The 56,084-nt window shown below is 59.5% G+C and carries 58 protein-coding genes and 1 pseudogene (2 of these 59 cut by a window edge); 18 read left to right on the forward strand and 41 right to left on the reverse strand.

Going from position 1 to position 56,084, the window contains the following annotated elements; all coding sequences use genetic code 11:
* The 4 genes in view from ACTIEN_RS01090 to modA are tightly spaced (at most 39 nt apart) and all read right to left on the reverse strand, a layout consistent with a single transcriptional unit that may run on beyond the window.
* A protein-coding gene (locus ACTIEN_RS01090; protein ID WP_439521246.1) for an aldo/keto reductase crosses the window boundary here: on the reverse strand, positions 1–186 show its 5' end (the start). 858 nt of this gene lie to the left of the window's left edge; 186 of the gene's 1,044 nt are visible here — the first part of the coding sequence; it begins with the start codon at positions 184–186; its stop codon lies beyond the left edge, outside the window.
* Positions 187–225: 39 nt separating this feature from the next.
* Positions 226–1,323 carry a molybdenum ABC transporter ATP-binding protein gene (gene modC / locus ACTIEN_RS01095; protein WP_439521247.1) on the reverse strand — a complete coding sequence of 366 codons (1,098 nt, stop codon included), beginning with the start codon at positions 1,321–1,323 and terminating at the stop codon, positions 226–228.
* The gene (gene modB / locus ACTIEN_RS01100; RefSeq protein WP_439521248.1) at positions 1,320–2,018 is read right to left on the reverse strand and encodes a molybdate ABC transporter permease subunit; all 699 of its coding nucleotides are present in this window, start codon (positions 2,016–2,018) and stop codon (positions 1,320–1,322) included. The genes modC and modB overlap by 4 nt, the downstream gene beginning before the upstream one ends.
* Positions 2,015–2,782, reverse strand: coding sequence for a molybdate ABC transporter substrate-binding protein (modA, locus tag ACTIEN_RS01105; RefSeq protein ID WP_439521335.1), 768 nt, complete (start codon positions 2,780–2,782; stop codon positions 2,015–2,017). Before modA ends, modB begins: the two co-directional genes overlap by 4 nt.
* Before the next feature lie 132 nt (positions 2,783–2,914).
* Here modA and ACTIEN_RS01110 point away from each other — a divergent pair, with 132 nt between their 5' ends.
* The 3 genes from ACTIEN_RS01110 to metG all read left to right on the forward strand — a co-directional run bounded on the left by ACTIEN_RS01110 (position 2,915) and on the right by metG (position 6,663).
* Entirely contained in the window at positions 2,915–3,604 is a 690-nt protein-coding gene (locus ACTIEN_RS01110; RefSeq protein WP_439521249.1) for an ImuA family protein, read from the forward strand.
* Between the two features lie 48 nt (positions 3,605–3,652).
* The gene (locus ACTIEN_RS01115) at positions 3,653–4,873 is read left to right on the forward strand and encodes an MFS transporter (protein ID WP_439521250.1); all 1,221 of its coding nucleotides are present in this window, start codon (positions 3,653–3,655) and stop codon (positions 4,871–4,873) included.
* 71 nt (positions 4,874–4,944) lie between these two features.
* Positions 4,945–6,663 (forward strand): methionine--tRNA ligase, encoded by a 1,719-nt coding sequence (gene metG / locus ACTIEN_RS01120; RefSeq protein ID WP_439521251.1) that lies wholly within the window; start codon positions 4,945–4,947, stop codon positions 6,661–6,663.
* A gap of 143 nt (positions 6,664–6,806) precedes the next feature.
* On the opposite strand, the gene ACTIEN_RS01125 is transcribed toward metG, so the two are convergent.
* The 3 genes from ACTIEN_RS01125 to ACTIEN_RS01135 all read right to left on the reverse strand — a co-directional run bounded on the left by ACTIEN_RS01125 (position 6,807) and on the right by ACTIEN_RS01135 (position 8,267).
* Positions 6,807–7,241, reverse strand: a complete 435-nt coding sequence (locus ACTIEN_RS01125) for an FKBP-type peptidyl-prolyl cis-trans isomerase (protein WP_439521252.1) — start codon at positions 7,239–7,241, stop codon at positions 6,807–6,809.
* Between the two features lie 103 nt (positions 7,242–7,344).
* Complete coding sequence (locus ACTIEN_RS01130) at positions 7,345–7,734, reverse strand: VOC family protein (RefSeq protein WP_439521253.1); 390 nt, start codon at positions 7,732–7,734, stop codon at positions 7,345–7,347.
* Between the two features lie 74 nt (positions 7,735–7,808).
* Positions 7,809–8,267, reverse strand: a complete 459-nt coding sequence (locus ACTIEN_RS01135; protein ID WP_439521254.1) for an Lrp/AsnC family transcriptional regulator — start codon at positions 8,265–8,267, stop codon at positions 7,809–7,811.
* Positions 8,268–8,403: 136 nt separating this feature from the next.
* Between ACTIEN_RS01135 and ald the strand changes: the two genes are divergently transcribed.
* Complete coding sequence (gene ald, locus ACTIEN_RS01140; RefSeq protein ID WP_439521255.1) at positions 8,404–9,525, forward strand: alanine dehydrogenase; 1,122 nt, start codon at positions 8,404–8,406, stop codon at positions 9,523–9,525.
* Positions 9,526–9,641: 116 nt separating this feature from the next.
* Here ald and mscL read toward each other — a convergent pair whose 3' ends face one another.
* From mscL to pheS, 6 genes are all read right to left on the reverse strand, one after another.
* Positions 9,642–10,067, reverse strand: a complete 426-nt coding sequence (mscL, locus tag ACTIEN_RS01145; protein ID WP_439521256.1) for a large conductance mechanosensitive channel protein MscL — start codon at positions 10,065–10,067, stop codon at positions 9,642–9,644.
* A gap of 149 nt (positions 10,068–10,216) precedes the next feature.
* Positions 10,217–10,666 carry a YtoQ family protein gene (locus ACTIEN_RS01150; protein WP_439521257.1) on the reverse strand — a complete coding sequence of 150 codons (450 nt, stop codon included), beginning with the start codon at positions 10,664–10,666 and terminating at the stop codon, positions 10,217–10,219.
* 55 nt (positions 10,667–10,721) lie between these two features.
* Positions 10,722–11,354: a class I SAM-dependent methyltransferase gene (locus ACTIEN_RS01155; protein WP_439521258.1), complete on the reverse strand. Its 633-nt coding sequence runs from the start codon at positions 11,352–11,354 to the stop codon at positions 10,722–10,724.
* A gap of 27 nt (positions 11,355–11,381) precedes the next feature.
* Positions 11,382–13,778 carry a phenylalanine--tRNA ligase subunit beta gene (gene pheT, locus ACTIEN_RS01160; RefSeq protein ID WP_439521259.1) on the reverse strand — a complete coding sequence of 799 codons (2,397 nt, stop codon included), beginning with the start codon at positions 13,776–13,778 and terminating at the stop codon, positions 11,382–11,384.
* Positions 13,775–14,455, reverse strand: a complete 681-nt coding sequence (locus ACTIEN_RS01165) for a hypothetical protein (RefSeq protein ID WP_439521260.1) — start codon at positions 14,453–14,455, stop codon at positions 13,775–13,777. The genes pheT and ACTIEN_RS01165 overlap by 4 nt, the downstream gene beginning before the upstream one ends.
* Positions 14,452–15,525, reverse strand: a complete 1,074-nt coding sequence (gene pheS, locus ACTIEN_RS01170) for a phenylalanine--tRNA ligase subunit alpha (RefSeq protein WP_439521261.1) — start codon at positions 15,523–15,525, stop codon at positions 14,452–14,454. The genes ACTIEN_RS01165 and pheS overlap by 4 nt, the downstream gene beginning before the upstream one ends.
* Positions 15,526–15,777: 252 nt before the next feature.
* On the opposite strand from pheS, the gene ACTIEN_RS01175 reads away from it, so the two are divergent.
* Complete coding sequence (locus ACTIEN_RS01175) at positions 15,778–16,932, forward strand: OmpA family protein (protein WP_439521262.1); 1,155 nt, start codon at positions 15,778–15,780, stop codon at positions 16,930–16,932.
* Between the two features lie 123 nt (positions 16,933–17,055).
* On the opposite strand, the pseudogene ACTIEN_RS01180 reads toward ACTIEN_RS01175, so the two are convergent.
* The 3 genes and pseudogenes from ACTIEN_RS01180 to ACTIEN_RS01190 all read right to left on the reverse strand — a co-directional run.
* A pseudogene (locus ACTIEN_RS01180) lies at positions 17,056–17,259 on the reverse strand (ABC transporter permease subunit); the annotation flags it as partial.
* Positions 17,259–17,399 (reverse strand): hypothetical protein, encoded by a 141-nt coding sequence (locus tag ACTIEN_RS01185; RefSeq protein ID WP_439521263.1) that lies wholly within the window; start codon positions 17,397–17,399, stop codon positions 17,259–17,261. The gene ACTIEN_RS01185 and the pseudogene ACTIEN_RS01180, both read right to left, overlap by 1 nt.
* A 166-nt stretch (positions 17,400–17,565) precedes the next feature.
* Complete coding sequence (locus ACTIEN_RS01190) at positions 17,566–18,033, reverse strand: hypothetical protein (RefSeq protein ID WP_439521264.1); 468 nt, start codon at positions 18,031–18,033, stop codon at positions 17,566–17,568.
* A gap of 90 nt (positions 18,034–18,123) precedes the next feature.
* Here ACTIEN_RS01190 and ACTIEN_RS01195 point away from each other — a divergent pair, with 90 nt between their 5' ends.
* Positions 18,124–19,143, forward strand: coding sequence for a LacI family DNA-binding transcriptional regulator (locus ACTIEN_RS01195; protein ID WP_439521265.1), 1,020 nt, complete (start codon positions 18,124–18,126; stop codon positions 19,141–19,143).
* Between the two features lie 58 nt (positions 19,144–19,201).
* Positions 19,202–19,957, forward strand: a complete 756-nt coding sequence (locus tag ACTIEN_RS01200; RefSeq protein ID WP_439521266.1) for a hydroxypyruvate isomerase family protein — start codon at positions 19,202–19,204, stop codon at positions 19,955–19,957.
* Positions 19,958–19,987: 30 nt separating this feature from the next.
* Here the strand turns inward: ACTIEN_RS01200 and ACTIEN_RS01205 are convergent, their stop codons facing one another.
* The 9 genes from ACTIEN_RS01205 to ACTIEN_RS01245 all read right to left on the reverse strand — a co-directional run bounded on the left by ACTIEN_RS01205 (position 19,988) and on the right by ACTIEN_RS01245 (position 28,783).
* Positions 19,988–20,974, reverse strand: coding sequence for a cyclodeaminase (locus ACTIEN_RS01205; RefSeq protein ID WP_439521267.1), 987 nt, complete (start codon positions 20,972–20,974; stop codon positions 19,988–19,990).
* Positions 20,964–21,971 (reverse strand): hydroxyectoine utilization dehydratase EutB, encoded by a 1,008-nt coding sequence (eutB, locus tag ACTIEN_RS01210; RefSeq protein ID WP_439521268.1) that lies wholly within the window; start codon positions 21,969–21,971, stop codon positions 20,964–20,966. The genes ACTIEN_RS01205 and eutB overlap by 11 nt, the downstream gene beginning before the upstream one ends.
* A 94-nt stretch (positions 21,972–22,065) precedes the next feature.
* Positions 22,066–22,527, reverse strand: coding sequence for a GNAT family N-acetyltransferase (locus ACTIEN_RS01215; RefSeq protein WP_439521269.1), 462 nt, complete (start codon positions 22,525–22,527; stop codon positions 22,066–22,068).
* A gap of 3 nt (positions 22,528–22,530) precedes the next feature.
* Positions 22,531–23,457, reverse strand: a complete 927-nt coding sequence (locus ACTIEN_RS01220; RefSeq protein WP_439521270.1) for a 3-keto-5-aminohexanoate cleavage protein — start codon at positions 23,455–23,457, stop codon at positions 22,531–22,533.
* A 3-nt stretch (positions 23,458–23,460) separates the two neighbouring features.
* Positions 23,461–24,798, reverse strand: coding sequence for an aminotransferase family protein (locus ACTIEN_RS01225; protein WP_439521271.1), 1,338 nt, complete (start codon positions 24,796–24,798; stop codon positions 23,461–23,463).
* Complete coding sequence (locus ACTIEN_RS01230; protein WP_439521272.1) at positions 24,795–25,868, reverse strand: ABC transporter ATP-binding protein; 1,074 nt, start codon at positions 25,866–25,868, stop codon at positions 24,795–24,797. The genes ACTIEN_RS01225 and ACTIEN_RS01230 overlap by 4 nt, the downstream gene beginning before the upstream one ends.
* 60 nt (positions 25,869–25,928) lie before the next feature.
* The gene (locus tag ACTIEN_RS01235) at positions 25,929–27,086 is read right to left on the reverse strand and encodes an ABC transporter substrate-binding protein (RefSeq protein WP_439521273.1); all 1,158 of its coding nucleotides are present in this window, start codon (positions 27,084–27,086) and stop codon (positions 25,929–25,931) included.
* A 37-nt stretch (positions 27,087–27,123) separates the two neighbouring features.
* Positions 27,124–27,909, reverse strand: a complete 786-nt coding sequence (locus tag ACTIEN_RS01240; protein ID WP_439521274.1) for an ABC transporter permease — start codon at positions 27,907–27,909, stop codon at positions 27,124–27,126.
* 4 nt (positions 27,910–27,913) lie between these two features.
* The gene (locus ACTIEN_RS01245; RefSeq protein WP_439521275.1) at positions 27,914–28,783 is read right to left on the reverse strand and encodes an ABC transporter permease; all 870 of its coding nucleotides are present in this window, start codon (positions 28,781–28,783) and stop codon (positions 27,914–27,916) included.
* Between the two features lie 90 nt (positions 28,784–28,873).
* Between ACTIEN_RS01245 and ACTIEN_RS01250 the strand changes: the two genes are divergently transcribed.
* On the forward strand, positions 28,874–29,827 hold the full coding sequence (locus tag ACTIEN_RS01250; protein WP_439521276.1) for a LysR family transcriptional regulator: 954 nt from the start codon (positions 28,874–28,876) through the stop codon (positions 29,825–29,827).
* A gap of 35 nt (positions 29,828–29,862) precedes the next feature.
* Here ACTIEN_RS01250 and ACTIEN_RS01255 read toward each other — a convergent pair whose 3' ends face one another.
* Genes ACTIEN_RS01255 through ACTIEN_RS01265 form a run of 3 tightly spaced genes read right to left on the reverse strand, consistent with a single transcriptional unit; the run spans position 29,863 to position 32,800 of the window.
* On the reverse strand, positions 29,863–30,600 hold the full coding sequence (locus ACTIEN_RS01255; protein WP_439521277.1) for a maleate cis-trans isomerase family protein: 738 nt from the start codon (positions 30,598–30,600) through the stop codon (positions 29,863–29,865).
* A complete protein-coding gene (locus ACTIEN_RS01260) occupies positions 30,600–31,760 on the reverse strand; it encodes a M24 family metallopeptidase (RefSeq protein ID WP_439521278.1) in 1,161 nt (386 codons plus the stop codon). The genes ACTIEN_RS01255 and ACTIEN_RS01260 overlap by 1 nt, the downstream gene beginning before the upstream one ends.
* A complete protein-coding gene (locus ACTIEN_RS01265) occupies positions 31,757–32,800 on the reverse strand; it encodes a pyridoxal-phosphate dependent enzyme (RefSeq protein ID WP_439521279.1) in 1,044 nt (347 codons plus the stop codon). The genes ACTIEN_RS01260 and ACTIEN_RS01265 overlap by 4 nt, the downstream gene beginning before the upstream one ends.
* 137 nt (positions 32,801–32,937) lie before the next feature.
* Here ACTIEN_RS01265 and ACTIEN_RS01270 point away from each other — a divergent pair, with 137 nt between their 5' ends.
* Entirely contained in the window at positions 32,938–34,590 is a 1,653-nt protein-coding gene (locus ACTIEN_RS01270) for a thiamine pyrophosphate-dependent enzyme (protein WP_439521280.1), read from the forward strand.
* Positions 34,591–34,704: 114 nt separating this feature from the next.
* Positions 34,705–36,354: an acetolactate synthase large subunit gene (locus ACTIEN_RS01275; RefSeq protein WP_439521281.1), complete on the forward strand. Its 1,650-nt coding sequence runs from the start codon at positions 34,705–34,707 to the stop codon at positions 36,352–36,354.
* A gap of 80 nt (positions 36,355–36,434) precedes the next feature.
* On the opposite strand, the gene ACTIEN_RS01280 is transcribed toward ACTIEN_RS01275, so the two are convergent.
* The 5 genes from ACTIEN_RS01280 to ACTIEN_RS01300 all read right to left on the reverse strand — a co-directional run bounded on the left by ACTIEN_RS01280 (position 36,435) and on the right by ACTIEN_RS01300 (position 42,055).
* Positions 36,435–37,646 (reverse strand): APC family permease, encoded by a 1,212-nt coding sequence (locus tag ACTIEN_RS01280; RefSeq protein WP_439521282.1) that lies wholly within the window; start codon positions 37,644–37,646, stop codon positions 36,435–36,437.
* A 123-nt stretch (positions 37,647–37,769) separates the two neighbouring features.
* Positions 37,770–38,393 (reverse strand): ABC-type transport auxiliary lipoprotein family protein, encoded by a 624-nt coding sequence (locus tag ACTIEN_RS01285; protein ID WP_439521283.1) that lies wholly within the window; start codon positions 38,391–38,393, stop codon positions 37,770–37,772.
* Positions 38,390–40,129 carry an MlaD family protein gene (locus tag ACTIEN_RS01290; RefSeq protein ID WP_439521284.1) on the reverse strand — a complete coding sequence of 580 codons (1,740 nt, stop codon included), beginning with the start codon at positions 40,127–40,129 and terminating at the stop codon, positions 38,390–38,392. The genes ACTIEN_RS01285 and ACTIEN_RS01290 overlap by 4 nt, the downstream gene beginning before the upstream one ends.
* Before the next feature lies 1 nt (position 40,130).
* Entirely contained in the window at positions 40,131–40,928 is a 798-nt protein-coding gene (locus ACTIEN_RS01295; protein ID WP_439521285.1) for an ABC transporter ATP-binding protein, read from the reverse strand.
* Entirely contained in the window at positions 40,925–42,055 is a 1,131-nt protein-coding gene (locus tag ACTIEN_RS01300; protein WP_439521286.1) for an ABC transporter permease, read from the reverse strand. The genes ACTIEN_RS01295 and ACTIEN_RS01300 overlap by 4 nt, the downstream gene beginning before the upstream one ends.
* 327 nt (positions 42,056–42,382) lie before the next feature.
* Between ACTIEN_RS01300 and ACTIEN_RS01305 the strand changes: the two genes are divergently transcribed.
* Together ACTIEN_RS01305 and ACTIEN_RS01310 are read left to right on the forward strand one after the other, a co-directional pair.
* A complete protein-coding gene (locus ACTIEN_RS01305) occupies positions 42,383–43,219 on the forward strand; it encodes an FAS1-like dehydratase domain-containing protein (protein ID WP_439521287.1) in 837 nt (278 codons plus the stop codon).
* Complete coding sequence (locus tag ACTIEN_RS01310; protein WP_439521288.1) at positions 43,216–44,454, forward strand: CoA transferase; 1,239 nt, start codon at positions 43,216–43,218, stop codon at positions 44,452–44,454. Before ACTIEN_RS01305 ends, ACTIEN_RS01310 begins: the two co-directional genes overlap by 4 nt.
* Before the next feature lie 10 nt (positions 44,455–44,464).
* Here the strand turns inward: ACTIEN_RS01310 and ACTIEN_RS01315 are convergent, their stop codons facing one another.
* A complete protein-coding gene (locus ACTIEN_RS01315) occupies positions 44,465–45,340 on the reverse strand; it encodes an isocitrate lyase/PEP mutase family protein (protein ID WP_439521289.1) in 876 nt (291 codons plus the stop codon).
* Positions 45,333–45,818 carry a MarR family winged helix-turn-helix transcriptional regulator gene (locus ACTIEN_RS01320; protein WP_439521290.1) on the reverse strand — a complete coding sequence of 162 codons (486 nt, stop codon included), beginning with the start codon at positions 45,816–45,818 and terminating at the stop codon, positions 45,333–45,335. Before ACTIEN_RS01320 ends, ACTIEN_RS01315 begins: the two co-directional genes overlap by 8 nt.
* A gap of 99 nt (positions 45,819–45,917) precedes the next feature.
* On the opposite strand from ACTIEN_RS01320, the gene ACTIEN_RS01325 reads away from it, so the two are divergent.
* Genes ACTIEN_RS01325 through ACTIEN_RS01340 form a run of 4 tightly spaced genes read left to right on the forward strand, consistent with a single transcriptional unit; the run spans position 45,918 to position 49,780 of the window.
* On the forward strand, positions 45,918–46,463 hold the full coding sequence (locus tag ACTIEN_RS01325; protein WP_439521291.1) for a TRAP transporter small permease subunit: 546 nt from the start codon (positions 45,918–45,920) through the stop codon (positions 46,461–46,463).
* Positions 46,460–47,779, forward strand: coding sequence for a TRAP transporter large permease (locus ACTIEN_RS01330; RefSeq protein ID WP_439521292.1), 1,320 nt, complete (start codon positions 46,460–46,462; stop codon positions 47,777–47,779). The genes ACTIEN_RS01325 and ACTIEN_RS01330 overlap by 4 nt, the downstream gene beginning before the upstream one ends.
* Before the next feature lie 24 nt (positions 47,780–47,803).
* Positions 47,804–48,826, forward strand: a complete 1,023-nt coding sequence (locus ACTIEN_RS01335; RefSeq protein ID WP_439521293.1) for a TRAP transporter substrate-binding protein — start codon at positions 47,804–47,806, stop codon at positions 48,824–48,826.
* A 45-nt stretch (positions 48,827–48,871) separates the two neighbouring features.
* Complete coding sequence (locus ACTIEN_RS01340) at positions 48,872–49,780, forward strand: hypothetical protein (protein WP_439521294.1); 909 nt, start codon at positions 48,872–48,874, stop codon at positions 49,778–49,780.
* Positions 49,781–49,872: 92 nt separating this feature from the next.
* Here the strand turns inward: ACTIEN_RS01340 and ACTIEN_RS01345 are convergent, their stop codons facing one another.
* From ACTIEN_RS01345 to dctP, 4 genes are all read right to left on the reverse strand, one after another.
* Entirely contained in the window at positions 49,873–50,649 is a 777-nt protein-coding gene (locus ACTIEN_RS01345; RefSeq protein WP_439521295.1) for an alpha/beta fold hydrolase, read from the reverse strand.
* Positions 50,646–51,947 (reverse strand): TRAP transporter large permease, encoded by a 1,302-nt coding sequence (locus tag ACTIEN_RS01350; protein WP_439521296.1) that lies wholly within the window; start codon positions 51,945–51,947, stop codon positions 50,646–50,648. The genes ACTIEN_RS01345 and ACTIEN_RS01350 overlap by 4 nt, the downstream gene beginning before the upstream one ends.
* Before the next feature lie 3 nt (positions 51,948–51,950).
* On the reverse strand, positions 51,951–52,454 hold the full coding sequence (locus ACTIEN_RS01355; protein ID WP_439521297.1) for a TRAP transporter small permease: 504 nt from the start codon (positions 52,452–52,454) through the stop codon (positions 51,951–51,953).
* 84 nt (positions 52,455–52,538) lie between these two features.
* Positions 52,539–53,528, reverse strand: coding sequence for a TRAP transporter substrate-binding protein DctP (dctP, locus tag ACTIEN_RS01360; RefSeq protein ID WP_439521298.1), 990 nt, complete (start codon positions 53,526–53,528; stop codon positions 52,539–52,541).
* 205 nt (positions 53,529–53,733) lie between these two features.
* On the opposite strand from dctP, the gene ACTIEN_RS01365 reads away from it, so the two are divergent.
* Positions 53,734–54,618 (forward strand): LysR family transcriptional regulator, encoded by an 885-nt coding sequence (locus ACTIEN_RS01365; protein WP_439521299.1) that lies wholly within the window; start codon positions 53,734–53,736, stop codon positions 54,616–54,618.
* 249 nt (positions 54,619–54,867) lie between these two features.
* Positions 54,868–55,146: a hypothetical protein gene (locus ACTIEN_RS01370; protein ID WP_439521300.1), complete on the forward strand. Its 279-nt coding sequence runs from the start codon at positions 54,868–54,870 to the stop codon at positions 55,144–55,146.
* A 13-nt stretch (positions 55,147–55,159) separates the two neighbouring features.
* Here ACTIEN_RS01370 and ACTIEN_RS01375 read toward each other — a convergent pair whose 3' ends face one another.
* A complete protein-coding gene (locus ACTIEN_RS01375) occupies positions 55,160–55,804 on the reverse strand; it encodes a L,D-transpeptidase (RefSeq protein ID WP_439521301.1) in 645 nt (214 codons plus the stop codon).
* 179 nt (positions 55,805–55,983) lie between these two features.
* Positions 55,984–56,084, reverse strand: the final stretch of a protein-coding gene (locus ACTIEN_RS01380; protein ID WP_439521302.1) for a hypothetical protein. 1,090 nt of this gene lie beyond the right edge of the window; the window shows 101 of its 1,191 coding nt (coding positions 1,091–1,191); its start codon lies beyond the right edge, outside the window; its stop codon occupies positions 55,984–55,986.

Below are 56,084 nucleotides of genomic sequence, written 5' to 3' on the forward strand. Positions count from 1 at the left end.
CGTTTCCGCGCTGACTGGATTGACCGGGTACATTTCAGCGGCATCCAGGAAATTGATCCCGGCATCCAGCGCCATGTCCATCTGAAGGTGGGCCTCGGCCTCGGATGTTTGATTGCCAAACGTCATCGTTCCCAGGCAAAGTTCGGACACCATGAGATCGGTTTTGCCCAGTCGGTTCATCTTCATCGCAGGTTCCTTCGTGATCGGTTTGGCGCAACCTAGCGGCTAAAGCCCGCTCTGCAAGCCAACCGCGATATCGGTCTGGGATACGGCGACCGATTTCATCACCGCAAAGCACTCGGCCCCTTCGACGATGTGCAGCGCGTCGGCGCTGCGCCGCGTGATCCGCGCCAGCAACCGGTCGTCGCCCGCCTGCAACTGCACGATGACACCCGGTCCTTCACCGCGCCGCACAGCCAGCACTTTCGTCGCCAGGATATTGAGCGCAGAAATCCCTTCTGGACGGGTTCGCGACAGGATCACATCCTGCGCCAGAATGCGCACACGCAATTTCGCCCCGACAGGGGCATCCACGGCAGGCAAGAACAGTCGCCCACCGGACACCGTCAGCTCACTGATGCCATCATCCGGCTGGGCCGCCACCGTCGCCGACAAGACCGCGCCTGCGTCGCGAATGCCCAGCACGCGCACCATGTCAGGATCTGTCAGCAATTCCTCGGGCGCCCCGGATCGCAGGACGCGACCTTCGTCGATCAGCACGATATGTGTGGCCAGACGCGCGACCTCTGCCATGTTGTGCGTCACATAAAGGATCGAGAGCCCGGTTTCCCGCCTCAGCGTTTCGAGATAGGGCAGGATCTCGGCCTTGCGCGGCCCATCAAGGGACGCCAAAGGCTCATCCATGAGAAGCATGTCCGGCTCTGACAACAGCGCCCGCCCGATGGCGACCCGCTGCGCCTCGCCTCCTGACAGCGCGTGGGTACGCCGGTCCAGAAGATGGGAAATGCCCAGCAGCGCCCCGACCTCGTCCGGCTGTCGCGCGCCACGCCCGCCGACCCGCGCGGCATAGGTCAGGTTCTCGCGTACGCTCAGATGCGGGAACAGCCGACTGTCCTGAAACACATAGCCCAGTCGGCGCTTGTGGACCGGAACGTTCACACCTGCGGCCCGGTCAAATAGCATACGGCCATCGACGGCAATCTTCCCCTTTTCCGGCGCAAGCAACCCGGCAATGGATTTCACCACCGATGTCTTGCCGCTGCCGGATCGCCCGAACAGAACGGTCACACCTTCGGGTGCCTCAAACCGCGCCGCCAAACGGAACCTGCCCAATGACCGCTGAATGTCCACCAGAAGGCTCATGCGCCCGATATCCGTCTTGCCACGCGGCGCGATAGCCACTCAGACAGGATCAGCGCGCCGATGGCGATCATCACGGCGACGCCAACCAGCCGCAACGCGCTGCTTTCGCCACCAGGCACCTGAAGGAACGCGTAAATCGCAGAGGGCACCGTGCGGGTTTCACCGGGAATGTTCGACACAAAGGTGATGGTGGCCCCGAATTCCCCCATCGCCTTGGCAAAGGCCAGAACCGCGCCTGCAATGATCCCGGGAAGGATCAGCGGCAGGGTGACCGTGGTGAACACCTTGATCCGGCTTGCGCCCAAGGTCGCGGCGGCCTCTTCAAGCCTGGGATCCACCGCTTCGATCGCCAGCCGGATCGCACGCACCATCAGCGGAAACGCCATGATGGACGCGGCCAGCGCAGCGCCGGTCCATTGGAACGCCAGCGTGATCCCGAACACATCGCTGAGAATCGAACCGATCGGTCCACGCCGCCCAAAGCTCAGCAAGAGCAGATAGCCGGTGACCACAGGTGGCAGGACCAAAGGCAGATGCACCAGCCAATTGAGCACGTCGCGGCCAGCAAACCGGCCCCGAGCCAGTGCCAGGGCGCACAGCACTCCAAACGGCAGACTTAAACCCGTGGCCCAGAACGACACCTTGAGCGACAGCGCAACGGCTTGCCATTCCTCTGGTCCCAGCCATCCCGTCACGGGGTTGGCATCGCCTGCAAGAACCCGTTCCGGGCCAGAATCCCTTGTGCCACATCCCTGGTCAGCCAATCGACGAAGTCTCCAGCTGTTTCCGCCTCGGTGCTTTCCGTGACGACAGCCGCCGGGTAGCGGATCGGGGGATGGCTGGTTGCGGGAAAGACACCCGCCACAACGACACGCGGCTCGGCCAGGGCATCTGTGGCATAGACCACGCCCAAGGGCGCTTCTCCCAGCGCCACGAGGGCCAACGCGGCACGGACGTTGTCCGTCGGGGCAAGACGCAGACCGTCCCAAAGTCCAAGGTCTGACAGCGCGGCCTTGGCATAGATTCCGGCGGGAACGGCGTCAGGCAAGGCAACGGCCAGTCGCCCGTCCGGGCCAAGTGCCTTTTGGATGTCGGTGTGTGCCGTGATCTCTGCCTCGGAGCGCGCGGCCGGATCATGCGCCACCAGAACCAACCGGTTGGCAGCGACATCCAGACGCTGCTCTGGATTGATGCGTCCGCGTTGGGACAACCAATCCATCCATGCCGCATTGGCAGACACATAGACATCAGCCGGGGCACCGGCGTCGATCTGCCGGGCGAGCGTTGAACTGCCCGCCAGAACAAGCGTCAGTGACTGCCCGGTCTCGGAGTCCCATGCGAGGGCCAGATCTGCCATCGCGTCCCCCAGAGAGGCTGCGGCAAACACGGTCAGATCAGCGGCTTTGGCAGGCACTGCAAGGCACATGAGAAACAGCGTTGCGCGCAGCATCGAGATCACGAATTCCAAGTCCTTGTGCCAAGGCCGTTTATCCTGCGTACCAGACCAAGTGTACCGCCAAGTGGCAAGTGCCCATGAGCAGACTACGACGAATCTCTTGAGAACAAAATGTGAACATATATAATTGCGCCCATGCAAACCGCTGCCGCTCTCCTGTCCCGACGCCCGCATCGTCCTGCCCCCGAGATCACGCTTGGGGACGCAGAGATCGCGCTGCGGCTGGGGCGCGTTCACGAACTTTGTGGTCAGGCACGGCGCATGCTGGCTTTGGCGATTGCCGCACAGACCAGCGGGCCAGTGGTCTGGATCACATCACAGGCAACGTCCGAAACCCTGTGTGCAGATGCCATCGCCCCTCTGATCCCCCCCGGCGAAATCCTTTTTGTCACCACCCAAAAGCGCGACATGCTTCTCTGGGCGATGGAAGAGGCGCTGCGCGACGGGCAGGCCCCGGTGGTCATCGGCGATCTGTCCGCGCCACCTGCGATGGTCCCGGTTCGCCGTCTGCATCTGGCTGCCGAGGCGGGGTGCGGCGCAGGCATCTGCCGTCCACTGGCGCTTTTGCTTACACCGCACGAAGGTGGTGCGCCGGGGATCGAAACCCGCTGGTCGCTTGCACCTGCGCATCATGAAGGCGCCGGACACTGGATCCTCAGCCGCCTGCGCGCCCGCATGGCCCCACCGCGCGACTGGCTGATGACCCACACACGCACAGGCCTGAACCCAAGCGCGCCGGACACAGAAATTTCGTACGAAATTTCTGCCCGCCAAAGGAATTTCGTACGAAATTCCTTCACCCCGACCAAAGAAACGACATCCTGAGTCGAATAGGGACACCCAAGCGCGGCGGAATGCGGTATCGCTGGCGTCATGCGCCTGCCCTTGTCCTTTGCCGCCCTCTTTCTGTCTGTCGTCATGTTGCAGCTGTCTTCGGGTGGTGTTGGACCACTCGACGCCATATCCGGCATCACCCTGGGCTTCACAACAGCCGAAATTGGCCTGTTGGGGTCGTCACATTTCCTCGGTTTCTTCGTTGGCTGCTGGTGGGCTCCGCGTCTGATGGGCACGGTGGGCCACGCCCGCGCCTTTTCCGCATTTACGGTTCTGGGAGCCATCGGCCTTCTGGCGCATATGATTCTGCCCGATCCCAACGCCTGGGCCATCATGCGAATTGCCACCGGCATCTGCGTCGCGGGCTGCTACACCGTGATCGAGGCATGGCTTCAGGCCGAGGTGACCAATGAAACCCGCGGCCGCGCGATGGGCCTATACCGTATCGCCGACATGGGCGCATCGCTGGTGGCACAACTGCTGATCGGTGTGCTCACCCCTGCCGCTTATGTAAGCTATAACCTGCTTGCGATCCTGTGCTGTGCGGCGCTTCTGCCCATGGCCCTTACCACCCGGCCACAACCGGAAACGCCGAATGCGCCGCGTCTGCGTCCGATGCTGGCCGTCGCACGATCCCCCCTTGCAGCGGCCGGAGTTGTTGTCGCGGCCCTGTCCTCGGCCTCGTTCCGCATGGTCGGCCCGGTCTATGGACAGGGCGTCGGCCTCGCCCTTGATCAGATCGCACTTTTCATGGCGGCCTTCGTCGCAGGCGGTGCGCTTGCGCAATATCCCGTGGGCTGGCTTGCCGACAAATATGACCGCCGTTGGGTGCTGATCTGGCTGTCGGTGGCCGCCATCGCCTCGTCCGTCATGACTGCGACCCTGACCAATCTGCCGACATCCGGCGTCTTTCTGACCGCGATGATCTTTGGCCTGACCACCTTTCCGATTTATTCTGTCGCCGCCGCCCATGCCCATGATTTTGCATCCTCGAACGAACGTGTCGAACTGTCGGCAGCGCTCATGTTCTGGTACGCGACAGGGGCGATTGCCGCGCCTTATCTGGCCTCGGTTCTCATGGGGATGTTCGGACCGCCTGCCCTGTTTGCGATGATTGCGGTAGGTCATGCGGGATTGGTGATCTTCGGCATCATCCGGATGCGCGTCCGCCCGACCCAGTCGAAGACACCTTATGTCTACGCGCCACGCACGTCATTCCTGATCGGTCGCCTGATGCGTTCGAGCCGCGAAAAAGACTGACGCTCTGGCACTTGGGCGGCTGATCCGCTAAAGCGGCAAAAACCTCAGACCAAAACGCGGGCGCACAGAATATGGCACGGCATCTGATCACGTCGGCGATCCCTTACATCAACGGGATCAAACACCTCGGCAACCTCGTGGGCAGCCAATTGCCCGCAGACCTCTACGCGCGCTATCTGCGTGCGCGCGGCAACGAGGTGATGTTCCTGTGTGCCACGGACGAACATGGCACCCCTGCCGAACTGGCGGCGGCAAAGGCGGGCAAGCCGGTGGCAGACTATTGCGCCGAGATGCACACTGTTCAGTCCGAGATCGCCAAGGGGTTCCGTCTGAGCTTTGATCATTTCGGACGGTCCTCAAGCCCACAGAACCACAAGCTGACCCAGCACCTTGCTGGTCGTCTCGCCGAGGCGGGCCTGATCCGCGAAGTCAGTGAAAAGCAAATATATTCGAACACGGACAAACGCTTCCTGCCAGATCGTTATATCGAGGGAACCTGCCCGAATTGCGGTTACGACAAGGCCCGTGGCGACCAGTGCGAGAACTGCACCAAGCAGCTGGACCCGACCGACCTGATCGACCCGCGATCTGCGATTTCCGGATCCACTGACCTTGAAGTGCGCGAGACCAAGCACCTTTTCCTGCGCCAGTCCGATATGCGCGACAAGTTGCAGGACTGGATCGACAGCAAGACCGATTGGCCGATCCTCACCACGTCCATCGCCAAGAAATGGCTGAACGACGGCGACGGTTTGCAGGATCGGGGCATCACCCGCGACCTCGACTGGGGTATCCCGGTCAAGAGGGGCGAGGAAGACTGGCCCGGCATGGAAGGCAAGGTGTTCTACGTCTGGTTCGACGCACCCATCGAATATATCGCCTGCGCCGGCGAATGGGCCGAGGCGCATGGCAAGGCAGATGCCGATTGGGAACGCTGGTGGCGCACCGACCGGGGCGCGGACGATGTGCGCTATACCCAGTTCATGGGCAAGGACAACGTGCCGTTCCACACGCTCAGCTTCCCGGCGACGATCCTCGGCTCTGGTGAAGATTGGAAACTGGTCGATTACATCAAGTCGTTCAACTACCTGAACTATGATGGCGGCCAGTTCAGCACGTCGCAGGGGCGCGGCGTGTTCATGGATCAGGCGCTTGAAATCCTGCCCGCCGACTACTGGCGCTGGTGGTTGCTAAGCCACGCGCCCGAAAGTTCGGACAGCGAATTCACCTGGGAAAATTTCCAAGGCTCGGTGAACAAGGACCTGGCCGATGTTCTGGGCAATTTCGCCAGCCGCGTGACCAAGTTCTGCCGCTCCAAATTTGGGGAAGAGGTGCCCGCAAACGGCACGCCGGGTGAGCGCGAGGCGCAGCTGATCAAGGATCTTGAAAAAGGTCTGCGGGACTACGAGGCGCATATGGATGCAATTGACGTCCGCAAATCTGCCAACGCACTACGAGGACTTTGGGTTCTGGGCAATGAATACCTGCAAGATGCAGCACCTTGGACCACATTCAAGGACGACCCTGACCCCGCCGCCATGCAGATCCGAACGGCCCTGAACCTGATCCGCTTTTATGCGGTGATCTCAAGCCCGTTTATCCCTGACGCAGCGGCGCAGCTCTTGACTGCAATGCATGCGGAAGATGCAGAGTGGCCCGAAGATGTGACGTCATCCCTGCACGAAATGCCTGCCGGCCACAGCTTTACCGTGCCAGAGGTGACATTCCGCAAGATCAGCGATGATGAACGTGCAGGCTGGCAGGAGCGTTTTTCCGGCATCCGGAACTAAGGCAGCAAACATCGGAACGGCTTCAGGGCCGCGTCAAAAATGCAAAGCGGTCTTGTTGGATTCCAAAAAACGCGCCAAGGGTCCGGGGACGATGCCCCCGGACGGTTGGAGTGCAAGCGCACTCTGAAACATGAAAGCCCGAATCAGGCTGCTTTGATCTCGACCAGTTCGACATCGAAGGTCAGATCCTGACCTGCCAACGGGTGGTTGGCATCCAGTGTCACTTCGGTGTCGTTGACCTCTGCCACCATGACAGGAACAACCTGCCCGGTCGGGGTCTGCATCTGAAGTTGTGTGCCCGGCTCAAGCGGGATCTCTGCCGGAATGTCCGCGCGCGGCACGGCTTGCTGGGCACTTGGGTCACGCGCGCCATAAGCCTGATCTGCGGGCACATCGACCTTTTTGGTATCGCCGACGGCCATGCCTGAGATCGCCTGATCGAGGCCGGGAATGATCTGGCCCGCGCCAACAGTGAACTCCAGCGGATCACGTCCGGCAGAACTGTCGAATGTCGAACCGTCGGCCAATGTGCCGGTGTAGTGAATGGAAACGGTATCGCCCGTTTTGACTTGGGTCATGAATACTCCTTGTATCAAAGGGGGTGCATGTTCAGGAGGCCGGGTTATACGCGGGTGCTCCGGATGAACCGTTTATATAGTGTCTCTGACCCGATGACGCAAATCAGGCCTGTTCCGCTTCGGTGATCATGCCCATCGCCGCCCCCGAGCTGTCCTTGAGAATGGCGATTCTGCCAATTCCCGGAACGTCAAATGGCGGTCTCACAACTTCGCCTCCCTGCTCCTTGGTTTGCCGAGCAGCAGCATCTACATCATCAACCGCAAAGTAGGTAAACCAGTGCGGGGGCAACTCTTCAAAAACCGCCATGCCAGACATGTCCATGATCCCGGCAACAGGTATCCCGGCACTCATGGCGACATAGTAATCCTGCCCCCCGTCCATCTTCATCGCGTCGTAACTCCATCCGCAGATCTTGGCGTAATAGGTTTTCGCGGCCTCTGCATCGCGGGTCATCAATTCGCTCCAGCAAACCGCGCCATGTGGGGTAGGCATAGCCATCTTCCTTCACCAGGACTCAGATCAATCCACCTATCGTAACACAAATCCGGTGAAATGCGGACACAAGGTTACACCGGCAAAGCCGTCGTCTTGAACACGGTGCGCAATGCAAATGAGCTTTGCATCTGCGCCACGCCCGGCAGACGGGTCAGATACTGCCGATGAATGCGTGCGAAATCGTCGGTGTCCTCGGCGACGATCTTCAGGATGTAATCTGCCGTTCCTGCCATCAGGTGGCACTCCAGAACATCCGGAACCCGTGCCACGGCCTTCTCGAACGCCTCAAGCAGGTCGTCCGCCTGGCTGCTTAGCTTGATTTCGACGAACACGGTCGCGGGCATCCCCAGCTTGCGCGCGTTCAGCAGCGCGACGTAATCGCGGATATAGCCATCTGCTTCCAATCTCTGCACCCGCCGATGACAGGCCGATGCCGAAAGATGAACCGCTTCCGACAGTTCAGCATTCGAAATCCGCCCCTTGCGTTGCAGAACCCGCAGAATCCGCCGATCTATATCATCCAAGGTCATTGCGCCCGGTTTCTCCTGATGATGCGCCTGTTGTTCGAAGAACCTTCGCAAGGTGCCTGAAAATACGCCAGAAATCCATACACAATTGCACCGCCCAAGCCGCACTCTGGTCGTAAGTTCAACCAAGGAGACCGCCATGAAAATTGGATGCCCAACCGAGATCAAACCACAGGAATTCCGCGTCGGTCTCACCCCCGGAGCAGCCCAGGAAGCCATTTCGCATGGCCACTCTGTCCTTGTCCAGAAAGGCGCGGGAGCCGGCGCAGGGTTTGATGATGAGGTTTACACCACAATCGGTGCGCAGATCGTCGATACAGCGCAAGAGGTGTTTGCCAGCGCCGATATGATCGTCAAGGTCAAGGAACCGCAAGCTGGCGAGCGCAAGATGCTGCGCGAGGGCCAGGTCCTGTTTACCTATCTCCACCTCGCCCCCGATCCCGACCAGACCCATGATCTGATTGCTTCCGGCGCGACCTGTATCGCTTATGAAACTGTCACCGACGATCGTGGCGGGTTGCCGCTGCTGGCCCCCATGTCCGAAGTTGCCGGAAAGCTTGCGCCGCAGATGGGGGCGTGGACGCTGCAAAAGGCCAATGGCGGGCGTGGTGTGCTGATGGGTGGCGTGCCCGGCGTTGGCCCCGCACAGGTCGTGGTGATCGGCGGCGGAGTGGTTGGCACGCACGCGGCCCGTGTTGCCGCCGGAATGGGCGCGGATGTCACCGTGCTGGACCGCTCCCTGAACCGCATGCGCTATCTGGATGATGTGTTCGGAGGCACATTCCGCACCCGGTACGCCAGCAAGGCCAACATCGCCGAGATGATCGCGCTGGCAGACATGGTGGTTGGTGCCGTCCTGATCCCCGGTGCTGCCGCGCCAAAACTGGTCAGCCGCGCCGACCTTGCCACGATGAAGCCGGGATCGGCCCTTGTCGACGTCGCCATCGACCAGGGTGGATGTTTTGAGACCTCCAGGGCGACCACCCACGAACACCCGATCTATGACGTTGATGGTATCCTGCATTACTGCGTTGCCAACATGCCCGGCGCGGTGGCGCGCACCTCGACGATCGCTTTGGGGAACGCAACGATGCCTTATATGCTGGCTCTGGCCGACAAGGGTTGGAAACAGGCCTGCGCTGATGATCCACACCTGTTGAACGGGCTGAATGTGCATGCGGGCAAACTGACCTACTATGCGGTCGGCAAAGCCCTCGGCATCGACGTCACTGCTCCGCAACTGGTTTTGAAAGAGGCGTAACCCGGCGTCAGCCGGTCATGGCTGTTTGAACACCTATGCCGGTCTTGTGTGGAGCATCCCACACGAAGCCGTCTGATTGAATGGCGTCCCGAAACACGGGACGCCGCAGGGCAAACTCACCCTTTCTTCAAGGCATCCCGGATTTCCAGCAGAACATCCAGCTCGCTTGGACCGGTTTCGACCTCGGGGGCGACATCGTCAGGTTTTTCTGCCGACTCCTTGATCCGGTTGACCATTTTGACCAACAGGAACACAACAAACGCGATGATCAGGAAATTGATAACGGCCATGATGAAATTGCCGATTGCAAACACGGCTGCGCCTGCTTCCTGAGCGGCCGCAAGTGACGCATGTTCGCTGCCATCAAGCGTGTAGAACCAGCCGGAGAAATCAATTCCACCGGTAAACAGCGCGATGATCGGGTTGATCAGATCGCCCACCAAAGACGTCACGATCGCCGTGAATGCCGCGCCGACGATAATACCGACAGCCATGTCCATGACATTGCCCTTGGCGATGAAATCCTTGAATTCTTGAATCATTACTCTTTTCCCTCGTGTTGGCTTGAATCCGGCGTCAAAACCGGGGTCGCAAATTTGATAGCACTGCCACGGTCATTGTCACGCGCGCAGAAACAATCCACGGGGAATTTACGCGATCCCGCCGCAATCTGCGGCGTTCCGGGCGCAGTTCAGACGGGCAACGTGCCAGTCAGAACATAGCGCAGGATTTGGGCCACCTCCTGCGGAGTGCGCGTCATCGCCAAAGCCGCAGCATCCACCTCTTTGAGAGCGTGGTCATGCTCGGGCTGCTGCAGGATGATAAGTGATTTGCCAAGGGCGCTGGCAACCCCCGCATCAAAGGCCGCGTTCCACTGTTTGTACTTCTCGCCAAAGCGCACCACGACCACATCCGCATCCGCTATCCCCTTGCGGGTCCGGATCGCGTTGACCATCGCACCTTTGTGGTCGTGCCAGTACTTGTTGTCTTCAGCCCCGAGAATTTCAACACCGCAATCATCACTCGCGGCGTGATCCGTGACCGGGCTGTCAAAAGACACATCCAACCCTTGGCACGCCTCGATGATCTGTTCACGCCAATCGGTGTGAATCTCGCCGGACAGGTAAACACGCAATCCCATATGATTTCTCCTTCTGATTGCCCAAAGGGTTAACGCAGATCGCGGGGAAGGCCAATCACGCGGTCCGGCGCGCCACGATCGTGCGGCGGGGATCCTTGCCCGGGGCCATCTGGGTGTCGACGATGGTGAAACCAGCGCGAGTGATCGCCGCGTCCAGCTCGGCAATCGACAGCTTGGCAAAAAACGGAGCCTTGCCGATCACCTGCATCAGGGGCAACCCGGTCTGGATCAAAAGCCAGATCAGGTTGCGGCGCTCCGGCATGCAGAATGTTTTCGAGATGAAAAGGCCACCCGGCTTTACCCGCGCGGCAATCTCGGAAAGCGCATCATCCATGTCCTCCAGCAGATGCAGGAGGTTGAACGCCAGAACCATGTCGAACGGGCCTGTCGGGGCGTCGGCGGCATCGGCTTGCGCAAAATCAAGATTGTCGATCCCTTGATCGCGCAGCTTTTCGCGACCCTTGTCCAGCATCACTTCGGATACATCGGTCGCCACGATCCGCGCCACATGGGGTGCAAGCGCCAGCGCTGTAGATCCTGTTCCGCAGCCAAGTTCGAGAACCGTGTCCTGCGGTGTCACAAGAGCACGCACCTGATCCAGTGTCGCCTCATAGGCCGTCTGATTGCGGATCGGCGTCGCCGCGTATTTGTCCGCAATCCGATCCCAGAATTTCGCAGACTGATACATGGCTTGTCTTGCCCTCCCGCAAAAAGATCAGCCGCGAAGCGTGCCGCCGGTGGCTTTCTCGACCTTCTCGACGATCTTTTTGCCAACCGCCTCGATATCCGCTTCTTTCAGCGTTCCGCTTGTGGGTTGAAGACGGACGGTGATGGCCAATGACTTTTTGCCGTCGCCAAGACTGCCGCCAATGAATTCATCGAACACACGCACATCTTCGATCAGCACCTTGTCGGCGCCAGCCGCCGCATTCACCAGATCCAGCGCCGCAACCTGAGCATCCACAACAAAGGCAAAATCGCGTTCGACCGGCTGCAGATCGTTCAGCAACAATGCCGGTCGTGTCGATCCCGACTTGCGCGGAAGCGGGATTTCCTCTGGCCAGAGCGTAAAAGCCACGGCGGGGCCTTTTACATCCATCGCCCTGAGAACCTTGGGGTGCAATTCCCCAAAAACGCCAAGCACCTTTTTCGGGCCCAGACAGATCACGCCGTGCCGCCCCGGATGCCACCAATCGCTGGCCCCGCGCCGGATCTGTGCCTTGGCCGGGGCACCCATTGCAGCAAGCACCGCTTCGGCATCCGCTTTTGCATCGAACACGTCAACCGCCCGCGATGCGCCATGCACGTCTTTCGGGCTGGTGCGCCCAACCAGAAGTCCGGACAACATCAGATGCTGTTCTCCCGGCTCACTGCCGCTGAACGCGTGACCCAGTTCGAACAGAGCAAGATCCATGAAACCTCGCGCCTGATTGCGGGCAGCAGCCTGCAACAGACCGGGCAAGAGCGCCGGGCGCATGTGGCTCATCTCCGAACTGATCGGATTGGCCAACATCGTCGCGTCATCACCGCCGCCAAACAGCGTCGCTGCCGCTTTGTCGATGAAGCTGTAGGTCACACATTCGTTGTACCCCAAAGTCGCCGCAGTTCGGCGTGCGGCGCGTTCGCGGCGCTGCATCGGGGACAGGATCGGCTTGGGCACTCCGGCATCGGTGCGCGCCAAAGGCTTGCCCTTGAGCTTTGTCAGCGACGCAATCCGCGCCACTTCTTCGACCAGATCGGCCTCGCCCATCACGTCGGGGCGCCAGCTTGGTACATGCGCCAAGTTTCCTTCAAGCCGGAAGCCCAGCGCCGTGAGGGTCTGGCGCTGCTCGGCCTCGGGAATGTCCATCCCGACCAGCGAAACCACCCGCACCGGATCAAGCTTGTAAGCGCGGGACGTGTCGGGAACGGCCCCCGCCATGATCATCTCAGACGCCTCTCCACCCGCGTGATCGACGATCATGCGCACGGCGTGTTCCAGCCCGATTGGTGTGAAAGCCGGATCGACACCACGCTCGAACCGATATCGCGCGTCGGAATTGACCTTCAACGCACGGCCCGTATAGGCGATCTGGATCGGATCCCAATAGGCGCTTTCGACGAACACATCGGTGGTCTCGTCTGTGCAACCTGTTTCCTCGCCACCCATGATCCCGGCAATGCTTTCGGGGCCATTCGCGTCGGAAATCACCATTTGGCCGGGCTGGAGCGCATAAGACTTGCCATCCAGCGCCAGCAATTCCTCTCCGCCCTGCGCGCGGTGGATGCGCAGATCGCCCGTGACCTTGGCCATGTCAAAGACGTGCAAAGGGCGGTTGCGATCGTAGGTAAAGAAGTTGGTCACATCGACAAGGAAGTTGATCGGACGCAGGCCGATAGCGCGCAGCGAGTCCTGAAGCCATTGCGGGCTTGGCCCATTGGTCACGCCGCGAATGATCCGACCACAGAAAAGCGGGCAGCCATCCAGCGTGTCTGCGTCGATGATCACCTTGGTGTCGGCTTGGAACGACGCGGGCACCGGATCAAGCTCACGCGGTTTGAGCGTACCCAGACCACGCGCCGCCAGATCGCGGGCGATGCCCTGCACCCCCAGCGCATCTGGGCGGTTGGGGGTGATCGCGATCTCGATCACCGGGTCGACCTTTGACGGATCGTTTTGTGCCAGCCAGTCGATGAATTTCTGACCGACCTCACCCGAAGGCAGTTCGATGATGCCGTCATGTTCGTCCGACAGTTCCAACTCGCGTTCCGAGGCCATCATGCCGTGGCTCTCAACACCGCGGATGTTGCCGACGCTGAGCGTGACGTCAATGCCTGGCACATAGTCGCCCGGTTTTGCCAAAACGACCGTGATCCCCGCGCGCGCATTCGGCGCGCCGCAGACGATCTGCTTGTCGCCCTCTTCGGTCTCGACCGTACAGACGCGCAGGCGGTCGGCATCGGGGTGCTGCTCGGCGTGTTTCACCTTGGCCAGCGTAAACGCCTTGAGCCGGTCGGCCGGGTTTTCGACGCCTTCGACCTCAAGCCCGAGATCAGTCAAGGCATAGGTGATCTCGTCCACGGTCGCCGTGGTGTCTAGGTGCTTTTTCAGCCAGGAGAGGGTGAATTTCATTGTGTTTCCATCCTCATATGGGGGCTCAACAAGGGTTTTGTCTCTTCAGCTGCACTGATGAATCGCTCCAACGGATCGCTGGGCACGCCAAATAGACCAGTTCCAAGCATACCGGACAATTGGCGGCTCAATTGGTCAACCATGCCCTGGTACGGGCTAGAGCCAAGAAAGAGAGCGCTCTGCATAGCGGTACTGCTTTTTGGCAACCTTCTTGGCGGATTGAACCGCCTTTCAGCAACAAATTCCGAGAGGCCTTCATCCTTGAAAATCGTAGCTCTGAATTTCGACAGTTTTGTTAGAGCGTCATCTACTCGCGTGTCACGCATGATTGCCGAACAACGCGCTCGACATAGGTCCAAAAAGTCGAAATCTTTCGCACAACTTCCAATCAATGCTTCTATCTCTACTTTCATTGAGCCATCATTGTTTTTCTTAAATTGCCTCGCTTCACTTAAGGCTAGAGCAACGGATCGCTCCAACCGAAAAATACAAACCAGTGTCTCCTCAGCGATCTCAGATTTTCGAATTGCAGTCTTCTCTCTACGCCATGCGTTCAATTGATAGATTGCAGCAAGAAACCCACATATGATGGCTAGTTTCTCAAAAACTGAGAGAAATGGGACTAGCCACGAAAAATCTCTACAGACATTTTCGCAGGCGGAGATAGTATCGTTCACCCACTCAGCCCCCCATGCAAAGTCGGCACATCCAGCGACGCAAACCCGTAATGGCGCAGCCAGCGGAGGTCTGAGTCAAAGAAGGCGCGCAGGTCGGGGATGCCGTATTTCAGCATCGCGATGCGGTCGATGCCCATGCCAAAGGCAAAGCCCTGCCACTGGTCGGGATCGACGCCAGCAGAGCGCAGGACATGCGGGTGCACCATGCCGGAGCCAAGGATTTCGAGCCAGTCATCACCTTCGCCCACCTTGAGCGTGCCACCTTCCCACGAGCAACGGATGTCGACTTCCGCCGACGGTTCAGTGAACGGGAAATGCGAGGCGCGGAAGCGGAGTTCGACGTCGTCGACTTCGAAATAGGCTTTGACGAATTCTTCCAGCACCCATTTCAGGTTCGCCATCGAGATGTCCTTGTCGATGGCAAGGCCCTCGACCTGGTGGAACATCGGCGTGTGTGTCTGGTCGTAATCGGCGCGGTAGACGCGGCCCGGCGCGATGATGCGAATGGGCGCGCCCTGCTTTTCCATAGACCGGATCTGAACCGGGCTGGTATGGGTGCGCAGCACATGTGGCGGGCGATCATCGCCATCGGCGCGGTGCATGTAGAACGTGTCCATCTCGGCCCGCGCGGGGTGGTGGCCGGGGATGTTCAGCGCGTCGAAATTGTACCAGTCACTGTCGATCTGCGGACCTTCGGCAACCGCAAAGCCCATATCGGCAAAAATCGCCGTGACCTCTTCGGTGACCTGGCTGATCGGGTGGACCGTGCCTTGTCGGCGGCCCCGACCGGGCAATGTGACGTCAAGCCATTCGCCGCGCAGCCGTTCATCAAGTGCTGAATCCTCAAGCGCCGCTTTCTTCGCGGAGAGCGCCGAATTGATCTCGTCCTTGAGCGCGTTCAGGGCGGGTCCGGCAGTCTGTCGTTCTTCGGGGCTCATCTTGCCAAGCTCGCGCATCTTCAGGCTGATCTCGCCCTTTTTGCCAACGGCCTGCACGCGCAGTTCTTCCAACGCCGCTTCATCACCCGCCGCTGCAATCAGCCCAATATATTTGTCGCGCAGATCGTCCATTTCACCCTCCGGCCCGTGTTGTGCTTTCCCTAGCCTTGACCGTGCAAGGACGCAAGCCAGCCCAAAAGTCAGGCAGGATTCTTTCGAGGTGGCACGGGAAAGTAACAGATACCCGGAAATCTTAGTGATCGGCAAAACACCGCGACATAGATGTTGACCCATGCACAAAATTCAGCAGAAGCTAACGATATCACTGTCAATATGTTGAGCGAGAAAACGCTCACGCTGCTATTTGAACTCTGGGGGAAGAGCATGTCGTTGAGAATTTTGAAGGAACATTTGCCGTGGATCGCGCCAACCACCGCGATCGTCTTGGCCGCTACGGGGGTCATCAATCTGGGACCAAGGGAAAGCGACCGGGTCGAGGTCGCGTCAGGCTTTGAAGACGTTCAGGTCTCGCGCAATATCACGCAGGATCCCGTTGCCTTTGGCGACCAAAGGTCAACAATCGCGCCACAACTGTCAGGCAGTGCCGACGCCGTACAGGCGGCCGTCGTGCAATCACAGCGCCCGCCCGAGGTCACGGCGACCCCGGTTCAGCCGCAGAAGGTGTCGATCTCGCCCGATCCGGAAGTAAACCCAACCAACAATCCCGGCGCGTTCTTTGCGGCGGCCCAGGCCAAGCTTGCTCAGGATCAATCCTGCGTCGAAGACCTTTTTAATCTGGCCGACCAGACGCATGTCTACTTCCCAAGCGGCGGCCTGACAGCCGAGGAATCCGGCATGGCACAGGCCCGTTTGATCGGACTCGTGGCCCAAGAATGTCATAACGTGGAAATCATCGTAGAGGGCCACTCTGATCCTTCGGGTGATCCCGGTGCAAACCTTCGGTTGAGCCAACAGCGCGCCGATGAGGTTCTCAAGCGGATCGCGGCCGCAGGCATCGACGTGACACGGTTCCGCGCGGTTGGGCGGGGAAGTCAGGAGCCATCGCAAGTGACAGGTCGCCAGTCCGCCGCCTATTATGACCGCCGGGTCAAATTCGTGGTCCGCGAAAAGGCGCAGACCACCGAGCTACCCGGCCTTTCACGCGCTGCCACAGGCGCAGTGTCCCCTTGTGCGGCACAGCTTCAGGCGGCGGTCCAACAGACCAAGCTCTTTTATTCGCCGCGTTCAGTCACTGCCCCATCCGATGGTCTGCCAGCGGTTGTTCAACTGGTCACGCAAGCCACGGCCTGCCCCGACGCGCGGTTGCGTGTGGTCGGACAATATTCGGACGAGCCGGGTTCGGGCGAAACCCCGGCGACGGCACGCCTTCGGGCCGTGGCGCTGATGAGTTCTCTGGTTGGAGCAGGGTTTGACCCGGAACAGATCATCATCGCGGCCCATTCGACCCCGCAAGTTCTTGCAGGGCAACCCGGACTGAGCGAACGCCGGGTGGATTTCGACGTGATTTTCGAGAACTGATTTCCAGGGCTGGAAAAATTCTGTCGGGGAAGGCGGTCCTTCGGGGCCGCCTTTGTCGTTTCTGGCAGATTGGTTGATTGCAAGTGTCATCATGGCGGGACGCGCGAGCGGAAGCATGACGTGCCAGAAGATCTGGAGCCATCCGACCCCGTCGATGCGCGCCGCCTCCTCGATGTCCTGCGGAATCGCCTTGAAGAACTGCATCATCAGGAAAACCCCGATGGGCACCGCCATGCGCGGCAGGATCAGCGCGTGATAGCTGTTATGCCAACCGAAATCGGCGAACATCGTGTAAAGCGGGATAAAGACCGCCTGTTCCGGCACCATCAGCCGACAAGGCAGATCACCAGGATCGCCCGTTTGAACGGAAATTCAAGCCGCGCCAGCGCGTAACCGGCTGTAGTGGACACAGCCAGCACACCCAGCGTCATGCCAGCTGCGACGACCAGCGAATTGAGGAACCACATCGGTGTCTGACCGAACGAAAACAGCGCCGCGTAATTGTCCCATGTAAACGGGATCGGGATCAGCCCGAACGCGGTGGTCGACGTTGTGCGGGCCAGAACCTAGTTTGGTTGAAACGACAGGGATACCATCCAGAGTGTCGGCACCAGCCAGACAATCGGCGATCCCTCAAAGCTCTCGGTGATATTGACGATCAATCCCTGACGCGGAGAGAAAATGATCTGCCAGATCAGCGTGACCACCGTCACCGACAGGATCTGGCTGAGGAAGAACGAGCAAGACCGCGGCAATGCCTGTGGCGATTGCCGTCACCTTGCTCACCCTGCCCATCCGGCGAAGGAAGAACGTCAGCACCAGACCAACAAGGCCCAGCGCCTGTAACGCGAGGCTGGCAAAGGCCCCCCAGGTGATATCGCGGCCCCACATCACCCGTTCGTAATTGCGCAAGCCGACAAATTCCTTGGCGTCGGGGTTGAACGCGACGGCCAGCAGGCTCCAGTCGTGCATCGAAATCCAGATGCCCCGAAAGAACGGATAGACGAGAAAAAGTGCGTAGGTGGCGAGGAACGGCAACAACAGGACAAAGGCGGCTTGGCCTTCCGTCAACGCGCCATGCTCATTTCTCCTCCCTGACATACGCCCTCCCAAGCGAATCTCCGTAAATCTCTTTTGCTAATTATTAGCAGCAATATTTATTAGCGCCCCGCCGGGTGTAGTGTTCCCGACATGAGCAAGCCTGCAATCCCGTCCCGAGTGACCATGAAAGACATCGCCGCACATGCTGGCGTGTCACAATCGACTGTGTCCTTTGTTCTGAACGGTCAGGAAGGAATGCGGATCGGTGCCGAGACCCGCAAGCGCGTGATGGATGCAATCGCGGAACTCGGATACCGGCCTTGCGGTGCCGGACGCCCGCCGAAAGAAGCCAGTCTGCGCACCATCGGCGTCATGATCGACGAGATCGCAACATCCCCGTTTGCAGCAATTTCCATCGAAGGCATTCAGGAAGAAGCCTGGAAACACAATGTTCTGGTCGAGGTGGTGATGACCGGTGGTGATCGAAGCTACGAAAACGCCACCTTGCGGAAATGGGCGCGGGATGGCGTCGAAGGTGTGGTCTACGGCTCTATCCTGACGCGCAGAGCCGAACCGCCAGAGGCGCTCTCGAAGCACAAGACGGTGATGCTGAACTGCTATGACGCAAAGAATTACTTCAGCTCGATCGTCCCTGCGGAAAGACGCGGCGGTGAGGCGGCGACAGAACTATTGCTGTCAACCGGCCATCGTAAAATCGCATTCATTTCCGGCGAGGCATGGATGGAGGCGTCGGACCAGCGTCTGGAAGGGTATGAGCGCGCGCTGCGCAACGCCGGAATTCCGGTGAACCCGTCCCTGATCGAACAGGGCAATTTCCTGCCAAGCGGGGGGCGCGAAGCCACCCTGCGCCTGCTGGACGGCCCGATCCGCCCCGATGTGATCTTCTGTGCCAATGACCTGATGGCCGTGGGGTGTTACGAAGCGCTCAAAGAACGTGGCGAAGTGATTGGTCAAACCATCGCAGTCATGGGGTACGACGATCAGGAAATCGCCCAACATCTGTCACCGGCGCTGACCACCGTTCTGCTTCCACATCGCGAAATGGGCAACTGGTGTGCGCAGAAGCTGTTGTCTGCATCTCACCCCGAAACAGAACAGATGCGCCTGGAGTGCCCCGTGGTCGTCCGCAAATCACATGTGCGACCTTGAGCTTGGTCCGCTTCGATGGTTCAGGCCAAGGCTGCAATGTCACTCTGGAGTGGGACACATGAAATTCTCGGCCAATCTCGGGTTTCTCTGGACGGATCGCCCTTTGCCGCAGGCCATACACGCAGCCAAGGCGGCAGGCTTTGACGCGGTCGAATGCCACTGGCCCTATGACACCCCCGCAACCGAGGTGAAGGCCTCGCTTGACGAAACCGGTTTGCCGATGCTGAGCCTCAACACGGTCCGGGGCAAACCGGGAGAAAGCGGTCTCTGCGCCCTGCCCGACCGCGAAACCGAGGCGCGCGCGGCCATTGATCAGGCCGTTGCCTATGCAAAAGCCATCCATGCACAAGCGGTCCATGTGATGGCAGGTGTCGTACAAGGCCCCAAAGCCGAGGCCACCTTTCTTGCCAATCTTCGCTATGCGCGGGAGCAGTGTCCCGAGCAGATCATGCTCTTGATCGAACCCCTGAACCGGCATGACGCGCCGGGGTATTTCCTGCAAACGACAGACCAGGCGGCGGACCTGATTGCGACGCTGGATCTGCCGGGCGTCAAGATGATGTTCGATTGCTATCATGTTGGCCGGACCGAGGGCGATATTGTCACCCGCTTTCAGTCCCTTATGCCGATCATCGGCCATATCCAGTTTGCCTCTGTCCCGGACCGTGGCCCTCCTGATCAAGGCGAGGTCAACTACGGGTTTGTCTTTGACCAGATCGCGGCGATGGGTTGGTCACACCCACTTGGGGCCGAATACAGGCCGAGAGGCAAGACGGACGACAGTTTGGGCTGGATGAGACATATGGCCTCCTGACCCGACAGGCAGCGGCGCGGACGGCATCTGCTAAGCCGATACCAATGTGCCCGTCCCCTCCAAGAGCCCATTCACATGGTTGGCTATCGCCGTATCCTGAGCGCCGGTGCCGGTCAGATCGCAGATGGTGACGTCGGCCGCTGACCGGCGGCCTAGTGCCTGACCCGTGATGATATCGCCCAGTTCAGACGGTTGCAGATCCGTCATAAGACCGGCAGCCAAGGCCGCCTCAAGTTCTCCGGACACGGCGCACTGGCTGACCCGATCACACACATAAAGATCGGCGGCGACCAACGCGGCAGGGTCGATTTCAACTTTGCCAGCCTGATCAGACCCCATGGCGGTGATGTGCAGCCCCGGATGCAACCACTGTGCGGACAGGATGGGCAAACGCGAAGGCGTTGTGGTCACCACAAGCTGACTTTGCGCCACCAGATCCGCGGGATCGGCAACAACCTCGACCTCGATACCAAGAGCGCGACCCAGATCGGCGGCGCAGTCCGCAGCCTTGTCCGGATTGCGACCATGGACCAACAGACGCGAAAATGGACGGACAAGGTGGGCGGCCTGCATCTGCAACCGTGCCTGAACCCCTGTGCCAATCACACCCGCCACTGTCACGGTTTCCGGCGCAAGGTGCCGGGCAGCCACCGCCCCGGCAGCGGCTGTGCGAATGTCGGTCAGGTATCCGTTGTCGAGAAAAACCGCCTCGACCAGCCCTGTCTTGGCAGAGAACAGGATCATCAGACCGTTCAGGCTTGGCAGCCCGATCTTGGGGTTGTCGAAGAATCCGGGCGACACCTTGATCGCGAACCCGTCGAGACCGGGAATATAGGCGGTCTTTACATCCACCTCTCCGTTCGCTTCGACAAACTCCATCGACAGAATAGGGGGCATCACCACCTTTCCCGAAGACAGGGCCGCGAAGGCCTGTTCGATCACGTCAATGGTGCCGAGATCCAGCTTCACGACCCGCCGCAACTCGGCTTCGGCGACGATGCGAATGTCACGCGCCATATTGTTGTCCCTTCACCGTAAGAGCGCCCAGTTCGATGTCTTCACCAGCCATGATCCGATGAAAGATGCGCATGTCCAGATTGCGCCCGGTGATGATCGTGGCGACCGGTCCGCGTGGCACCGGGAGCTTGGCCGCAAGCATCGCGGCGATGCCGACAACGCAGGCCCCTTCTGCGACAATCCTGTCTTCGTAAAACAGAACCTGCATCGCGTGGTAAATCTCGTCTTCAGTCACAAGGACCGTGTCATCAAGGTACTCCCGACACAGCGCAAAGCTCAGCTTGTTGTCGATCCCGATTCCGCCACCCAGACTGTCAGCAAGGCTTGGCACCTCTGTCACATCAACCGGTTGCCCGGCAGCAAGTGACGCATGCATCGCCGCACCACGATCCATCGTGATGCCGATGACATTCACGCGCGGGTTGATGGATTTCGCAGCCACAGCCACACCTGCGGCCAGACCACCACCGGACAAAGGCACAAGAATCGTATCCAGATCGGGGCGCGCCTCCATCATCTCGAACCCGATCGTGCCCTGCCCCGCGATCACATGCGGATCGTCGAACGGCGAGATTTCGACAAGCCCCTCTGCCGAATCCAGCCGTTGGCTTTCGGCAAGCGCATCGTCCTGACTGGTGCCACAGATCCGAACTTCGGCACCAAGCGCCCTGATCCCGTCAATCTTTGACTGCGGCACAAGCGACGACATGCAGATGACCGCCCGTATCCCACGCCGTGCGGCGGCATAGGCCACACCACGTCCGTGGTTTCCCGTTGAACAACAGGTGACGCCCCGCGTTCCGTCGGGCAGCTTCAACACCGCATTCATCGCGCCGCGCAATTTGAACGCGCCGATGGGCTGCATGTTTTCGAGTTTCAACAGAAAGTCCTGGCCGGTTTGCCGGGTCATGAACGGCGACGGAACAAACGGCGTCCCATCAGCAAGCCCGCGTATTGCAGCACGCGCTGTCAAAATGTCGGCCAATGTGACTGTCATCGCCTACCCCGCTCTATCACTGCGATGCCAACCTGTGCAGATTGTCTGTTTGAAGGCAAGGACGGGGGGGTGCCGGAATCATCCCAAAAGCCGTTCATTCAGTCCTCACAAGCGCTTCCAACGCATCACCGGAAAGCTGCATGACGGTTTCACCGGATTTCGGTACAAAACCCAGTCTGGTGTAAAACGACGCAGCTCGAGGATTGTCCTCGTAAACGGCCAGCTTCACAAAGGCCGCGCCGCTCTTGCGGGCAATCTCTCGCAAGAGCTGCAAACCCAGCCGCTGTCCGCGTGCTTCGGCTGAGACCCAAAGGTCAGATACATACACCCCGACCCCGCCAAACATCGTGGACATGACCGGCGTATAAAGCGCCACGCCACACAAGGCGCTTCCCTTGGTGGCGACAAGACCACGGCACAAGGGGAACGGACCGAACAGCGCCACCTCCAGATCGTTGCGCGCCAGCCTGTAGGTGTCGCCCAGATCGGCCGCCAAGGCACGAAGTCCCTGTTCGAAGAGCGCCAGGTTTGACGGGTTTGCGTCCGTGATCTGCATGGCTCAGATGCCTGTCTTCCCGGCACCTTTGAGGCCCAGCATCGCACGCGCGTCGTCGGGGGTGGCGATGTCGTGTCCCATCTCTTCAAGAAGCGTGCGCACCTGATCGACCTGTTCGGCGTTGTTTGTCGCAAGCTGACCCTTGGTGATGAAAAGATTGTCCTCAAGCCCCACGCGAACATGTCCACCACGCCGGGCCGCATGGGTCGCCATCGGGATCTGGTGGCGTCCGGCTGCCAGCACGGAAAACATGTAATCTCGACCCAGAAGTTTGTCCGCCAATGCGATCAGGTGGTCAAGGGTCTCCGGGTCAGGCCCCATGCCGCCCAAGACTCCGAACACGAACTGAATGAAGATCGGTTTGCGGACCAGTCCCCGATCCACAAAATGACGCAGCATGTAGAGATGGCCGATGTCATAGCATTCAAATTCAAACCGCGCGTCGCGCTCTTCGCCCATCTGCTGCAAGACGCCTGCAATGTCGCGCGGGGTGTTCTTGAACACCAGGTCATCCGACTCTTTCAGAAACGGCTCTTCCCAGTCGAAGTGCCACTGGCGCGGTTTTTCCGCCATCGGATACAGGGCGAAGTTCATTGTTCCCATGTTGAGCGAACACATTTCGGGCGCGAACCGAAGGGGCGCGCGCAGCCGATCCTCAAGCGTCATGACCGCGCTGCCACCGGTTGTCAGATTGATCACGGCATCGCACTCTGCCGCAATCTTTGGCAGAAACGCACCATAATGCTTTGGGTCTCCTGACGGTCGACCGTTCTCGGGATCACGCGCGTGAAGGTGAAGAATGGCAGCCCCGGCCCTGGCAGCGCAAATTGCCTGCGCAGCGATATCCTCCGGGGTGTATGGCAGATAGGGCGACATGCTTGGCGTGTGGATGGACCCGGTAACGGCACAGGTGATGATGGTCTTTGACATGATTCAGGCCGATCTGAGCGCGCTATCGGGCACTTCATCCATGAACTGCGCCAGCGATTGATCCAGCAGTGCGACCAACTCTTCGATCTGAGCTTCGGTCACAATCATCGGCGGACAAACAAGGAAATGATCCCCGGAAAACCCACCTCGGGTACGGCGTGAATAGATGATCAGCCCATTTCCGTAGGCGATCTCGACCAACCGGTCGAACGCCTTGATGTCGACCGGAAGCGGTACCTTCGTTGCGCGGTCCATGAATTCGAATGCCAGAAGCAGACCCTTTCCCCGAACATCGCCGATCAGGGAATACTTCTGCATCAGATCGCGCAAACACTTCTTGAGGATGTCGCCCATATGTGCGGCGTTCTCGGTCAGCCCCGCATCGGCAATTTCGTCCAGGACAGCCAATCCAGCGGCACAGGCAAGCGGGTTTCCCGCGTAGGTGTGGCCATGGATGAAACCACCGGAATCCAGCACGTCCTCAACAATGTCGTCGCGCGCGATCACCGCGCCAAGGGGCACATAACCGCCGCCGAAACCCTTGGACAGGCAAATGATATCGGGAACAACCTCCCAGTGGTCTGCGGCGAAAAACCGGCCCGTTCTCCCGCCCCCCGACATGACTTCGTCGTGGATCAGAAGGATTCCGTAGTGATCACAGATCTGGCGAATGCGTTGCATGTACCCGACAGGCGGCACCAACGCGCCGGTGGACGCACCGCCGACAGGTTCGACAATGAAGGCCAGAACCGTCTCGGGCCCTTCGTCTAGGATCCGATCTTCCAGCATCTGGGCATAGTACAGACCGGTGGCCGGATCATCGGCATCCAGCCCATCGAGATACGCACGGGGCGCCGGGATTTTCGGCATCGGGTGCATCATCGGATCGAAGGGCGCTGTCATCGGCGCATAGCCTGTGACCGACAACGCACCCAGAGTCGCCCCATGATAGGACGGTGTCCGCGAAATGATCTTGTAGCGCTGCGCCTTCCCTTGAGCGAGGGCGTATTGCCGGGCAAGCTTCATCGCACTTTCGGTTGCCTCGGACCCGCCAGAGACAAAGAAAACCCGTCCCAAACCGTCCGGCGCAAGCGCCGCAGCGCGTTCGGCCAACATCTCTGAAGCTTCGGTCTGGAAATGCAGCCGATACCCGAACGTCGCCGTCTCCATCTGGCGTTTCATCGCGTCGAGAACGCGTGGGTTTGAATGGCCGATATTGCTGACCATCGCGCCACTTGATCCGTCGATATAGCGCTTCCCGGTGACGTCCCACATGTAAATCCCGTCGGTTCGGGCAAGCTGGGGTCGCGTCAGTCGGCTTTGGTAAAACAACCGGGTCATTTACAGCCTCCGACAGGCAGCGCGGCGCAGGCGTTCGGATTGAGGTTCAGGGAAACTGTGTCACCCTCCGAAAAAGGCGCGCCGTCGATCATGTTCATGGCCTGAAGCGGCGTGTCCCCCAGACGCAGGAAATAGCGCACAAGCTGGCCCTGATAATCGACCGTTTCGACCTTGGCCTGTGGCGCGTCCTGCCCTGCGGCCGCAAGGGTCAGTTTCTCTGCGCGGATCATCAGTCTTGCCGATGGTCCTTCCCCCAAGGTCGCTGCGTGTGACAGCGGCACAGGCGTTCGGCCAAATTCAGGCGTTTCAAGCACGACATGGCCGTTCTCGCGTGCCACCACACGCGCGTCCAGCAGGTTGGAGGCCCCCAAAAAGCCCGCCACAAATTCGGACGCGGGCGTGTTATACACCTCTTCGGGTGTGCCGATCTGTTCGACCCGCCCCGCGCTCATCACGATGATCTTGTCGGACATGGCAAGCGCTTCGGACTGGTCATGTGTGACAAAGATCGAGGTCACACCGATCCGATCCTGGATCGCCTTCAATTCCACCCGCATGTCTTCGCGCAGGTTGGCATCCAGGGCCGACAACGGCTCGTCCAGAAGCAGGACATCAGGTTCGATCACAATCGCCCGCGCCAGCGCGATGCGCTGCTGCTGGCCACCGGACAACTGATTGGGAAAGCGGTCCTCGACGCCCGGCAAGCGCACAATATCCAGCGCATCCTGCACTTTCCTTGCAACTTCGGCCTTGGGCACGTCGCGATATTTCAACCCGAAAGCGATGTTCTCGGCGATCGTGCGGTGCGGAAACAGCGCGTAGTTCTGGAACACCAGACCCAGATTTCGCTTGTGGATCGGCACGTCGTTGATCCGGTTCCCACCAATCAGAATGTCCCCGCTCGTCGGCGTTTCCAGCCCAGAGATCATCCGCAGGATGGTTGTCTTGCCACAGCCGGACGGTCCCAGCAGCGTTGTGAACGAACCTTCGTCGAAAACCACATCCGCGCCCTGCACCGCGACGACGGAGCCAAAGGTCTTGCGGACCGCAGAGAGTTCCACACGCGCCATTGCTGTGTCCTAATCAGAGAAGTGTTGAGGGGCGGAGCCAGATGGCCCCGCCCAAGCGGGTCACGCGCCTTTCTGGACGCGGTTCCAGGTTTTTGTCTGCTCTTTTTCCTGCGGGTTCCAGACCGCCGGATCCCGAAAGACCAACCCATCCAACTTGCCCGTCGGATCAAACGCCGGCAGCGATGTGACGCTGTCCGGCATGTCCACTTTGGTCGGATCGAGCGAGGACGGATATTTCTGCCCCGCCGCGACGGCCAGGGCCGTTTCCGGAGCCAGCATGAAGTTCAAAAGCTCTTCCGCCGCATCCACCGGCGATCCCTTGAGCACGAACATGGATTCCATCCACGCCAGACCGTTGGGCGGGTCCATATAGGCAATCGGATGCCCCTGCTCCTGCAAAGCCGCCACGCGACCGGACCAGGCTTCGGTGACGTAGATTTCTTCCTTTGCCAGAAGGTCCATCAGTTCGGCACCGGACGCCCAGTATTTCAGCACCAGATCGCGATGCTCGCGCGCCTTGTCCCAGACCGCATCCCAATCCTGAATGTTGTTGGGATCCTGCCCGGATTGCAGTGCGCCATACCAGGCACGGTTGGCCCAATCGCCACCCCAACCGCCGATCTTGCCCTTGAGGTCCGGATCAAGCAAAAGGTTCGCCCCCATCTCCTTGGCCCGATCTTCAGAGATATACTTGGTGTTGTAGGCGATCCCCGTGGTGCCGTAATCGTAAGGCACAGCCGACAAGCCATCCGGCGTGATCGCGCGGAACGGGTCGATCATCGCGGTCATGACGTTCGCAAGATTGGGAATGTTGTCTTCGTTCAACTGAACCGCATATCCGTTTTCAACCCAGCGCTGATACCAACTTACCCCCGAGCTGTGCAGGATGTTGTGACCATCGGTGTTGCCTGCGGCCTTGATCTTGGTCAGGACCTCGTTTTCACCACCGAATGTTGCATCAACCACGGTGTTCCCGGACTTGGTCTCATACGGGTTGAACGCATGTTCGCGCAGAGCTTCGGACACCACGCCGCCCCAGCCTTCGAAATAAAGCTCTGCCCCTTGCGCACGGGCTTGCGTGCCCATTGCCGCCATGATGCCGCCGGACAGACCAGAGTAAAGCCCAGCCGCCCCAAGCAGACCGAAGAAGGTCCGCCGGTCGACATCGCCATTTCCAGCCGCTTCGCGAAGCCGCTCGTAGCGGGTCGTATCATCCATTTTTCTTGTCATCGTCTTTCTCCCAGTTGTGGATGGTTCAAATTTTCCTGCGCGCAAAATATCGCGCCAGCAGACCCGCCAGGAGCGGAAGGCCAACCGTGATGCAGATCATCACAAAGCCCAGTGCGTTGATTTCCGGGCTGACAGAGTTGCGCAGCATGCCAAAAATCTGGGTCGGAACGGTTTCCATGCCCGAGGGCCGCCAAAAGATCGTGGCGGTGATGTTGTCGAAGGAAATCGTGAAGGCGAACAGCGCCCCGGCAAAGACCGCTGGCATCAAAAGCGGCAACGTCACTTCGAAGAACGTTTGCAGTGGCGACGCCCCCAAAGACCGCGCCGCTTCTTCGTAATCCTTGCGGATCCCCACCAGCCGCGCCTGCACAACCAGCACCACAAAGGGTAGCGCAATGATCGAATGTCCGATCAGCAAAAGACCAAAGCTGCGCGGCATGTGAAGCCAGCGCAAGAAGATCAGCAAACCCACCGCCAGAACGGTTTCCGGAACAAGCACGGGTGAGATCAGGAAGGTGGTGATCCAATTCTTGCCGCGAAACTGATAGCGCACCAGCGCCATCGCCGCGAGGATGCCCAAAGTGGTGGCGATCACCGCCGTTGCAAGACCAAGCATGACCGATGTCCGCAAGGCCCGGATAATCGCCTCGTTCTCGGCCAGTTCGTAGAACCAGCGCAGCGAAAAGCCTTCAATCGGAAAGCCGCCGAATTGCGACGAATTGAACGCCAGCAGCAACACAACGGCGATCGGGGCGAACATGAAACCGTAGACAAGGAGCGTGTAAAATTTGAGGACAGACCAGACGCGCATCGCTCTACCTCCCAAACGCTTTGGAAAGCTGGTTCATGCCCATGAACTTGCTGTACAGAATGACAACGCTGCCCAAGAGCATCAGCAGGGCAAAGGACAGCGTGGCTCCCATTGGCCAATTCAGTTCTGTCACGATGGCATCATAGACAAGATTGCCGAACAGGAAATCGGATGGCCCGCCCAGAATAAGCGGCGTGACGTAACTGCCTCCGGTGAGCACAAAAACCAGTAATGACCCCGCCGCCAATCCGGGCAGGGACAACGGCAGGGTGACTTCCCGAAAGGCCTGCCATGGCGTTGCCCCCAAAGTGCGCGCGGCAGGTTCCAGGTTTGGGTCAATCCCTTCCAGACTGACGTAAACATTGAGGATCATGTACGGCAGGAACACATGGATAAATCCAACGATCACCGTGAATTCCGTATACATGAGCGACAGCGGCGCATCGGTCAGGCCAAGCCAGGACAACAACCCGTTCAACGCGCCTTGGTTGCCGAAGATGTGGATCCAGCTGAGCGTTCGGATGATGAAGCTGATCCAGAACGGCAGGATCAGAAGCAGCAGCAGCAGCCATTTGTGCCGATACCGCGTCATCGCGATCACATAGGCTGGAACATAGCCCAGAACCGCTGCAAGAACGGTCACGATCACCGACAGCCGCAAGGTTTTCCAGATCGCCGTGTGGTAATAGCTGTCGGTGAACAATTCCTGCCAGTTGCCGAATTGGAAAGCAGGGACATCGACGGCCAGATCAATGTTTTCGTACATCGAATACACAAGGATGAACGCCATCGGGATCACCACCATCACGGTGATGAACACCAGCGCTGGCGACAGCAGAAGCCAGGGACGACGATCAAATTGATGTTCCGACAAGGGCGGCCCTCCTGCCGGTGACTATTGCAAGGGATGCTGAATTGAGCCAATTGATATGAAAGATACCTGATATTGATTGGATCAATGCCCGTGGATATCGACCACAAATTTGCCTTTCAGCTGGACTGGAACCTGTTGCGCACCTTCCTTGTGATCGCCGAAGAGCAAAGCATCACCCGCGCCGCGCACCGGTTGTTGCGGGGTCAACCAGCAGTCACGCAGGCGCTTCAGCGGCTTGAGGCAGAGTTGGGCTGCAAACTGGCTGAACGCGGCAAAGGGGCGTTTCGTCTGACCGCTGCGGGCCGCAAATTGCAGGCCGAGGCGCGCAGATTGTTTGACGGGGTTGCGCAGTTGCCGGAAACCATCGGGCAATTGCAGAACGAACTGTCCGGTGATGTGCGACTGCTGGTCGCCACTTATGTCGTTACACCGTTACTGGATGATTTGCTTGCCGAATTCGCAAGGTCACATCCGAAAGTCCGCTTCAGCATTCGCGTCGAAACCAGCAGCGAAGTCATTCGCGATATCCGAGAAAGACAGGCAACCCTGGGCATCTGCCTCGTGAGCCGGGAATTTCCCGATCTGGAATACACCCATATGTACCGCGAATTCTTCGGCTTCTTCTGCGGCCGGACACATCCGCTTTTCGGGCGCGACAACCTGAAGATGGACGACCTGCGCCCCTACCCATCCGTCGCTTTTGACACCGAGGAAATCGACAACGCCCTGCAACAAATCGTCATGCTGCGCAGCGCCTGGGGGCTGACACGCGTAGTCGCCGGTCGATCTTCGCAGTTGGAAGAAGTCCGCCGCATGGTCATGTGCGGAATGGGGATCGGCGCATTCCCGATCCATGTGGTGCAGGACAGCGTCGAACGTGGATTGCTTTGGCGTCTGCCACCCTACGAAGATCCGCCCGAGGTTGATATCTTTCTGACCGTCAATCCACGCAAACACATGAACCGGGCTGAAACCCAATTCCTCGCAGATCTGACGCGCGCAATACGTCATACACCCTTGGAGGAACGCACCTATCGCGGATAGCTCGGCTCGTGTCGGCACCCCAATAGAGACACGCGTCACCCAAGATCGAACACCCGCCCAATCCGGTTGATCCGCCGCGAAAACCCACCAAGCTGCCCAAGGTGCCAGGCCAGCACCTGATTGCTCGACAGAACCGGGATATCAAGCTCTGCTTCGCAATCTTCGATCACGTCAAGCGCGCGCAGGTTGGTGCAGGACATGAAGACAGCCCCGCAGGTGCCGTTGCGCCCGACATGAATGACCGCGTCCCGCACCGACTCCTTTGAGATGCGGACAACGCGCTCTTCCAGGGGTTCATCAAAGCTCCCGAACGAGGCCACGGTCACACCTGCCGCATCCAGCCCTTGAATGAGGCGGTCACTGACCGACGCGACATAAGGGCTGACAAGACCAATCTGCGTGATCCCGGCCGTTTTGCAAACCGCGATCAACGCCGTCAGCGGGTCCGTCACATGCGGCGTTGCCACACCCTTTTGGATCAGCTCTGCAACCCGCGCCGGGCCAATCGTGGCGCTGGCAGATGTGCAGGCGTAGCCCACAGCGGCACAGTGCGCCCCACGAGGAAGCAAGGCGGCAGAGGCCGTCAGATTGTCCTCCATCGCGCGCAGGCTTTCCAGTGTCACTGCTATTCCCGAAGGAACCCGCGACACCAGACTTTCCACATCCTGCGGCAGCAATGTCCGGAAATCCCGCTCGATCGTTTCATCGCTTTGCAGCGTGATCAACCCGATCTGGGTCGGGTGATCACTGGTTATGGAATAGGGCAAAGCCATCAGATCACCCGGATGTCAGGGGATTGCGGATGTGACAGGAACTCTGCGCCAGAGTCGCGGATCACGATGTTTTCCTCGTGGACTAGGATTTTGCCTGCTCCAACATCAACCGATGGTTCAAGCGTCAGAACCATTCCAGCCATCAGGACCGTGTGATCCTGTGGAATGATCGAGGGCCATTCGGTCAATTGCATTCCAAGACCATGCCCCAGCCGCCCGGCCTCCATGATTGTGCCGGACGGGTTCACCACGACGTTCATCGCATGAAACAGATCGGCAATCGTCGCACCGGGCCTTGCCATCTCTGCCGCCGTTTGCGTGGCCTCAACCAAACGGGAATGGCCGGTTTTCACGGTCTCAGTTGGCGGTCCAACACTGAAGTTGCGGTCAAAATCGCAGAAATACCCATCCCAGACCAACCCGGTGTCCAGCATCAGCACATCACCCTGCGCAAGCGGCGCGTCCGTGGCGGGTGAGATCACGTCCGCATAGCCCGAGTGATCCGCAGCCCCTGCGAGGTACGGCACCCAATCCGCCCCCTCTTCGAGGCAAAGCATCTGGAACCTGCGAAACACATGCGACAGCGGCATCCCGGCTCCGATACCTTGCGGCACCCGGTCAAAGGCACGGGTCGCAATGGCAGCGGCATGGCGAATTTTTTCGATCTCGGCCTCTGATTTAACCAGTCGCATCTGACGAGTGATGGCGGCATCGCTGACCAGCCGTCGCGGTGAAAGACCTGTTTCCAACCGCCGCAGATCGGCCAGCGGCATGTGGACATGGCTTTCCATCTGATCGGCAATTCCGATTTGCCCAGCCTTTGGCGTGACCTCATGCAGCGCCTCGAGAAGCAGCCCGATCCCGTCATCCGTATAGTCAGGTGCAGCCCATGTCCGGATATCTGTAATCCAACTCTGCCCCATCAGATGCGCACCAATGGACGGGATGACCGCAATCGGATCGCCGGAAACCGGAACAATCACGAACCAGGGTCGCGTCGGGCTTTCCCAGAACCGCGTCAGGAAGCCGGTGTAGTACCGGATCTCGGGTTCGGTTGTCAGCAGCAACGCGGACAGGCCGTGTTTCACCATCAAGTTCTGCGCTGCCCTTGTGCGACCCCGGAATTCCGATGCGGGAAATCCACGGATGGGCGAAGTCATGAGGTTTGCTCGCTCAGGATCACCAACACCTGTGACTTGGCCGACAATCCCAACGCGTCCTGATGATCCCGCGCGGCAAGCAGCCCTGCAAATCCGGCTCCTCCTGACGGGGTGGTGGCATAACCCGCCTCCGCACAGGCCATGGCGCCCAAAGCGCCCTCCGTCTCGGTGATCAGCACAAAATCATCCGCATCCCGCGCCAATCCCTTCAGGGCAATCAAAGACGGCTCTTTGCAGTCCAACCGGCCCATTGAGGATTTCGGGCCATCGGTGACCTGAGATGTGCCCGACTTGATCGAAGCATAGAGCGCCGGGGCAAATTCGGGTTCGACCACGACGATGCGGGGCGTATTGCCCCAAGCCTGTCTGACATAGGCAGCGCAGGCCGCGGCAAGTCCCCCGACGCCTGCCTGCAAGAAGATGTGGCTGGGTGCCTCGGACATCTGCAGGACCGCCTCCTGCATAAGTACAAGATACCCCTCCATAAGAACATGCGGGCGATCAAAATATCCCGGCCAGGAACTGTCCGACAGCAGCGCCCAACCGTTGTCATCGGCTGCCTGCGCCGCACCGGCCATCGCCTCTTCATAGATTGCCCCATGACGTGTCACCAGGGCCCCGAATGCGCGAAGGCGGTCGGCGAAAGCCTCTGGCACTGTGTCAGCCAGATACACAACCGCATGGGCACCAAAGGCTTGCGCCCCGGCCGCGACTGACAACCCGTGATTGCCGGCGCTCGCGGTCACATATGTGCGCCCTTGCGCCGTTCCGGTCTCGGCATCCCGAGCAATCACATAAGCCGCGCCCAGCGCCTTGAAACTGCCCAGCCCCATCCGGTTGCGTTCGTCCTTGATGCAGACTTGGGCCACACCAGCGGCTTTGGCCAATTCCGGCACATCGGCCAGCGGGGTCACAGCGGCGGCAGGGCACCGCGCAAGCAAGTGCGCAGGCCGCTCCGCATTGTCGCTTGGCATCGGAACGTCGGCAAGAGCGGCCAGCACGGCTGCGGCTTGGCCTTGTGTTTTATGCAGAAGTTTCATGATTACATGATGGCAGTGTCCACGCGGTCCTGTCACCCCACAGCCGACACAAGCAACCCCGCCACCGACCCTTCTGTTTGCCCTGATCCAGAAACCTGTCTAGCGTTCGGGAAAACGACTGGAAGGCCTCAAGCCACATGACCCTCACAAACAGCACGGTGCGCGCCGCAGATCATCTTGTGGATCAATTGGTGACACAGGGGATCACCGCAGCCTTCGGCGTGCCGGGGGAAAGCTATCTTCCGGTGCTGGATGCGTTCTACGGTCGTGAAACCGACATCCGGTTTATCACCTGCCGTCAGGAAGGCGGCGCCGCGATGGCCGCTGATGCCTATGGCAAGTTGACTGGGCGTCCGGGCATCTGTTTTGCCACGCGAGGTCCCGGAGCGACAAATGCCAGCGCCGGGGTACACATTGCCTACCAGGATTCGACCCCGATGATCCTTTTTCTGGGTCAGGTGGCCCGCGACATGGTCGAACGCGAAGCGTTTCAGGAAATCGACTACCGTCGCATGTTCGGCCAGATGACCAAGTGGGTCGCCCAGATCGACGACGCCTCGCGACTTCAGGAATATGTCAGCCGCGCGTTCCGTACCGCACTGTCAGGGCGGCCTGGCCCGGTTGTGCTCGCGCTGCCAGAGGACATGCTGTATGACGAGATCATTCAGCCAAAACCCCCTGCCCGCATCGAAACGCCGCGATTTGCGCCGTCGCCCAATGCGATGGATACGCTAAGACATCGGATCGCGCAGGCTAAAAACCCGCTGGTCATGGCCGGAGGCGGCGGCTGGACGAAGCGAGGTATCGACGCATTGCAACGCTTTGCCGAAACGCAGGGTTTGCCAGTGTCCGTTTCGCTGCGCTGCCAAAGCCTGATCGACAACCGCCATCCGAATTACATCGGCCACTACGGTGTCGGCACGCCGCCTTACCTCAAGAAAATTATGGCCGAAACGGATCTATTGATCGCCATTGGCCCGCGTCTGGGGGAGATGACAACTGCGGGATATTCGATCCTGACGCCCCCGGTGCCAGACCAGTCGCTGGCGCATGTCTTTCCCGAACCGGAAGAGATCGGGCGTGTTTTTGAACCGGAAATCGCGCTGATCGCGGACACCGAGAGTTTCTGCACCGAAGTCGCATCCTGGGACGCAATTGCACCCAAGCAGTTTGCAAACCGCACACATGACCTTCACGAAACGTACAAAAGATTCAGTAACCCCGCCTCGGTGGAAGAAGACCCACTTGCCCCCTTTTTCGCCCATCTGGCCGAAACGCTTCCCGACGATGCAATTCTTTGCAACGGCGCGGGCAACTACGCGGGATGGCTGCACCGCTTCTATCGCTACCGCGCGCCGGGATCACAACTTGCGCCGACCTCGGGCTCCATGGGGTATGGTCTGCCGGCAGCGATCGGAGCCGCAATCTGTGCGCCCGAACGCGAGGTGTTCGCCATCGCCGGTGACGGCTGTTTCATGATGACCTGTCAGGAAATGGCGACAGCAGTGCATCATGATCTGAACCTGACGGTGATCATCATCGACAATGCCCGCTATGGCACGATCCGCGCGCATCAGGAACGCGAATACCCGGACCGCGTGTCGGGCACGGCCCTGACCAACCCGGATTTCTGCGATTTCGCCCGATCCTTCGGCGCGCATGCCGAAAAGGCTCCGGACTATGACAGCTTTGTCGCCGCCGTCTCGGCAGCCCGCAATCGCGGTGGTGTCAACCTGATCGAAGTGAAAGCCGATCCGTCGTTCCTGTCACCCGGCAAGCGCCTGGAATAAAGCCGCGCCACAGGCCTACAACATTGCATCAGGGTCACGGAACCCTCACTTCGGCTCGTCATCGAAGGGCGCAACGCTATCTTCAGACTGAGCCACTACAAGAAAGAGAGCCGCGTGACCAAAGCAAGTGACCTGTTTGTGCAATGCCTCGAAGCGGAAGGCGTCAAGCGCATCTTCGGCGTTCCTGGTGAAGAAAACGCCGACATGATGATGTCGTTGCAGCAATCTTCCATCGAGTTTGTGCTCTGTCGTCACGAACAGGGTGCCGCGTTCATGGCGGCTGTGCATGGGCGCTTGACCGGCACGGTCGGCGTCTGCCTTGGAACCCTTGGGCCCGGTGCAACCAACCTGATGACGGGTGTGGCCGATGGCAACATGGACCGCGCGCCGCTTCTGGTGATCACCGGTCAGGCGGCCACCACCCGCCAGCACAAGGAAAGTCATCAGGTGATGGATGTGGTGAGCATGTTCAAATCTGTGACCAAGTGGTCGCAGGCGATCTTGTCGCCCGATGCTATCCCCGAAGTGGTGCGCAAGGCGGTCAAACTGGCCGAGGCGGAAAAGCCGGGCGCGGTGCATATCGAACTGGCCGAGGATATCGCAAAACATGAAACCGACGCGCGCCCCCTGAAGGTGAACACCGTCCGCCGCCCCGCACCTGACACCAAGGCGCTGGATCAGGCATGGGATTTGATCGCGGCGGCCAAGCGCCCATTGATCATCGCAGGCAACGGCACGATCCGCACCCGCGCCAGTGCCGCGCTCAGGGCATTCTGCGACACGACGGGCATCGGTGCCTTGATGACGTTCATGGCCAAAGGTGCGCTTGATCTGGATGATCCGCGATGCCTGTTCACCATTGGCATGGGGCAACGCGACTTTCCAATGACGATGGTCGAGGAATCCGATCTTATCATCACCATGGGATACGATATGGTGGAATACCCACCCAGCAGCTGGAACGCGAAGGGCGACACCAAGATCGTCCACATCGACTTTCTTCCCGCCGAGGTGGACAACAATTACAGTCCGGACGTTGAGATTGTCGGAGATCTTGCCGGGGCGATCTCGGCGCTGGAAAAGCGGGCCAAGCGCGCGTCCCTGACATATGATTTCTCTGCACAGGTGGCGCTGCGCACAACAATGCAGAAGGAATTCGCCGCCCACGCAGACGAGACTGGCGAAGGCCCGATCACGCCGCAAAAAGCCATCGCAGATGTGCGTGCCTGCCTTGGACCCAACGATATCCTGCTCTGCGGTGTCGGCGCGCACAAGATGTGGGTCGCGCGGCAATTCCAATGTCATGAACCCGGCACCTGCATCATCTCGAACGGGTTCTGTTCGATGGGGATGCCCCTGCCCGGCGCGATCAGCGCGGCGATCAGTTGTCCTGACCGCAAGGTTCTGGGGCTTGTCGGAGATGCGGATTTCCTGATGAACCTGCAGGAAATGGAAACCGCGCGGCGGCTGAATTCCGACATCACGATGCTGGTTTGGGAAGACAACGCCTACGGTCTGATCGCCTGGAAGCAAGAGCAGGAATTCGGCCACCATACGGACTTGTCCTTTGGCAATCCCGACTGGATGGGACTGGCCAAGAGCTTTGGCTGGCACGGGAGCACCTGCACCCGCCCCGAGGACCTGCAAACCCAACTGGCGCAAGCGTTGAACACGGACGGTCCCTCGCTGGTCGTGATTCCGGTGGATTACCGCGAAAACATGAAGTTGACGGAACGTCTGGGGACGCTGACGGTTAGCCTCTGATCATCAGGGCAGGGTGTAGGACCAAACGCAAGGTCGAACTCGATGACCTTCTTTCCAGCCTCATGGATCGCACGCCCGGATCACAGGAAAGCGGTGGCGAACAGCAAGAGACTGGTTGCCACGCCCATCACCGGGACAAACATCGGGACGTGATAATGCGCCCCGAAGGACGGTCCACGCAGCTTGAGCCGGATCAGCGCGATATTCACCAGAACAAAGACAGACAGCACGATCTGCGACGTGCGTTCAGCCAAGGCATCAATCGGAAAGGTCAGCGCCAGCAGCAGGATCGCAGCGACAACCGCACATGTCGCAACATCCGGAGTCCGGGTCGTCGCCGAAACATGGGACAGCAGTCCGGGCAGATGTCCGCGATCCGCCAAGCCGTAGATCACCCGCGAGGCCATGATCATCTGGATCAGCACACCGTTCACCGTGGCAACGATGGCAATCACGCCAAACGCCTGTCGCACGCCCTCTGGGGCGGTTTGAAACACCAGCGATAACGGCGCTGCCGAGGCGGAAAGCGTACCAAGCGGCACCGCAACCAGAACGGCGGTTGTTGTCCCGATATAGAGCAAAGTCGCCAGAACCAGCGTCCAGATGATGGCTTTTGGCATTGTGTGCAGGGGGTCTTTGACCTCTTCCGCGACATTGGCCATGTCTTCGAATCCGACAAAGGCGAAGAAGGCCAGCAACGACGCTGCGCCGATCCCGGCCCAATGCCCACCCGTCAGGGGTGGCACGATGTCGATCAGCGCAACACCCGCGGGCTCGGCAATCGCAAAACCCCAGACCATGACAAAGATCAGGCCGGACACCTCGATCACGGTGATGATGGCCGCGACGGTGACGGATTGTGTGATGCCCCACAGCGCAATCATCCCCATCGCGACAACCACACCGACTGTCAGGAATGTCTGCGACGCTCCGGTCAACTCGTGCAAATAAGACGCCGCTCCAAGCGATACCGCTGCCGCCGAAACTAGTCCCGAAAGTGCAACTGCCAGACCAACAACGGTGGCGAGCGTTCCAGACGAAAACCCAGCCTCGACATAGGCGGCCTCTCCGGCGCTGACCGGATAACGAGTTGACAGTTCGGCGTAGGAAAAGGCGGTGAAGGCAACCACAATCGCGGCAATGGCAAAAGACACCGGTGCATAGGCCCCGGCCGCAGCCGCAGTCGCGCCGACCAGCACATAAATCCCCGCACCCACGGTTACACCCAGACCGTAAAGCGTCAACAAGGGCACATTCAAGGAACGGCGCAGCTTGTCGGGGTGATCTGTCACGATGGAACTGCCTCTTTCACGGATGCGACAGCCTTTTGAATGCTGGAGATCCTATCCAACGCTAGAGGGAATTCGGCCCGTCGAACATGACGTGAGTCAACCGCCCGGAACAAAACTGCTGGGTTAGAGCGCGTTTTGCATCCAGCTTGCGAACTCTGCGAAAACCTGATCCGACGCACCGCTGAAGGCCTCGATCACTGCGGATGTGTCGGTTGAGGGCGAGGGCATGCTGGCGGCAAAGGTCCGGCTGGCAACGATGCGCGCGTCCTGTTCCCGTACAAGCCGCACCAGCAGCGTGACCTGCACCGTCGCCGTATCGCCATCCGGGTTCACTTCGGCCTGAAAATCGACAACTTCCGTCACCAGCGCAAAGTCTCCGCTGACTCCCAACGGAGTCCGGCCCACATAGCGCACCGCCCCCGTCGCCTCGATCGAGCGCAGCATAAGCGTCTGCACCATCACCGGTGTGGGTTCGCTCCAGCGGACATCCGGCAGGTATTGCGCCTGTAGCGCGTTGGGACGGATCATGATTCGGTCCGTGGACAGCGCACCGCTTGTTGTCGGCAATTCGACGATCACATCCCGCGCGACCATTCTGCGCGACGGCGATGGCATATCGGGCGCACGAAGTTCGTACACGTCCAGTGGCGTGGCCGCATTGCTGACTGCCGAAATCGCAGCACAGCCCGACAGAAGGGCAAGGGCAAAAAGCGCAACTGCCTGGCGAAAAAAGGGCAAGCGGGTCATCGTCTGAACTCCGGCGTTTCGCGGTCAAGGAAGAACCGCGTTGGATCACGCTGGATCTGTTCCGTCAACCGATCCAGATTGGCAATCAGCGTTCGGCTTTCCTGTGCCAGCCGGGAATAGAGCGGCAATGCAGTTGTCGTGAATTCGCGAATCGACGGTGACGCTGCATCGGTCAGGTTGCGCAGTTCCGCAAAGGTCCGGGACGCTGCCTGGCTTGCGGTTCGCAGATCCGCCGACATTCCGGGCAAATCCTCCGACACCTGACCAATCGCACCGTTCAAACTGTCCAGCGTGGTCTCAAGCCCGGCTATGATCCCCGACAGGTCTTCGTTGATCACGCGGTCCGCTCCGGTAAAGGCGCTTTCGGCAGCACTCAGCGCGCGGTCACCTGTCTCTAACGCACCGTTGATGGCTGCCAGCGTGGTATTCGCATTGGCAAAGGACACGCGCGCATCTTCGAGAGTCAGCCGCACAGTTTCCAGCACGTCCTCGGTCGATCGGCTGGACGCCGTGAGATTGCCGCCGACTTCGGTCGCCACGGTACGAAAGGTGTCTGCCGTCTGACGAATATCAGCGAAGATTTTTGGCAGATCGTCATTGGCAATCGTTGCCACAGAGGCGATGGCACGATCTGCCTCGGCCACCATCGCGCGGGTCTCCGACAAAAGCGGTGCACCTTCTTCGCGCACCAGGGTATCAACAGTACCAGCCGCTTCGCCTACCAGAACGGCAGTCCCGTCCAGCCGGGCAATCAGGGCGTCGGTTGCTTCAAGCGTCGCTTGCGCCTCTTCCAGTCGGGCGGTTGCGGTTTCACCTGTTTTGTTCAGCGTGACCATCAGGGCGCGTGCATCCGCGCCAAGGGTAGCCATCTCCTGTTGCAACGCAGTGGCGGCTGCACGCAGCTCTGCTGTTGTCTGGCTCAGATCCGTTGACACATAGTCTTCCGTCCTCGCAATCGCCGATTGTGCGTTGTTCAGCGTTTCCACACCTGTCTGAAGCACACCTTTGCCCTGCTCCGAGAGTTCACCAATCGACGTCAGGGTCGTGTCGGCGGTTTGCAAGACTTCGGTCAGATCACCAGTCAACGTGTTGAGCGTTTCGTTGAACAGGTTGATCTGCTCGGCAAAGTCATTGACCGTGGTGCTGATCGACGAAAACCCGTCCAGAGTGTTGGCGAATTCGGCGGATGCCGTTTCAACATTTGCCAGAATGCTGGTAATGCGATCCCTGTTTTCGGCTCCCAGCAAATCCGCCACATCCGCGACAAGGGTCAGAGTTTCCTCAAGAAGCCGGGGGGCATCTTCGGAAAGGCTTTGCAATGTGGAGCGTCCGGCGGTGATTTCCGGCACCGGGGCGTCTTCGGTTGGTTCCAGCAAATCGGCCTGTGGTGTTCCGGGTCCAATGCCCACAAAAGACACACCTGTGACGCCCTGTGCCTCGATGGTGGCGATACTGTCGGTGCGCACAGGTGTGGCCGCGTCCACCTCGATACGGACTAGGATGGTACCGTCCTGATCGGGCGACAGCCTTACATCGACCACCTGCCCCACAGGCAAGCCGCTGAACCGCACGTCAGAGGCGTTGCCCAGACCCGAGACAGACGAAAAGCGAATGTCGTAATAGTCGAACTGTCGATCCAGTTCGACCTGTGCAAACCACAGGAAGAACCCAAGGATGCCCAGCAGCCCGGCAAGAGTGAACGCTCCGATAAGGACAAAATTCGCCTTGGTTTCCAAGTCAGTCGCCTTTCTGAGCGCTATTGCCCGTTCCCTCGGACGCGGCAGCGCGGGCGCGGGGTCCGTGGAAATACTCGTGCACCCAAGGGTGATCAACCTCCAGCATATCCTTCATCGTGCCAGTCACCAGTACCTTTCGTTCCGCCAGCACCGCGATGCGATCACAGGTCGCGTGCAACGTATCAAGATCATGCGTCACCAGAAATACCGTGAGCCCGAGAGAATGGCTCAGCCCGCGGATCAGTTGATCAAAGGCCGCGGCGCCGATCGGGTCCAGACCCGCGGTCGGCTCATCCAGAAAGACAATGTCGGGATCCAGCGCCAGCGCCCGCGCCAGACCCGCCCGCTTGCGCATGCCGCCGGACAGTTCCGAGGGGTATTTGTCACCCGCCAGATATTGCAGCCCCACCATCGAAATCTTCAGGTCGGCCAGCTTGCTGCGGATCTCCGGGTCCAGACCGTCGACCCCGCGCATCGGCACCTCGACATTTTCACGCACGGTCAGCGATGAAAACAGCGCGCCGTCTTGAAACATCACACCCCAGCGGTTTTCCAGCGCCTGCCGCGTGTCCTCGTCCGCCGTGAGCACATCTGTGCCAAGCACATCGACCGTTCCCTCGGCCGGTTTCTGCAGCCCGGCAATGGTGCGCAGGAGAACTGATTTCCCGGTGCCGGATCCACCGACCACACCCAGGATTTCCCCACGATAGACATCAAGGTCCAGGTCCTCGTGGACCACCTGCGTGCCGAATTGATTGCGAATTCCGCGCAACCTGATCACCACCTCACGCCCGGTCATATGCCGATCCGTGCGAAGAAGATGGAAAAGACCGCATCGGCCACAATCACCGCGAAGATGGCTGTCACCACCGCGCTTGATGTCATCCGCCCCAGTGATTCCGCGTTGCTTTGGACCTGCATTCCGGCATGACAGCCCACCACTCCGATGATCAGGGCAAAGACCGGCGCCTTGACCAATCCCACGAAAACATGATCGACAGACGTGCCTTCGACCAACCGTGTCTGGAACATCGCAGGCGAAATCCCAAGGTCGATCCACGCCATCAAGGCACCTCCGAACAACCCGGCAACATTGGCGATCAGTCCCAGAATGGGCAGCATGATCAGCAATGCCAGAATGCGCGGCACAAACAGGTTCATTCCGGGGTCGAGCCCCAACGTGCGCATCGCATCAATCTCTTCGCGCATCTTCATCGACCCAATGGCCGCAGTGAAGGCCGACGCGGTTCGCCCCGCGACGATGATCGCGGTCAGAAGAATACCCAATTCGCGCAGGATAGAAATGGCGATCAGATCGACCACAAACACTTCTGCCCCGAACTGCCGCAACTGGGTGGACCCCTGAAAGGCAAGCACCACCCCGATCAGGAACGCCATCAGCGCCACGATGGGCACGGCCCGAAGCCCCACTTCCTCGCAGTGATGCACAAGCGAGGTCATGCGGAATTCACTTGGATGGCACAGTGCGCGCGCCAGGCGGTGCAGGAAAATTCCCAGATATCCGGTCAGCGCCCGCAGGAACATGAGTCCGGAAAACACATTGTGACCAAACCGGTCCAGCCATGCTGCAAAGGACATCTTGTGTGCGGACGGCGGCTCTGGTTCAGGCAATGCGCGCGCGACACTGTCCAACAGACTCGCGGCTTTGTCGCTGACACCGACAAACTGAAGCGGCTGATCCGATTGGGCGAAACGGTTCTTGAGGGTGATCAGCGACCATGCACCCGCCGTATCCAAACGCGTCAGTGACGACAGGTCGATCTGCGCCACGTCTCCGGGTTTCAGCGCCTCCAGCGCGGTTTGTGCGCGTGTCACGGTGTAGATCGTCAACATCCCGGACAACTGCGCCTCGTCCGCAGATGGGCCTTGTTGAAGCGAAAAATGCGATGCGGTCTCCCTAGTCATGTCGGCAGTCTTTTGCACCAATTGCGCGTGCGTCCTATAAGCTTCGGGAATGAGTCCATGTCGCCAAGCTAACCCGTCGCGGTGACACGCGGAAGCGGTGATCTTGTCTCGGCATTTGCCCCCGAAACGCGCACAGAGTGAACAAAAACAACATGCATTTGCGCGATGCTGCACATGCAGAAAACGCCGGAATTTCCTTTCCCCTCAAGTGCCGCAGGTGCGAAACTCAGGTTTCGGTATACCGTGGTATTCCCATAAGTATCTAAAATCATTTGATTTTTTCAATATCTCGGGATAGTTGAAATGCAATCTTGGGGGAGAAAGATCATGGACATGTTGAATCTTGATGCGTGGACCGGCCGTGTTACCCAGGATGCCGGGTGCATCACCCCAGAGCTCGCAAGACAGGTCCATGCAACTGTCGGGTCTGGCAAAATACCCGTCCATGGCGATCCGCTTCCCCCCCTGTGGCACTGGTGCGCTTTCCCGCTGTCCACTCCGAACGACAAACTTGGGAAAGACGGACATCCCCGTGAAACCGATCTTTTGCCCCCAGTCCGTCTGGACCGTCGCATGTGGGCTGGAGGGGCGCTCAAATTCCATGGCCCGGCCTTGTGTATCGGGGATCCGCTTGAACGGCGGTCTTCGATCCGGGCAGTGACCGAGAAGACCGGCGCGGCGGGGCCGATGGTGTTTGTGACGGTGGATCAGGCAATCTACGGCCCCGCCGGCCTTGCCATCGAAGAGCGGCAGGACATCGTATATCTGGAGATTCCGGAGACGTTCACTCCGCCGAAGAAGAAGGCGCTTCCTGCAGATGTTGTCGAACGGATCGACACAAACGAAGCGTTGCTGTTCCGGTATTCCGCCATCACCTTCAACGCGCACCGCATCCATTATGATCTGCCCTACACACAGCAGGTCGAGAAATATCCCGGCCTGGTTGTACATGGCCCCTTGCAAGCCACCTTCCTGATGCGCGCCGCCCTCCGTGAGCGGGGCAGCACACCCAAATATTTTGATTTCAGAGGCGTGCATCCGATGTTCGCCGGTGCGCCTTGCGACATCGCGATGGAGGCCGAAGACGCCGTGCTGAGCCTGTGGTCCGGGCAAAATGGCCATCAGTGTATGCAGGCCACCGCCATCTGGGAAGACGCCCAATGAGCGTGCTCAAAGGAATGCGCGTTGTCGAAGGGTCTGCCTTTGTCGCTGTTCCGCTGGCGGGAATGACGCTGGCGCAAATGGGGGCCGAGGTGATCCGCTTTGATCGGCTTGGTGGCGGTCTGGATGCCGGTCGCTGGCCATTGGCCCCAAATGGTGAAAGCCTGTTCTGGGCGGGGATGAACAAGGGCAAGAAATCCATTGCCGTCGATATGAAATCGCCCGAGGGACGCGAGTTGATCACCCGGATCATCACCGCGCCGGCCGACGATGCGGGGCTTTTCCTGACCAATCTGCGCGTGCGTGGCTGGATGGATTACGACACCCTTTGCAAAGACCGGGACGACCTGATCATGGTCACACTGACCGGTGATCGCCACGGACGTCCGCAGGTGGACTATACCGTGAACCCTGCCCTTGGCATTCCACATATGACCGGCCCGGCAGACAGCGACGCGCCGGTGGCACATGCCCTGCCCGCCTGGGATCTGATCGCGGGCAACATGTGTGTCTCTGCGCTTTTGGCCGCAGAACGGCACCGACTGCGCGGACATGGCGGGCAAGAGGTGGAAATCGCGCTCAAGGATGTGGCCGCCGCCACGCTTGGGCATTTGGGGATGATCGGAGATGTCGCTTTGAACGCGCAGGACCGGGGCAAGTCGGGGAATGCACTGTATGGCGCGTATGGACAGGATTTTGTCTGTGCCGATGGACGCCGCGTAATGGTGATCGGCCTGACCGACCGCCAATGGCGCGGCATCTGCAAGGTGACGGGAACCACCGAAGCGATGGCGTCGCTGGAACAGCGCATTGGCGTATCCCTTGCTGACGAAGGCAACCGCTGGCGGTTTCGTGATGATATCACCGCCGTCCTGAAGCCATGGTTCGATCAGCGTCGTGTCCCTGACTTCGATACCGCCTTCAACGAGGCCGGGCTGACCTGGTCGGAATTCCGCACCGTCCGCGAGGCTGTCGAGACTGACGCGGACCTCAGCCCGGACAACCCGATGTTTGCCGACGTGATGCAACCCGGCATCGGCCAATTCCCGGTCCCCGCGCACCCTGCCGCCTTCAGCGCGTCGGGACGTGTCGCGGCACAACCCGCCCCGAGGCTGGGCCAACATACCGAAGAAATCCTGACAGAGATCGCGGGCTGCTCGGGCACCGAAATCGCCAGGCTTTTTGATACGGGTGTGGTCCAGTCCCCGAGATTCGCAAAACCCCGCAGCGCGGCTTGACCGCCGCGCGTTACTTGCGCGCGTATCGCGCTTCCTGCTCGTAATAGGCACCAAACCCGATCCGGTCGCGCAACTCGGCAAAATCCATGAGCTGTCCGGTGTGGTCCTTGCCCGCCTTCAAAGCAGCCAATGTCGTGACCATCGCCTGCATCGCAGCCGAGAGCGTGGCCAAGGGATAGGACGCAACCTTGAACCCCAACGCCTCGAGTTCCGCGGGCGGCAGGATCGGCGTCTGCCCGCCTTCCAGCATATTGGCAACTTTAGCGCCCGGCACCTCTGTGCAGATTGTGCGCATTTCTTCCTGGCTCAGCGGTTCCTCGACAAAGATCATCTCTGCCCCCAACTCTGCAAACACCTGTGCGCGCTGGATCGCTTCGGCCAACCCGTGGGTGCGCCGCGCATCGGTGCGCGCCTTGATGACGATATCGGAACGCCCGCGCGCCTCGACCGCCGCGCGAATACGGTCAAACGCTTCTTCGCGATCCACAACAGACTTGCCCTGCGTATGCCCGCAGCGTTTGGGGGCGACCTGATCCTCGATCATCACGCCGGCACAGCCTGCCCGCGCAAAACCTTCGACGGTGCGCATCACGTTCATCGCATTGCCATAACCTGTGTCACCGTCGACCATCATGGGAATATCGACCGCTTCCAGCACATTGCGCGCCTGATCGCGCACTTCGCCAAAGCTCATGAGCCCCAGGTCAGGCGCGCCGATGCGGCTGGCAGAGGCGGCGAATCCCGACAGGAACGTCACCTCGAACCCAGCCTGCTGGATCAGCCGTGCCGAAAGTGCATCATAGCAGCAGGGCATCATGACAAGGCCGGGACGTGCCAACAAGCCACGCAAGGCCTCGGCGGCGGGGTTGGGGTATGGATCAGTCATCAGCAGCCTCGGAATAAGGAGGAAGGGATTTCCAGCGCGGGACATCGCGTGCCATCTTGTCAAGCAATCGGATCAACGTCGCCCGCTCTTGCGTATCAAGGCTTGCCGTCATCTCGGCTTCTGCCTCAACGAAGAGGGTCATCGCGCACTCATAGGCCGCACGCCCTGCAGGTGTCAGGGTCAAAAGACTGCGGCGCGCATCTTCGGGGTCGGGTTTGCGGGCAACAAAGCCCTTGTCCAAAAGAAGGGAAACGCCTCGACTGACGGAATTTGAAGGTTGTTCCGTGATCTCGCAAATGTCCCGCGCATTCAACCCGTCCCGGAATGCCAGACAAACCAGCACCGTCCATTCAGGCCGCACCAAACCCTGATCACGCTCAATTCGCCGCAACAGGGGTTCGCGGAAGAAAACGGTCAGAAAGGCCATACGATAGCCAATTGGCAATGGCGTACCATCCAGAATGTCGATCAGTTTCATGGTTTCTCCAAGTCTCAGAATATTAGTTCCATATGGAGCGAAATATTGCTAGGCTTAATTCACGAGCGGCCTTCAGAGCCGCCACGACGGGAGGAAATGATGGCCGAACAGGCCTATTCACAGCTTGCACGTCTGGAACGCCTTGCGCTGAACGGGTTTGCCGTGCTGGTGATCGTTCTGATGTTGTCCATCACGCTACAGGTCTTTGCCAACCTGTTTGACATCAATCCTCTCGTGACATTCTCGCAAGCGGTGTTCTGGCTCGGCAAGGCGGTGACTCTGAATTCCCTGCTCGACCTGCAATGGCACTTGCTCGCGATCATTGCGCTGTTGCCAGCGGGGCTTGTCTGGCTGCGCGACAAACATGTGCGCGTCGATTTCCTGTACGACCGATATTCAACCCGTGTCCGCCAACGGGTCGACCTCGCAGGTAATCTGATCTTTGCAGCGCCGTTCTTTGTCATGGCCATTCCGGGGGCCTATCGGTTCTGGGAACGGTCCTGGCGGTCGGGAGAAGGTTCGGCCAGTGGCGGGCTGAACGATCTGTGGTTGATCAAGCTTGTGCTGCCTTTGGGATTGTCCCTGCTGGCCCTGGCGGCAGTGATTGAAACCATTCGGCTGATCCGTTTGCTGGTGCGCAAATGAGCGATATCATCTTGCCGCTGGCCATGGCCGTCTTGACCTTGGGCGGCATCCTCGCGGGATACCGCGTGGCGTTCGTTCTGGCCGGTACGTCGGCGATCTTCATCCTGTTATCCGGCCTTCCCACCGCGTTCTTCAATCTGATCGTCAGTCGCATCTACGCCAATGTTCTGACCAACTGGCTGCTGGTGGCGATCCCGATGTTCATCTTCATGGGGCTGATCCTCGAGAAATCCGGCGTGGCCGAACGGGCGCTGAAAGGGGCGCAGCGCGCCCTGGGAGGCACAGCGGCAGGCATGGGTGTCGCAGTTCTGGTCATTGGCGTGTTGCTGGCGGCCTCCTCTGGCGTGGTGGGGGCCAGCGTGGTCCTGTTGGCGCTGCTGGCTCTGCCCCGAATGACCGAAGTGGGCTATGACAAACCCACCTCTGCCGGGCTGATCGCGGCAAGTGGAACGCTGGCGATCCTGATCCCGCCTTCGGTGATGCTTATCATCCTTGGGGACCAGTTGCAGACGCCTGTACCGGACATGTTTGCAGGCGCCATCGGTCCGGGTCTTTTGTTGGTCGTCCTTTACGGCGTCTATATCATCTGGCGGGCGCGTGGCCTGCCGCGCGCGGCCAAAGGGCCGACGACCGGACTGCTGATCGGTCTCGGGCGCACGCTGGTCGATGTCGCGCCTTTGCTGCTGCTGGTGGTTTCGGTGCTTGGCTCGATCATCGCGGGTCTTGCCACACCTACCGAGGCAAGCGGTCTTGGCGCGTTTGGTGCGATCCTTGTCACCGTGCTTTATCGCAAATTCGACGCCGCAATCATCCTCGAGGCTGCACGCGACACCGTGCTGTCGACATCAATGGTGGCCATGGTGATTGTCGGGGCCACCTGTTTTTCCGCCGTGTTCAAAGGTGTGGGGGGCGACGCGATGATACGGGATGGGCTGGGTCTGTTCGGCGACAGCCCCTGGGTCGTTCTGATGGTGGTGATGGGTGCGATCTTCGTCCTTGGTTTCGTGCTGGACTGGCTCGAGATCACGCTGATCCTGATCCCGATCTTTGCCCCGATCATCGGAGGCTTGGACTTTGGAAACGGATTGTCCGGCCAGGCACTGTTGATCTGGTTCGGTATTCTTGTCGCTGTGAACCTGCAAACAAGCTTTCTGACACCGCCTTTCGGGTTTGCCCTGTTCTACCTGCGCGGAGCGGCGGGTGATCAGATCCAGACCACCGAAATTTACCGTGGCGTGATCCCGTTCATCGCGTTGCAATTGCTTGCCTTGGGACTGCTGATGGCTTTCCCATGGCTGATAACGGGCCTCGTATAGAGGTCAATTCTGGGAGGAAATAGAATGAAGAAGCTTATCCTTGGGGCCGCACTCGCGGCTTTGTCAGTGACCGGCGCACAGGCAGAGGACTACAATCTGCAATCGGCGTTCGCCAAGCAATTGCCGGTGCTTGGTCCGGGCATCGACCGCTTTGCCGCCACCGTATCAACCTTGACCAACGGAGAGGTGAATTTCATCCACCTGGGCGACGGTGAACTGTCTCCGGCGTTTGAAATCTTCGACAACGTCGGAGCAGGCGCCATTCCCGCCGGTATGAGCTTTGCCGCCTACGCCGCTGGCAAGGCACCGGCAGCAGCGCTTTTCGGGTCCATGCCTTTTGGCCCGGACGCGATCAAATACGTCTCTTGGGTCAATCATGGCGGCGGTCTGGAGCTTTGGCGCGAGATTTATGAGCCGTTCAATGTTGTGCCCATGCCCTGCGGTGTGATCATCTCTGAAGCGGGGGGCTGGTACACCAAGGAAATCAATACGGTGGCGGACCTTCAGGGCCTCAACATTCGTATCGGCGGATTGGGTGGTGCGATCCTTGCCAAGCTGGGCGCAAATGCGATGAGCCTGCCTGCGGGCGAAATCTCGACTGCGCTTGAAACCGGGCGTCTGGATGCGACTGAGTTGAGCTTTCCCATGGTGGACCGCCTTCTGGGCTTCGACAAGGTGGCCAAGAATTACTACTTTCCCGGCTGGCACCAGCCCTCCGGCTTTATCGAGTTCTACATGAACAAGGACATATGGGATGGTCTGAGCGACCAGCACCGCACCGCAATCGAGACGGGATGTATGGACCTGAACCTGTGGACCATCGGCACCGCCGTTGTCGGGCAGCAGGAATATCTGGACGCCTTCCGGGCCAATGGCGTCGACGTGCGCCGCTTTCCGGATGAGGTGGTCGACGCCCTGCGCGCGGCCTCTGAAGAGGTCTACGCCGAGCAATCTGCGTCTGATCCGATGTTCGCCCGCGTGATGGAAAGCTACCGGGCTTTCAGTGACGCTTATGACGAATACGAAGCCCTGAACAGCCTTGACTAAGGACACAGGCTCCGGCGCAATCCGTGCCGGGGCCGACCTTGCCTTATGACATATTCCCTTTCCGACTTTGGCAGCTACTGGGCAGGCGGCGAGGTGCTGTGCGTCACCGAAGGTGCGCCGCGTGAGATCGCGTTCACCCGCGATGCGCGGTTTACCTATGACCCACGCGGGGATTTCGCGGTGAACGCGGCTTACGTTCAGTATTTCGTCCCCGCGCAAGCCGTGGATGCTCCGCCCGTTTTGCTGGTGCATGGCGGCGGCATGGCGGGAAGTTGCTGGGAGACCACCCCGGATGGTCGCCCCGGTTGGCTGCACCGTCTACTGGATGCGGGGCGCGTCGTGCATGTTGTCGATCTGCCCGAACGCGGGCGCGCCGGCTTTGCCCCTGGCCACCTGCCCGGAGAACCTATCCTGCGCAGCATGCAAGAGGCGTGGACGCTGTTCCGCTTTGGTCCCGCCGAAGGGTTTGCCGACCGGACGCCGTTTGCTCATCAGCAATTCCCTGTGGACGCGCTCGAGGCGTTCGCCCGCCGTTTCGTGCCGCGCTGGCAGGGGACGGCCCACCTGCACCTTGCCGCGTTTTTGGCAGTTCTGGACCGCACAGGACCGGCCCTTGTGATCTGCCATTCACAGGGCTCAGAGACCGCTTTTGATGCAGTCGCGACAAACCCGAACCGCATAACCGGCCTGATTGCGCTTGAGCCTTCGGCATTCCCGGATGATCCGGCGGCACTTGAAACCTGTCCACTTGTGATCGTTCAGGGGGATCATCTCGACAGTGCCGATCACTGGCGCACACGGGCTGACCGGTGGGCCACTTTGGCGGATGAATTGCCCGATGCGCGTCTGATCGACACCGCCCACGAGGTTGCTTCGGGTGGCTCGCATATGCTCATGATGGATCGACATTCCGATCAGGTTCTGGAAGCGACCCTCGGCCACGTTCGCGTTTAACGCCATGCACCGACGGCGCGCGCTTAACGCTGTCGATCTTCGTCTCCAGTTGCAGTTCGCCAAGTCAGTGCGGATCTGGGCACAATTCGAAGTTACCGCAACAAGAAATCTTTCAGGATCGCCATGAAGACATCCGGCTTTTCAAGATGTGCGACGTGTGAGGCACCGGGGATCACCGCGAGCGAGGCGTTTGGCAGGTTTTTCCAAAGCGTCTCGACTTGCGGCCAGCGATAGGACCGGTCCTGATCGCCCCAAAGTATCAAGGTGGGCATTCCAAGCCTGGTCAGATACGACCGGCCATCCCAGTTGGCCATCGCCTGCAGCGCAGACCGGGCGGCCTCGGCACTTGTTTCCGCACCGATGTGGTGCAAAAGACGATATCCCGGATGCTTCTCGCCCTCGACGAACCAGGTTGCCACGATACGACGGGCCGTCTTTTCGACACCGTCATTGGCAAGACGTTCGACCGACACCTCAAGCGGTTCAAAGCGGTCGGGCATACATCCCAGAGGACCGGTGCCATAAAGAACCAGCCGGGCCACCCTTGCAGGGGCGCGATGTGCAATTTCCTGCGCGATCATGCCACCCATGGAGTGACCCAGAAGCACAAATTCGTCCACCCCGCGCGCGTCAAGGGCCGCTAGAACGTGGTCTGCAAACGCACCGATGGTGGCTGGCGATGGATCTTTCGCAGCGTGGCCAAATCCCGGAAGATCAACGGCGATGACCGTGAAATCCCGCGACAGCGCATCGACCTCGTTCTGCCATTGCACAGACCCGCCAAGGTAGCCGTGAATCAGAACAAGGGGCAGATCCCGAGACAGGACTGACGCGTCCTGTGCTGATTTACCCGTGGTGATCAGGGTCATTTCATCTGCTCTGGCAGCCAAAGCGCTGTTTGCGGGAAGACGATGAGAATGACAATCAAGGCAACCAATGCCGCGATGAAAGGCAGGCACCCCCGGATCACCTCGCCGATGGTCACCTGGCCCCGGCTGATGCCTTGTATGACATAGAGGTTGAGCCCGACAGGGGGCGTCAGAACCGCGATTTCCATGGTGATGGTGTAGACGACTCCAAACCAGATCAGATCGAACCCGGCTGCCGCCATCAGCGGAAAGATTGTCGGCAGGGTGATGAAGGTCATCGACACCGGTTCAAGGAACATGCCAAGCAGGATGTAGAAGATCAGGACAATCGTCAGAACCACATAGGGCGACAGATCAAAGCTCAGGAAAAGCTGCGTGAATTCATAAGGCACCCGGTAATAGGTCAGCACGAAGCCAAAAAGCGTGCCCGCCGACAGAAGCAGACCCAGATACCCCATGGTTCGCATGGTCGAGAACAGCGCTTCTTTGAACCCGCCAAAGCGCAGACCGCCGACACCAAAGGCCAGAATGACCGTGAGAAGGGCTGCAACCGCGGCCGCCTCCGTTGGCGTCGCGATGCCTGCATAGATCGCAACGGTGATCACGAGACCGATCAGGGCAATCGGCCCAACCGTGGCTGCAATCTGGAACAGCCCCATACGGATGGCTTTTTCGCGCGCGGGGATATCTTCGGGATGCAGAACGCCCCAGATCATCACGACGATGGAAAAGAACGTGACAAGGATCAAACCCGGCACAACTCCGGCGATGAAAAGATCACCGATGCTTTGATCTGTCACGATCCCGTAGAACAACAGGATCAGACTGGGCGGCAACAGAACCGACAACGTGCCACCTGCAGCAAGCACACCGGAAGACAGTTCTTTTCCGTATCCAAGCCGCAGCATTTCCGGCAGGGCCACGCCCCCGATGGTCAAGGATCCCACCATCGACGACCCGCACACAGCCCCGAATCCGGCACAGGCGCCGATAGAGCCATAGGCCGCAGACCCGCGCACGCGCACACCCTGGTGCAGGAACTGGTAAAGATTGGGGCCGATATTCGATTTGCCGATCAATTCGCCAAGAAAGATGAACAGCGGAACCGCCAGGAGGATGTAATCAATCCAAACGCCCCAAAGCTTGAGCTGCGAAGAAACGAGGGACGTCTGGAATGTCTGTATCTGCCACAGAAAAGGCAACGACGCTGCGGCAAGTGCAAAAGGGATGGGCAATCCGATCCCGATGAGAACCATCAGGAGAAAAAGCAGGCCAGCGCCAACTTCATACCATTCCATGGCTCAAAGCTCCTCTGCGGGTGTGACGACAAGCCGGGCCAGCTTGAGAGTGGCGTAGGCAGAGAAGGCCATCAGCGACAGCGCACCCGGCGCCCAGAACGCCCAGCGCGGCCAGAGCAGGATTTCGGACGAAGCCCCCGAATTGAACGATCGGAGCGTCGCGTCAAAACCGGCCACCGAAAAGAACAGACCCACGCCCAGCATGATGCCAAGATTGACGATGGCCACGATCTTGCGCCCAGCGGGCGGCAGACGGTCGGTCAGCATCGTGACCTTGGGATAGGCGTCTTCGCGCAGGGCATAGGCAAGCCCCGCGAAAGCAACCGGAAACAGCAGGAGCGCCGTTGCTTCTGTCACCATGCGGTCTGGCGCATTCAGCGCGTAGCGTGTGAAGACACCGTAGCTGATCCAGAGCATCTGGACGCAAATGACCACGGCACCGGCGGCGGCAAGCCACACGACGAAATGGTCAAACCAGTCGATCAGCCGATCCAGAGTGCCTGTCATGGCTGCTCTCCTGTCCTGACGGTTGTGAAACGGGATAAGGTGCGTGCCGCAGGGCTAGACCTGCGACACGCCGGGTTGTGGGGATCAGCGCGCGTTGGCGTCAAACAGCGACAGGATTTCCCCGGACAGGTCGGCACCGCAGGCTTCGGTGACCGTCTCGTTCCACTTGCCTTGCACGCTGTTGATCAGTTCGGTCCGCTTTTCGTCGCTGATGGAGACAGCTGCGCCGCCACCCTTCATGACTGCCAGACCGACACGCTGGTCAACCCAGTCTTCGTAGCGCGGCTTGAGCCAGATCTCGGTCTCCATGGCGGCCTCGGTCAGCGCCGCCTGTTCCTCGGCGGTCAGGCCATCGAACTTGGCCTTGTTCATCATGTATTGGATGTTGCCGTAAAACAGGCTGGCATTCACCATGTAGGGCATCACATCCCAAAGCTGCCAGCTTGAATAGGTGGCGACACCCATGTTTATGCCATCCACAACACCGCGCTCGGCGGATTGGAACACTTCCTTCGGCGCCACGAACACCGGTGCCCCACCCCATGTCTCGATCATCATGCTGACCAGCGGCCCGATGGAACGGACCTGCTTGCCCTGAAGATCTCCGATGTCATCCAGCGCCTCTTCGAACCACCATTCCTGATCGTAGGAATAGTTGGAATTGAACAACGGCACGAGACCGACATTTGCAGCCTCATCGCGGACCAGAACCGCATAGGCCGCGTCCATTTCGACCTGGTTTTCCAGGTCAATCGCAGCCGGATATAGCGAGGTCACGCGATAGCAGGGCAACCGTTCATCCGCCGGAATCCAGCTGATATCCGAGACGCCACCCTGAAGCGCGTCAACGCCCTCGGACCAGCCATGAAGAGTGGACGATGGAAAGATCTGAACTTCAACACTGCCACCGGTTTTTTCGGCGACAAGCTCTGCAAAGTGCTGAAAGCCGTCATATCGGACATCGGCTTCGTTGACGTAGGTTGACAGGCGGATCGTGGTTTCCGCCGCGACCGGAAGGGCAAGTGCAGTCGCTGCCACAGTGGCCGTTAGAACAGTCTTCAAGCTTTGGTTCATGATGGTCTCCCCGTTGATGGACGTCGGCAGAAAGCATGGCCTTTGCCGTTATTGTTGAGAGGCACCTGACCGCGTGCGCCCCGATCCCTTCACGCTAAGCGAGTCGGTTTGATCGACGCCAATGCCAATACAACAAAAAACTATTCCGAAATCGCATAGTATGGGACTAGACTATTTTTCACCGGCCCCGTTCGAGGAAAAAGCCATGGATAGCAACTGGTTGATGGACTTTGTCTGCCTCGGCAGAACGCTTAACTTTTCCCGCGCTGCAGAAGAGCGAAACGTCACCCAATCGGCCTTCAGCCGTCGCATCAAGTCACTTGAGACCTGGGTCGGAGCCACGTTGATTGATCGCTCGACCTATCCGGTTCAACTGACAGCGGCAGGCAAACAGTTCTTGGGAACGGCACAGGAAACACTCGCCCACCTGACCGACACACGACAGGCCATCCGCGCGGCCGAACGGCGGAAGTTGCCGTTTCAGAGAATTGCTGCCCTGCACGCAATTTCGGTCAATTTCCTGCAACCACGCATTGCCGCCTTCGAAAAAACGATCCCCGATCTACGAACCCGCGTTGTATCCGACACAATGGCCGCATGTTGCCAGTTGCTGACAGATGGTGGCTGCGATTTCCTGTTGTATTACCGACACCAGAACGTCGAGCCGATCCTTGATGAAACCCGTTTCGTCAGAAAGGATATCGGCACGGAATATCTGATCCCGGTGGCGCACCACGCCGTTGCATCCCGCAATGGTTGGGTCTTGGGGGGACGCAGCAGTATACCCGTGCCCTATCTTAGCTACGATCCCGAAACGTTCCTTGGCACGGTTGTCGATCGTACCATCGCAGAGCGCGAAACGGCACTGGATATCCGTTACATGGATGCCTTGGCAGAATCCCTGAAGCGCAGGGCCTTGGCAGGTGGTGGGCTTGCGTGGTTGCCCAGTCTTTCGATTGCCGATGAACTGGCAGATGGCACATTGGCGCGAATGGGAGGGCCGTCATGGACGGCCAAGCTGACGATCTCGCTGTTCAGTTCTCCGGAAAGGCTGGATCCCGTCGGTAAGGCGCTGTGGGATGCGTTTTGAAGGCCGATGCGTTTTCCGCTACGCCATTGAATCAGGCGCGAAGGCGAAATCGGCTATTGAACGTGGACAAAGTGTCGACGGGCGCAGCGATGCACGCGACCCATACGCAGTCTGCAGGTCGTGGAAACCAACCACTCAAATTGCAACACCTTTGACATGCTCTTGGCTTGCGCCACACTGGTGGGCTTGCGGCTCTGACTGGGGAATGCCAACCTGTTCAAAAGACCAACAAACTGGAGTGGGTTCACAATGACCAGACCCATGGTGTTTCTAACAAGTTCAATGATCCTGCTCGGCCTTGCAGCCTGCGAACCGGTGCCCACCAATGGCACCGCAAACGCGAGGCCCCTTGTCACAGTACCGGAATCCGTTTCGTCGATTGCCGCGCCCTATCAAGACCTGACAACCGCGCGGGTCCGGCCAGAGGACGGGTGTTACTGGTATTCACATCTGGGTCCGGTCGAAACCACCGAACTGCCATTGCGCACCGCGAATGGCAGCCCGATCTGCACCAGACCCGCCAGCTAGGGCCGACTGCGGGTTACAGGCGTCCTCCGTCTGTCGGGTAAAGATAGGCGGTGACGCCTGTGTCCACCTTTTCGTAAAGCGAGTTGATATGTGCCATCACCATGCGCACACATCCCGAACTTGCACGCGTTCCGATAGAGCGTGGTGCGGGCGTGCCATGGATACGCAGGTAGGTATCCCGATTGCCCAGATACAGGTAGAGCGCGCGTGACCCCAGCGCGTTCTCCGGGCCGGGGGGCATCCCTTCTTCCCAGCGCTCGTACTTATCGGGTTCGCGCTTGATCATCGCCGGAGTCGGCGTCCAGCCCGGCCACTTTGCCTTGCGCCTGATCGTGTAAACGCCCGGTTCGTAAAGCCCATCACGCCCAATGGCCACGCCATACCGCATTGCGCTGCCATCATCCTGAACATGGTAAAGATAGCGCGCAACCGCATCCACATGCACATCGCCCGGTGTCAGTCCGGGATTTGCCGGCACCAGTTGCGGAAGATACCGCGGGTGTAATCCCCAAGGATTGCTGGTTCCAAGATCGAAATTCGCGGGCGTCACCTGCGCATCCCAAGCGTCCCAATCCGCCGGAGCGGCGAAGGCGGGACCGACCAAAGCGGGGGCAGCCAAAGCGGTTAGCGATGCAATCATTGAGCGTCGAGTGAACATACGAGACCTTTCAAATATACCGGATCAAAGCACCGGGCCGACCCCTGCGCGTTGCGTTCTTTATATGAAACTTCCAAACACTTGATAGGTTCAAACCTAAATTTCCCGGATCACGAAATTTTTTATTCAAAAGAGGGTAATGCGCCCCAATTGACCTGCATCAACGGCCATTCCGTCAGCTATTCCACGGGCTTTCCGAAAATCGTCGCCAATATGCCAAGAACCGCGATCAGGAAAAACGCCACTGACTTTAGTGGCTGGCCACTTGCACGCGCAGAGA

The organism is Marivita sp., from assembly GCF_051859345.1.
GTDB lineage: Bacteria > Pseudomonadota > Alphaproteobacteria > Rhodobacterales > Rhodobacteraceae > Marivita.

Coding starts and splice junctions, on each gene's coding strand:
- modC (WP_439521247.1), bottom strand. CDS start 1,323: ATGAGCCTTCTGGTGGACATTCAGCGGTCATTGGGCAGGTTCCGTTTG.
- ACTIEN_RS01110 (WP_439521249.1), top strand. CDS start 2,915: ATGCAAACCGCTGCCGCTCTCCTGTCCCGACGCCCGCATCGTCCTGCC.
- ACTIEN_RS01115 (WP_439521250.1), top strand. CDS start 3,653: ATGCGCCTGCCCTTGTCCTTTGCCGCCCTCTTTCTGTCTGTCGTCATG.
- metG (WP_439521251.1), top strand. CDS start 4,945: ATGGCACGGCATCTGATCACGTCGGCGATCCCTTACATCAACGGGATC.
- ACTIEN_RS01125 (WP_439521252.1), bottom strand. CDS start 7,241: ATGACCCAAGTCAAAACGGGCGATACCGTTTCCATTCACTACACCGGC.
- ACTIEN_RS01130 (WP_439521253.1), bottom strand. CDS start 7,734: ATGCCTACCCCACATGGCGCGGTTTGCTGGAGCGAATTGATGACCCGC.
- ACTIEN_RS01135 (WP_439521254.1), bottom strand. CDS start 8,267: ATGACCTTGGATGATATAGATCGGCGGATTCTGCGGGTTCTGCAACGC.
- ald (WP_439521255.1), top strand. CDS start 8,404: ATGAAAATTGGATGCCCAACCGAGATCAAACCACAGGAATTCCGCGTC.
- mscL (WP_439521256.1), bottom strand. CDS start 10,067: ATGATTCAAGAATTCAAGGATTTCATCGCCAAGGGCAATGTCATGGAC.
- ACTIEN_RS01150 (WP_439521257.1), bottom strand. CDS start 10,666: ATGGGATTGCGTGTTTACCTGTCCGGCGAGATTCACACCGATTGGCGT.
- ACTIEN_RS01155 (WP_439521258.1), bottom strand. CDS start 11,354: ATGTATCAGTCTGCGAAATTCTGGGATCGGATTGCGGACAAATACGCG.
- pheT (WP_439521259.1), bottom strand. CDS start 13,778: ATGAAATTCACCCTCTCCTGGCTGAAAAAGCACCTAGACACCACGGCG.
- pheS (WP_439521261.1), bottom strand. CDS start 15,525: ATGGACGATCTGCGCGACAAATATATTGGGCTGATTGCAGCGGCGGGT.
- ACTIEN_RS01175 (WP_439521262.1), top strand. CDS start 15,778: ATGTCGTTGAGAATTTTGAAGGAACATTTGCCGTGGATCGCGCCAACC.
- ACTIEN_RS01185 (WP_439521263.1), bottom strand. CDS start 17,399: ATGTGGTTCCTCAATTCGCTGGTCGTCGCAGCTGGCATGACGCTGGGT.
- ACTIEN_RS01190 (WP_439521264.1), bottom strand. CDS start 18,033: ATGTCAGGGAGGAGAAATGAGCATGGCGCGTTGACGGAAGGCCAAGCC.
- ACTIEN_RS01195 (WP_439521265.1), top strand. CDS start 18,124: ATGAGCAAGCCTGCAATCCCGTCCCGAGTGACCATGAAAGACATCGCC.
- ACTIEN_RS01200 (WP_439521266.1), top strand. CDS start 19,202: ATGAAATTCTCGGCCAATCTCGGGTTTCTCTGGACGGATCGCCCTTTG.
- ACTIEN_RS01205 (WP_439521267.1), bottom strand. CDS start 20,974: ATGGCGCGTGACATTCGCATCGTCGCCGAAGCCGAGTTGCGGCGGGTC.
- eutB (WP_439521268.1), bottom strand. CDS start 21,971: ATGACAGTCACATTGGCCGACATTTTGACAGCGCGTGCTGCAATACGC.
- ACTIEN_RS01215 (WP_439521269.1), bottom strand. CDS start 22,527: ATGCAGATCACGGACGCAAACCCGTCAAACCTGGCGCTCTTCGAACAG.
- ACTIEN_RS01220 (WP_439521270.1), bottom strand. CDS start 23,457: ATGTCAAAGACCATCATCACCTGTGCCGTTACCGGGTCCATCCACACG.
- ACTIEN_RS01225 (WP_439521271.1), bottom strand. CDS start 24,798: ATGACCCGGTTGTTTTACCAAAGCCGACTGACGCGACCCCAGCTTGCC.
- ACTIEN_RS01230 (WP_439521272.1), bottom strand. CDS start 25,868: ATGGCGCGTGTGGAACTCTCTGCGGTCCGCAAGACCTTTGGCTCCGTC.
- ACTIEN_RS01235 (WP_439521273.1), bottom strand. CDS start 27,086: ATGGATGATACGACCCGCTACGAGCGGCTTCGCGAAGCGGCTGGAAAT.
- ACTIEN_RS01240 (WP_439521274.1), bottom strand. CDS start 27,909: ATGCGCGTCTGGTCTGTCCTCAAATTTTACACGCTCCTTGTCTACGGT.
- ACTIEN_RS01255 (WP_439521277.1), bottom strand. CDS start 30,600: ATGGCTTTGCCCTATTCCATAACCAGTGATCACCCGACCCAGATCGGG.
- ACTIEN_RS01260 (WP_439521278.1), bottom strand. CDS start 31,760: ATGACTTCGCCCATCCGTGGATTTCCCGCATCGGAATTCCGGGGTCGC.
- ACTIEN_RS01265 (WP_439521279.1), bottom strand. CDS start 32,800: ATGAAACTTCTGCATAAAACACAAGGCCAAGCCGCAGCCGTGCTGGCC.
- ACTIEN_RS01270 (WP_439521280.1), top strand. CDS start 32,938: ATGACCCTCACAAACAGCACGGTGCGCGCCGCAGATCATCTTGTGGAT.
- ACTIEN_RS01285 (WP_439521283.1), bottom strand. CDS start 38,393: ATGACCCGCTTGCCCTTTTTTCGCCAGGCAGTTGCGCTTTTTGCCCTT.
- ACTIEN_RS01295 (WP_439521285.1), bottom strand. CDS start 40,928: ATGACCGGGCGTGAGGTGGTGATCAGGTTGCGCGGAATTCGCAATCAA.
- ACTIEN_RS01300 (WP_439521286.1), bottom strand. CDS start 42,055: ATGACTAGGGAGACCGCATCGCATTTTTCGCTTCAACAAGGCCCATCT.
- ACTIEN_RS01305 (WP_439521287.1), top strand. CDS start 42,383: ATGGACATGTTGAATCTTGATGCGTGGACCGGCCGTGTTACCCAGGAT.
- ACTIEN_RS01310 (WP_439521288.1), top strand. CDS start 43,216: ATGAGCGTGCTCAAAGGAATGCGCGTTGTCGAAGGGTCTGCCTTTGTC.
- ACTIEN_RS01315 (WP_439521289.1), bottom strand. CDS start 45,340: ATGACTGATCCATACCCCAACCCCGCCGCCGAGGCCTTGCGTGGCTTG.
- ACTIEN_RS01320 (WP_439521290.1), bottom strand. CDS start 45,818: ATGAAACTGATCGACATTCTGGATGGTACGCCATTGCCAATTGGCTAT.
- ACTIEN_RS01325 (WP_439521291.1), top strand. CDS start 45,918: ATGGCCGAACAGGCCTATTCACAGCTTGCACGTCTGGAACGCCTTGCG.
- ACTIEN_RS01330 (WP_439521292.1), top strand. CDS start 46,460: ATGAGCGATATCATCTTGCCGCTGGCCATGGCCGTCTTGACCTTGGGC.
- ACTIEN_RS01335 (WP_439521293.1), top strand. CDS start 47,804: ATGAAGAAGCTTATCCTTGGGGCCGCACTCGCGGCTTTGTCAGTGACC.
- ACTIEN_RS01340 (WP_439521294.1), top strand. CDS start 48,872: ATGACATATTCCCTTTCCGACTTTGGCAGCTACTGGGCAGGCGGCGAG.
- ACTIEN_RS01345 (WP_439521295.1), bottom strand. CDS start 50,649: ATGACCCTGATCACCACGGGTAAATCAGCACAGGACGCGTCAGTCCTG.
- ACTIEN_RS01350 (WP_439521296.1), bottom strand. CDS start 51,947: ATGGAATGGTATGAAGTTGGCGCTGGCCTGCTTTTTCTCCTGATGGTT.
- ACTIEN_RS01355 (WP_439521297.1), bottom strand. CDS start 52,454: ATGACAGGCACTCTGGATCGGCTGATCGACTGGTTTGACCATTTCGTC.
- dctP (WP_439521298.1), bottom strand. CDS start 53,528: ATGAACCAAAGCTTGAAGACTGTTCTAACGGCCACTGTGGCAGCGACT.
- ACTIEN_RS01365 (WP_439521299.1), top strand. CDS start 53,734: ATGGATAGCAACTGGTTGATGGACTTTGTCTGCCTCGGCAGAACGCTT.
- ACTIEN_RS01370 (WP_439521300.1), top strand. CDS start 54,868: ATGACCAGACCCATGGTGTTTCTAACAAGTTCAATGATCCTGCTCGGC.
- ACTIEN_RS01375 (WP_439521301.1), bottom strand. CDS start 55,804: ATGTTCACTCGACGCTCAATGATTGCATCGCTAACCGCTTTGGCTGCC.